The sequence below is a fragment of the Kribbella sindirgiensis genome, from assembly GCF_004331435.1.
Classification (GTDB): domain Bacteria; phylum Actinomycetota; class Actinomycetes; order Propionibacteriales; family Kribbellaceae; genus Kribbella; species Kribbella sindirgiensis.
The window spans coordinates 622,901-677,525 of sequence record NZ_SJKA01000004.1 but is presented as its reverse complement, the minus strand read 5'-3'; the positions used below and the strand labels follow the sequence as shown (position 1 = coordinate 677,525).

Below are 54,625 nucleotides of genomic sequence, written 5' to 3'. Positions count from 1 at the left end.
AAGGAGAAGGGCAAGGAGGCCGGGGTCGGCGCCGGGTTGTTCGGTGGGGCCAGCACGCTCGCGCTGTACGGCGTGGGCGTCCTGATCGCCGCGGCGATCCTCGGGCTCGCGACCGCGTTGCCGGCCTGGTTGTCGGCGCTGATCGTCGCCGCGGTCGTGTTCGCGGTCGCGGCCGTCGCCGCTCTGCTCGGCAAGCGGCACGTCACCCGTGCCACCCCGCCCGTTCCGCAACGTGCCGTCGACGGCGTGCACGAGGACCTGGAAGCCCTCAAGGGACACCAGCCGGAAGGGAAGACCATCGCATGAGCACCACGAAGAACGCCGCGCATCGTGAGCCGATGACCGACAGCGAGACGCTGCGCGAGGACCTCGACCACACCAGGCAGCATCTCGCCGACACCGTGCAGGAACTCACCCGGCGGCTCAATGTGCCGCATCGGATGAAGGAGACGGCGTCGAGTGCGGGCCACCGGATGTCGGACGTCGCCGGCCAGACCGGCGACAAGATGAAGCAGGTACCTGGCGCGATGAAGGAACTGCCCGCGACGGGCAAGCGCCACCCGAAGGCCGCAGCCGCCATCGGCGGAGCCGTCGTACTCGTTGCCGGCGCCATGACCTGGCTGGCCCGTCGGCACAAGTAGGGAGAAATCAGCAGGCGGCGGCGCGTTCCAGGAGGAGTTTGCGTTCGCGTTCGTTGCGGGTCAGGGCGGCGGCCTTCTCGAACTCGGCGCGGGCCTCGTCCAGCCGGCCGAGCTTGAACAGCAGGTCGCCGCGCACGCTCGGCAGCAGGTGGTAGTCCTTCAGCGACGGCTCGTCCGCCAGCAGATCGACCGCTGCCAACCCACGTTCCGGGCCGAACGCCATCGAGATCGCGACGGCCTGGTTCAGCTCGATCACCGGTGACGGGGTGACCTGCGCGAGAACGGCGTACAGGCCGGCGATCCGGGCCCAGTCGGTGTCCTCTGGGTCGGCCGCGCGGGCGTGACAGGCGGCGATCGCGGCCTGCAGGAGGTACGGGCCGGGTGGTTTCTCCAGGGCCCAGGCGCGTTCGATGCCTTCGAGACCGCGGCGGATCAGGAGCCGGTCCCAGCGCCGGCGGTCCTGGTCGAGGAGCAGCACCGGCTCGCCGTCGCTCCCGACGCGTGCGTTCGCGCGGGACGACTGCAGTTCCATCAGCGCCAGCAGGCCGAGTACTTCGGGTTCCGTCGGCATCAGCTCGACGATCAGCCGGCCCAGGCGCATCGCCTCGTTGCACAGCGCCGGCCGCATCCAGTCGTCGCCGGCGGTCGCGGAGTACCCCTCGTTGTAGATCAGGTAGACGACCTCGAGCACCGACGAAGTCCGCTCCAGGAGCTCCGGCCCGGACGGCACCTCGAACTCGACGCCGGCCTTCGCGAGGTTGCGTTTGGCGCGGACGATGCGCTGCGCGATCGTCGCCTCCGGGGCGAGGAACGCGCGGGCGATCTCGTCGGTCTTGAGGCCGCCGAGCAGTTTCAGCGTCAACGTCACGCGCGCGTCCATGGTGAGCACCGGGTGACAGGCCGTGAACACCAGCCGGAGCAGGTCGTCCTCGATGTGGTCCTCGAGGATGGCCTCCACGTCGTCCTCGACGCTGTCGCCGTCGATCTCCAGCTCGTGGCCCATCTCGGCGAGCTTGCGCTGGTACGTGTCCTTGCGCCGGATCAGGTCGATCGCCCGCCGCTTCGCGATCGCCATCAGCCAGGCGCCCGGATTGTTCGGTACGCCGGACTCGGGCCACTGTTCCAGCGCGGCCACCAGCGCGTCCTGCGCGAGCTCCTCCGCGAGCCCGACATCCCGCACGATCCGCGCGACGCCCGCGATGATCCGCGCCGACTCGATCCTCCAGACCGCGTCGACCGCCCCGTGCGCATCCGTAACCGTCACCCGCCGATAGTAGACGCGGACGAGGCGGACATGCAGCACTCACCAAGCGGGGCGAATCCCGCCGCGCCACGCTCAACTGCGGCTCGGAAAGGGCCGCAGGCAGGTTTGGTGAGTGCTGCAGGTCCGCGACCCGCCATCCCGCATCTTTGCTCCAGCGGCTCACCCTCCTGCCTAGCCCGAGCCGCTCGGCCAGGTCGGACAGGATCCGCCACACCTCCCCGCGCGCCCCGGCGGGAACAAGGCGGGCTCGACGACAGTGACGTCCACCTGTAACCGCTGGAGATTCGCGCGGGCGCACGCGATCGCTCGCGGATTGTTGTCGGTAGCAACTATTCGGCGAATGTCTCGCCTGGACAGGATCGCCGTGAGTAGTCCGGTCCCGGTGCCGATGTCGAACGCGGTGTCCGCTCGCGGCAACGGGCAGTCGGCGACGAGGTCGGCGTACTCCGATCTGGTCGGTACGTAGACGCCGCGGAGCCGGAGCTGGTGGTCGATGAGCGGAACCAGCAACGAGTTGCGGCGAGGAGCTGTTTGGCGTTCTGGAAATCGCCCTCCCAGTGGAGGGCCGAGCCGCGTCTGATCAGGCGCAGGGCCCGATCCGCGGAACTGGAGTCGTCGATGGTGGTGACCGGCGAGGTCACCGCACCACTGTAGGGCGCGCCCTAATAGACTCGCTCCGGAAACCCCCCGAAAGATGGCTTGAGGTTTGCTGTGCTCACCATGCAGGACGCGCTGCTCGCGCTCACGAAGTACTGGACCGACCGGGGCTGCATGGTTGTGCAGCCGTTCAACACCGAGGTCGGGGCCGGAACGCTGAACCCCGCGACCATCCTGCGGGTGCTCGGTCCGGAGCCGTGGCGGGTGGCGTACGTCGAGCCGAGCGTGCGGCCGGACGACAGCCGCTACGGCGAGAACCCGAACCGGCTGCAGACGCACACCCAGTTCCAGGTGGTGCTCAAGCCGGACCCGGGCAACCCGCAGGAGCTGTTCCTGGACAGCCTGTCCGCGCTCGGGATCGACATCGACGCGCACGACGTGCGGTTCGTCGAGGACAACTGGGCGAACCCGGCGACCGGGTCCTGGGGTCTTGGCTGGGAGGTCTGGCTGGACGGTCTGGAGATCACCCAGTTCACCTACTTCCAGCAAGCGGGCGGGATGACACTCGACCCGGTGTCGGTGGAGATCACCTACGGCATCGAGCGGATCATGATGGCGCTGCAGGGCGTCTCGCACTTCAAGGACATCGCCTACGCGCCGGGCATTTCGTACGGCGAGGCGTTCGGCCAGGCGGAGTACGAGATGAGCAGGTACTACCTCGACGACGCGGACGTGGAATCACAGAAGCGTTTGTTCGAGGAGTACGCGAACGAGGCCCGCCGGATGATCGACGACCGCCTCCCGGTGCCGGCGCACATCCAGGTGCTGCGGTGCTCGCACACGTTCAATGTCCTCGACGCCCGCGGCGCCGTCAGTACGACGGAACGCGCCAAGGCGTTCGGCCGGATGCGGACCCTGGCCCGCGAGGTCTCGCGGCTGTGGGCCGAGCGCCGCGAGGAGCTGCAGCACCCGCTGGGTCTCGCCGAGCTGCCGCCGGCCGCCGACGAGCCGACCGAGTTCCCGGCGAGCACGGGGACCCGGCAGCTGACCTTCGAGATCGGCACCGAGGAGATGCCGCCGTCCGAGGTCACGAAGACGGCCGCGGCGGTGCAGGCGGCGCTGGAGGAGAAGCTGGCCGCGACCCGGCTCGAGCACGGCGCGATCACGACGTACGCGACGCCGCGTCGCGTGGTGGCTTTTGTCGCCTCGGTCCAGGCCGGTGAGCCGGATGCCGAGCGGGTGGTGCGCGGGCCGAAGAAGGCGGCCGCGTACGACGCCGACGGCAACCTGACCAAGGCCGCCGCCGGTTTCGCCCGCGGCCAGAAGGTGGAGCCGTCCGAGCTGCACGACCTGGACGTCGACGGCGTCGAGTACGTCGCGGTGACCAAGCCGGACCCGGGTCGCGGCGCGGCCGAGGTGCTGAGCGGCGTCCTGAGCGAGATCGTCGCGGGGCTCCGTTCGGACAAGAACATGCGGTGGAACGATGCCAAGCTGTCGTTCACCCGCCCGATCCGCTGGCTGGTCGCGCTGCTCGGCGACGAGATCGTCCCGGTCTCCGTCTCGAGCCTCGCCGCCGGCCGGACGACGCGGGTGCACCGGACCGCGGCGCAGCCGAAGGTCGAGATCGCGTCGGCCGAGGGCTACCTGGACCTGCTCCGGATCCACGGCATCGAGGCCGACCCGGCCCGTCGGCGCGCGACGATCATCGAGGCCGCGGCCGAGCTGTCCGCCACCGTGAACGGCGTGGTGGACGTCGAGGGCGAGTCCGCGCTGGTCGACCAGATCGTCAACCTGATCGAGGAGCCGACCCCGATCCTGGGCGGGTTCGCGGCCGACTACCTGGACCTGCCGAGCGAGATCCTTACGACGGTCATGCGCAAGCACCAGCGCTACCTGCCGGTCCGCGACGGCGACGGCAAGCTGCTGCCGCATTTCGTTGCCGTGGCCAACGGTTCGGTCGACGAGGACCTGGTGCGGGCCGGCAACGAGGGCGTGCTGCGGGCGCGGTACGAGGACGCCGCGTTCTTCTGGCGGGCCGACCTGGAGACGCCGCTCGAGTCGATGAAGAGCGAGCTGGAGAAGCTCGCCTTCGAGGAGAAGCTCGGTTCGATGGCGGACCGGGCCGGCCGGATCGGGCGGATCGCGCTGAAGCTGGGCGCTGTGGTCGATCTCGACGGTGACGACCTGACGACCCTGCAGCGGGCCGCCGAGCTCGCGAAGTTCGACCTGGGTTCGCAGATGGTGGTCGAGCTGACCAGCCTGGCCGGCACGATGGCTCGCGAGTACGCCAAGCGCGCCGGTGAGACCGAGGCCGTCGCCCAGGCCCTGTACGACATGGAACTGCCGCGGTCGGCCGGTGATCCGGTCCCGTCCACCACGCCGGGCGCGCTGCTGGCGCTCGCCGACCGGTTCGATCTGCTGGCCGGGCTGTTCGGGATCGGCGCGAAGCCGACCGGAAGCTCCGACCCGTTCGCGCTGCGCCGGGCCGCTGCCGGTGTCGTCGCGATCCTGCGCGAGCACCCGGAGCTGCGAGCGATCACCCTCGAAACAGGTCTGCAGGCAGCCGCCGCGGAGATCAGTGCCCAGGGCATCGACATTCCCGTGGAGTCGTTGGGTGAGGTAGTCGAGTTCACCGTACGGCGGTACGAGCAGCAGCTGATCGACCGTGGTGACGACCACCTCCAGGTCGCCGCCGTGTTGCCGTTGGCAACTGCTCCGGTGGTGGCGGACGAGACGCTGACCGCCCTGCAGGGCCTGGTCGGCAACAGCGATTTCGCCGACCTGGTTGCGGTTCTGCAGCGTGTTCGCCGGATCGTTCCGGAAGGCACCGAGGCGGAGTACGACGCCGGCAAGCTCACCGAGCCCGCCGAGGTCGTGCTGCACGAGGCGGTGCAGAAGATCGGGCAGGCGCCGACAGGGCTCGGCGACTTCGTCTCCACCGCCTCGGTCCTGATCGAGCCGGTGAACGCGTTCTTCGACGAGATCCTCGTGATGGCGAAGGAGCCCGAGATCCGCGCCGCCCGGTTGGGGCTGCTGGCAACCATCAGCAAGCTCGCGGCGCCGGTGCTGGACTGGCAGGCGCTGGGCACCAGCCTGAGCCCAGCGGAATGAGCGTGCGACCGGCGGACGTTGCCGAGCAGGCGGAGCGACTGGCGCCCCGCCTGCGAGAGCATCTGCGGCCGACGGCGTTCGTGCGGTACGACGCGTTCAGCGAGGAGCTCGGCGTTGAGGTGCTGGTGAAATGTGAGCACCAGCAGCGCACCGGTTCGTTCAAGGCTCGCGGCGCGCTCGCGAAGGTGCTGACGCTCACCGATGCGGAACGTGCCGCGGGCGTGGTCACCGCGTCGACCGGTAACCACGGGCTAGGGGTCGGCAACGCGCTCGCGACCCTCGGAGGCCACGGCATCGTCTACCTGCCCGAGAACGCCGCACCGGGCAAGGTCGCGGCCCTGCGCCGGTTCGGTCTCGAACTACGGGCCGAGGGCAACGACACCGGCGTCCTCGAGATCAAGGCCCGGGCGTACGCCGCGGAGCACGGGCTGACGTACGTCCCGCCGTACAACGACCCGGACATCATCGCCGGGCAGGGGACGGTCGGCGTGGAGATCGTCGAGCAGTTGGCCGGTGCGCCGCTCGACGCGGTCGTGGTGGCGGTCGGTGGCGGCGGGCTGATCAGCGGGGTCGCCGCGGTGCTCAAGAAACACCTGCCCGGGATCCGCGTGTACGGCGCGCAGCCGGCCGTCGACGACGCGATGGCGGCCTCGGTACGGGCCGGTGAGATCGTGCAGGTCGACGCCGGGCAGACGTTGTCGGACGGTACGGCGGGCAGCGTCGAGCCGGGGAGCATCACGTTCGAGCTGTGCCGTGAACTCGTCGACGACTGGGTGCTCGTCGAGGAGGACGCGATCCGGGACGCGCTCCGGACGGTGATCGACACCGAGCACCAGCTGATCGAAGGCTCGGCCGCGCTGGCCTTCGCGGCCGCGCGCGAACGGCGTACCGAACTGGCCGGCAAGCGCGTCGCGGTCGTGTCCTGCGGCGGCAACATGTCGTCGTCCACCCTGGTAGCCGCGCTTGCGTGAGCTCGTCGTGCTCGGGACCGGCAGTCAGGTGCCGTCGCGGGAACGTACGCAGAACGGGTACTTCCTGCGCTGGGACGACGAGGGGTTCCTGTTCGATCCCGGTGAGGGGACGCAACGGCAGATGATCTACGCCGGGCTCGCGGCCCGGGCGATCACGCGGTTGTGCGTCACGCACTTCCACGGCGATCACTGTCTCGGAGTGCCCGGCATCGTGCAGCGGTTGTCGCTGGACGACGTACCGCATCCGGTGCGGGCGCACTATCCGGCGTCGGGGCAGACGTACTTCGCACGACTGCGGTACGCCGCGTCGTTCTTCGAGCGGGCCGAGCTGCTCGAGGAGCCGGTGGAGGAGGACGGGCTGCTGTCCGTCGGGTCGTTCGGCCAGCTGTGGGCGCGCCGCCTGGAGCACCCGATCGAGACGTTCGGGTACCAGTTGATCGAGCCCGACGGACGCCGGATGCTCCCGGACAAGCTTGCGGCGTACGGCGTGACCGGGCCTGACGTCGGCCGGCTGCAACGGGCCGGATCGCTCGACCTTGGCGATCGCCTCGTGCACGTGGACGACGTCAGCGAGCCGAGGCCAGGGCAGCGGTTCGCGTTCATCATGGACACCCGCCTGTGCGAGAACGTGCTGCGCCTCGCCGACGGCGCCGACCTGCTCGTCATCGAGTCGACGTACCTGTCGTCCGAATCCGAACTCGCCCGGCGCTTCGGCCACCTGACCGCGCGCCAGGCGGCGCGGGTCGCGGCCGAATGCGGTGTGCGCAAACTCGTCCTCACCCACTTCTCGCAGCGTTATCTGGAGCCGGAACGCTTCCACGAGGAGGCCGCGGCGGAGTTCTCCGGCGAGATCGTGGTGGCCTCCGATCTCAGCCGGCTCTCAGTTCCGGCTCGCCGCTGACCGAACCGCCAGGCGTAGCGGACGAACAGTACGTGAACGGACCGGCAAACCAGGCCGAACCCGTGCTGGGCAAGGCATTCCCAGGATTAGCATTGCCGGCGAATGTAAATTGCCGATCCTCAGGAGCGACCCGTCGTGCGCACACCCCGTCCAGTGCCGGCGGCTGTCGCAATGGTCGTTCTGAGCGCGGCGGTGGGAGTCACGGTCTGGCGGCCCTGGGAGGATTCCGCCGACGCGACCGGCGACCCGTCCGGGATCACCGTGTCCCGGAGTCAATGCGGACAGGGATGGACCGACGCCAAGACCGGCCGCCAGACGCTCGTCGTCCACAACACCGGCGACGCGGCCGCCGAGGTCGACCTGGTCGAGGTCCGCAGCAAGAAGGTGTACGGCGAGGTTGAGGGCCTGGGCCCGAACGCGAGCGCATCGATGGACGTGCAGCTCGGCGCGGGACAGTACGCGATCCGCTGCCTGATCGAGGACACCGACGCGATCACCGGTCCGACGGTCACAGTCGCGGGTGCTGGGCAGGGCGGTGCTGCCGTCGTACCCGTCACCAAGAACGAGCTGCTGCCGTTGGTGAAGAAGTATCAGGCCGGGGTTGCTCGTGGTGTCGCCGATTTGGCGGTCAAGACGGACAAGCTGCGTGCTGACGTGGATGCCGGCGACCTGGATGCCGCTCGCGCGGACTGGTTGCCTGCGCACCTGGCGTACAACTCGCTGGGCGCAGCGTACGACGCGTTCGGGGACTTCGCCGACATGATCGATGGGCCCGCCAATGGATTCCATGCGCTGGAGAAGGGCCTGTGGCACAAGGGCTCAGGTCTGAAGCCGGTCGCGGATCAGTTGGCGGCCTCGGTCCGCGGCCTGCAGAAAGATCTGCCCAACGAGCAGGTGGATCCGAATGATCTCGGGCTGCGTGCGCACGAGATCATGGAGAACGCCCTGCAGCTCGAGCTGACCGGCGAGAACGACCAAGGCAGCGGTACGGCGCTGAACACCGCGCTGGCGAACCTGAACGGTACGGCGAACGTGCTGGCCATCCTCGACCCGGTCCTCAAGCCGCGCTACCCCGACCTGCCCGAGGTGCTGAAGTGGGAGAGCCGCGTCCGCACGCTGCTCGCCGCGCACCAGAACACCCCAGTCGACCAGCTCGACCCGACCACGCGGGAACAGCTCAACGGCGCCGTCGGCGAGCTACTGGAGAAGCTCGCCCCGATCGCCGCGATCTGCGAAGTCCGGAGGGGTTCATGAGTGACGTCGGCCGCCGCTCCTTTCTTCGCGGCGCCCTCGCGGGAGCCGGTGCAGCCGCAGTTGCTGCGGTCGCGACCGGGCAGGCCGCTGCGGCGACGACGCCGACGGCCGTGCCCTTTCACGGCTTCCACCAGGCCGGGATCACCACCGATCAGCCGAAGCAGGCGATCTTCGCGTCGTTCGACGTGATTGCCGAGGGCAAGAATGAGCTCACCGACCTGTTCAAAACCCTGACCGACCGGGCGCGACTCCTGACCACGGGCGGTGCCCTGCCGCCCCTGGGCATCACAGCCCCGCCGGCCGATTCCGGCGTACTCGGACCGGACATGCCGGGTGACGACCTGACGGTCACCGTCGGCGTCGGGGCGTCGCTGTTCGACGAGCGGTACGGTCTGAAGGGTCGCAGACCGGCGAAGCTGACCGCGATGAAGGAGTTCCCGAACGACAGCCTGGACGCCAGCCTGTGCCACGGGGACCTGAGCCTGCAGTTGTGCGCGTCGGAGACCGACACCGTCCTGCATGCACTCCGGGATCTGGCCCGGCACACCCGTGGCGCGATGCAGTTGCGCTGGCGGGTCGACGGCTTCCAGAGCCAGCCGCGCCCAGCCGGTGCACCGCGCAACCTGATGGGTTTCAAGGACGGCATCGTCAAGCCGGCGCCGGCCGACCACGACAAGCTCGTGTGGGTCGGCAAGGGAAACGGTGAGCCGGCCTGGACCGAGGGCGGCAGCTATCAGGTGCTGCGCCAGATCCGGATGCTGGTCGAGTTCTGGGACCGCGTGTCGGTCGGCGAGCAAGAGAACATGTTCGGCCGGCGCCGGGACACCGGTGCGCCGCTCGACGGCAGCAGCGAGACCGACCTCCCGAACTACCCGGCCGATCCGACCGGCGGGGCGATTCCGCTGACCAGCCATATCCGCAAGGCGAACCCGCGCACCGCGGACACCGCGGCCAGCCAGTTCCTGCGCCGCGGCTACAACTACGACAAGGGCACCGACGCGGTCGGTGACCTGGACATGGGGCTGTTGTTCTGCGCCTACCAGCAGGACATCGCCCGGCAGTTCGAGGCCGTGCAGACCAGGCTGGCCGACGAGCCTCTCGTCGACTACGTCCGGCCGGTCGGCGGCGGCTATTTCTTCGTGCTTCCCGGTGTTCGGGACGGCAACGACCACTTCGCCCGGTCGTTGCTCGGATGAGTTATTCAGGAGGAGAAGGCATGCGCGCAAGACTTCCTGTCGCTGCCACAGCCGTTGCGGCTGCGACGGGCTTGTTGCTGGCCGCCTGTGGCGCCCCCGGCGCTACCCAGCAGGTGACCAACGCCGGTGCGGCGTTCACGGCGGCCGACGCCGCTTCGTACCACCCGGCACGAACGACCACCCCGATCCAGCACCTGGTGGTGATCTTCGGCGAGAACATCTCGTTCGACCACTACTTCGGGACCTACCCGAACGCGACCAACGCGGACGGTACGCCGTTCACAGCTGCCCGGCACACGCCCAAGGTGAACGGTCTGTCGAAGAAGCTGCTGACGGACAACCCGAACGCGTACAACCCGAAGCGGTTGGCGCCGTCGCAGGCGCTGACCTGCGACCAGAACCACGGCTACGGGCCGGAGCAGAAGGCCGTCAACGGCGGCAAGCTGGACAAGTTCGTCGAGAACACCGAGACCGACAAGTGCACCGGGCAGCCGGTGCTGTTCGGCGAGCCGGGTCTGGTGATGGACTACTACGACGGCAATACCGTCACCGGGCTGTGGAACTACGCCCAGCACTACGCGATGAGCGACAACTCGTTCGGCACGGTCTACGGCCCGTCGACCCCGGGCGCGCTGAACCTGGTCTCCGGGCAGACCCACGGCGGCCAGGCCTACGACCCGAAGACGGGGCAGCCCACCACCGACGCGTACGTCGTACAGTCGCCGGACGCGAACGGCATCGGGACGATCACCAACGACCCCGACCCGATCTACGACGACTGCTCGAACAACAACGGCAAGTCCACGAACAACCTGGCCGGGATGCACGGGCAGAACATCGGCGACCTGCTCAACCAGCGCAACGTCACCTGGGGCTGGTTCCAGGGTGGCTTCAAGCCGACCGGCACCGCGAACGGCAAGGCCGTCTGCGGCGCGTCGCACCCGAACGTCGGCGGCATCGCGGCGAACGACTACAGCCCGCACCACGAGCCGTTCCAGTACTACAAGTCGACTGCGAACCCGAAGCACCTGGCTCCGACATCGGTCGCCGCCATCGGTCACACCGATCAGGCGAACCACCAGTACGACACGTCGGACTTCGACGCGGCCTTGGCGGCCAACAACCTGCCGGCGGTCAGCTTCCTGAAGGCCGGTGAGTACCAGGACGGCCACGCCGGGTACTCCGACCCGCTGGACGAGCAGGCGTTCATCGTCAAGGAGCTCAACCAGCTGCAGAAGTCGAAGGAGTGGTCCTCGACCGCGGTCGTGCTGGCGTACGACGACTCCGACGGCTGGTACGACCACGTGAAGCCCCCGACAGTGAACGGGTCCCAGGACGCCGCACTGGACCAGTCGGCGCTGTGCGGTCATACCCCGGTGGCCGGTGGTTACGCCGACCGCTGCGGCTACGGCCCGCGCCTGCCGCTGCTGGTGGTCTCGCCGTACGCGAAGACCAACTACGTCGACCACTCGCTGACCGACCAGACCTCGATCCTGAAGTTCATCGAGGACAACTGGCGGACCGGCCGGATCGGTGACCACTCGTTCGACCAGCGGGCCGGCAGCCTGACCGGCATGTTCGACTTCTGGCGGCCGAGCAAGCAGAAGCTGATCCTGGACCCGAAGACCGGGGCCGTCGTCAGCTAAGGCCCCACGCGCCCTGGTCGGCGAGGAAATCGTCGATCAGGGCATTCACTTCCTTCGGCGACTCCAGCGCCGCCAGATGCGCCGACTGTTCGAGTACGACGAAGCGCGCGCCGGGGATGGAATCCGCCATCTCCTCGGTCTCCGCGACCGGGAAGGTGGCGTCCTCCGCGCCGGCGACCACCAGAACCGGCGTCCGGATCGTGCCGAAGAGCGCCCGCTGGTCAGGCCTTCGCGGTACCACGCTGGCGACGGCGTGCCGCCCCGAACTGATGTCCACCTTGCGCGCAAGTTCGTTGACCGTGGCAACGACCTCGGGCTTCTCGCGTTTCGCCGTCGGGCCGAGGAAGGCGTCGCGGACCGGCCCGGTGAGCGGTCCGCGGATCCCGCCGAGGAGCTGCGCCGCGGCCAGTAGTACGCCGTACTCGAATCGTTGCCGTCGGCCCGCCGGCGACGCGGTGGCGTTCATCAGGACGGCGATGCCGATCCGGTCCGGATGCAGTGCCGCGAAGGTACCGCCGATCATGCCGCCCCAGCTGTTGCCGATCAGGTGCACCCGCTCGACCTGTAGGTCGTCGATGATCGCCAGGATCACCTCGGCGCACTGCTCGAACGTGAACGGCCCGGCCAGCGGACCACTGCCGCCGTGCCCGGGCGGATCGACCAGGACCACCTGGAAACGGTCGGCGAAATGCGCGGCCTGGGCGGACCACAGCGTGCCGTCCATCAACAGGCTCGGCCAGAACAGCATCGCGGGCCCCGATCGGTCGACGCGCCCGTCGACGCGCAACCGGATCCGGCCCAGCACGGTCTCGACGTACCGATCCTGCATGGTTGAACGGTACCTGTCAGGACGCCGTCAGGACGCTGGAATCGCCGCCGCCAGGCGCGTCGTGAGCTCGCGGATGCAATCGACCAGCTCCGGCGGTGACTGCACCTCGAAGGGCAGGCCTAGTACGCCGAGGTAGAGCGCGAGGTGCTCGAGCGAGTCCGCGCCGGTCTCGACCAGCGTGGTCGTCTCGTCGATCGGCGTCACGGCCGCGACGTGCGGGCCGTAGCGGTCGGCCACCTGCTCGGCGGGCGCGTGCACCAGGACGCGGGCCTGATGGCGATAGGCGCCGGAGGCAACTCCGCGCGTCGTCGTGGCCAGGTCGGGCACCTCGCGCGGTGTGAAGCGCGGTCCGGTCGGGATGCGCGGCTCCAGGCGGTCGAGCCGGAACGTCCGCCAATCGTCGCGATCGAGATCCCAGGCGACCAGGTACCAGCGTCGCCCGGTGTGCACCAGACGGTGCGGCTCCGTCGTGCGCGTGGACGCCGTACCGTCGTGGTTGCGGTAGTCGAACCTGAGCCGCAGGTGGTCGCGGCACACCGCGGCGACGGCGAGCAGTACGTCGGGTTGCACGGACGGACCGCCCGCGGGCGTCACGGCGATCTGTTGCAGCAGCTCGATCCGGTAGCGCAGGCGGGACGGCAGGACCTGCTCGAGCTTGGTGAGCGCTCGTACCGACGACTCCTCGGTGCCCGCCACGGTGCCCGTCGCGGCAGCGCGCAACCCGACCGCCACTGCGACCGCCTCTTCGTCGTCGAGCAGCAGCGGGGGGAGTGCGGCGCCGGCGCCGAGGCGGTAGCCGGCGACACCCGGGACGGCGTCGACGGGGTAGCCGAGGTTGCGCAGCTTGTCGACGTCCCGCCGTACCGTCCTCACCCCGACGCCGAGCTCATCGGCCAGGGCGGTGCCGCTCCACTCCTTGGGCTGCTGCAACAGGGAGAGGAGCTTCAGCAGTCGTGCCGAGGTCTCGATCATGTTTCTCAGTTTGCCATCTGGTTAGGACTGAAGGTGTCCTAACCGGTTGGGACAGTAGAGACATGATCAAGCCGTTCAGCATCGACATCCCGCAGAGCACGCTCGACGAACTCGCCGCCAAGCTGGCGAGCACCCGGCTTCCCGCACCGCTTCCCGGTGACGACTGGAACACCGGCGTACCGGTCTCCTGGCTTTCGTCGCTGGTCGAGTACTGGCGTACGTCGTACGACTGGCGCGCCGCCGAGAAGGAGCTGAATTCCTACCCGCAGTTCACCGCCGAGATCGAGGGGCAGCGGATCCACTTCATCCACGTCAGGTCCGCGGAACCGGACGCGCTGCCGCTGATGCTGACGCACGGCTGGCCCGGGTCGATCGTCGAGTTCCTCGACCTGATCGGGCCGCTGACCGACCCGGTCGCTTGCGGCGGGCAGGCCGCGGACGCGTTCCATGTGGTGATCCCGGCGCTGCCCGGGTTCGGGTTCTCCGGGCCTACGGCGGACGACGACTGGACGTTCCCGCGGATCGGGCGGGTGTGGGCGGCGCTGATGAGCGAGCTCGGGTACGAGCGGTACGGCGTACAGGGCGGGGATCTGGGCGGATCGGTGTCACCTGAGGTCGGGCGGGCCGCTCCTTCGCACGTCGTCGGCGTACATACGAACGGTGGGACGAACCTGCCGCCGCTGCAGATGTCCGACGAGGAACTGCGGACGCTGACGCCGCTGGAGCAGGACAAGGTGGCGCGGATCGCTCGGTTCATGCAGGAGGAGTTCGGCTACATCTCGATCCAGTCGACCCGGCCGCAGACGCTGGGCTACGGCCTGGTCGACTCGCCGGTGGCGCAACTGGCCTGGATCATGGACAAGTTCAAGGCCTGGACGTACCCGGCCGAGACCTTGCCGGAGGCAATCATCAGCAAGGACCGGCTGCTCACGAACGTGATGATGTACTGGCTGACCGGGACCGGCGGATCGGCCGCCTACATCGGCTACGCGCAACCGCGCGACTGGACCCCGCGCCCGAACTCCGGCGTCCCGACAGCCGTCCTCGCGATGGCCCACGACGTGGCGATCCGCCGCTACTGCGAAACCTCGAACACCATCACCCGCTGGACCGAGGTGGACCACGGCGGCCACTTCGCCGCCCTCGAAGCGCCGGAACTCCTGGTCAACGACGTACGAGAGTTCTTCCACGACCTCCGCGGATAACTCCCCCCTCCGCCCACCCCGTCGGTGGCATTTGCTGGGTTGACGTCCGAGATGCAGGGTTTACGCCCCGGATCTCGGACGTAGACCCGGATTCTCGGACGCCCACCCACCAGATGCGGGCTGTCGTCGCGTCACGTGAAGTCGGTTGAGGTGGTGAGGTGGGACCACTCGGCGGCTTCTGCGGCGCGGGAGACCGATGCGGTCTCGGCGAGCTTGAGTGCGTCGGTGCCCAGCAGCAGCCGGAGCGGCGGGTTGTCCAGGTCGACGATCTCGAGGATCGCCTGCGCGGCCTTCGCGGGGTCGCCCGGCTGTTTGCCGTCCGTCTCGATCCGGCGCCGGTGCATCTCGCCGACGGTGGACTCGTAGTCCGGGTGCACGTCGGCGAGCTGCATCGACGAGCCGCCCCAGTCGGTCCGGAAACCGCCCGGCTCGACGATCGTCACCTTCACGCCGAACGGCCGCACCTCGTTGTTCAGCACCTCGGAGAACCCTTCGACGGCGAACTTCGCGGTCTGGTACGCGCCCATGCCGGGCGTGCCGCCGACCCGCCCACCGATCGACGAGAACTGCAGGAAGTGCCCGCTGCGCTGCTCGCGAAACACCGGCAGCGCGGCCTTCGTCACGTTGACCACCCCGAACAGGTTGGTCTCCACCTGCGCCCGGAAGTCGTCGTCGGCCATCTCCTCGATCGACGCACTGTTCGCGTACCCGGCGTTGTTCGCCACCACGTCCAGCCCACCGAACTCCCGCACCGCAGTCCGTACGGCTGCGCGCGCGGCGTCAGCGTCCGTGACATCGAGAGCGACCGCCCGGAGCTGATCGCCGTACTTCGTCACCAGGTCGTCGAGCTGCTCGGGTGTGCGAGCCGTGCCGACGACGCGGTCGCCGGCCGCCAGCACCGCCTCGGTCAGCGCGCGACCCAGGCCGCGCGAGCTCCCGGTGACCAGCCAGATCTTGCTCATCATCATTCCTAACTAACCGTTTGGTTGGATCCGCCTCAATCTAACCAACCGGTTGGTTGGAAATCAACTAACCGGTTGGTTGGTAGGCTCGTCGCATGCAGCAACGGAACGCAGACCGGACCCGGGCCCGCATCCTGGAGGCCGCCACCGAGGAGTTCGCGGCGCGCGGGATCGGCGGTGCCCGGGTCAGCCGGATCGCCGAGGTGGCCGAGTGCAACAAGGCGATGCTGTACGCCTACTTCGGGAACAAGGACGAGCTGTTCGACGCGGTGTTCAAGGCGTCGCTCGAGAAGTACCTGGACGAGGTCGGGTTCGACGTCGACGACCTGCCGTCGTACGCGGGCCGGGTGTTCGACTACTTCGAGGAGCATCCGGACCGGCTTCGGCTGTCGGTCTGGTACCGGCTCGAGCGTCCGGACGGTCAGCCGCTGGAGGCGATCGTCGCGGTCAATCAGCGCCGGCTGGAGGAGATTCAGCGGGGGATCCGGCGGCGGGTGGTGTCGCGCCGGTTCACCCCGGTCAGTCTGCTGTCGCTGATTCAGGCGATCGCGACGAGCTGGTCGTCGATGAACCCGGAGTACGGCGCGGAGCTTCCGGACCGGTCGTTGCGGCGGACGGCTGTCGTGACGGCCGTGGAGCGGATTCTCAGCTGATTCATTGGCGGGCCCGATGGAGTTCTCAGTCTGGCGAGCTCTACTCGAAGGCAGAGGGAACTTGCCGAGGAGGGCGACACCAGATGAACGAGAGCGCTGCGCCGGGACCGCAGAACGACGGACAGCAGGGCGCCGGCCCACACCCCGGCGCACAGCACGCCGGCGGGCACCACGGCCAACAGCCGAGCCAGCCGATCCAGCCGATCCAGCCGAGTCAGCAGCCGGGTCCCGTGGCGGGTCGGCCGGGTCAGCCGGGGCAGGCGTATGGGCAGCAGGCGTATCCGCAGTACCAGCAGATGCCGCAGTACGGGCAACCGCAGTATGGGGCGCAATTTGGGGCTCCGTATGCGATTGGGGCTCCGGTGCAGGCGCCGAAGAAGCGGGGGCGGCGGCTGTTGGGTGCCGGTGCGCTCGGGCTGGCCGCGGTGCTGGTCGCCGGTTCGGTTGCTTGGGGCATCGACCAGCGCTCGGGCGCGAACAGTTCGCAGCTCTCGCAGCAAGCTTTCGACCCAGCCGCTGTGGCCGCCAAGGTGTCTCCCGGTCTGGTGGACGTGAACACCGTCCTCGGGTACGAGAACGCACGGGCAGCCGGCACGGGGATCGTGCTCACCTCCGACGGTGAGGTCCTCACCAACCACCACGTGATCGAAGGCGCGACGTCGATCAGCGTGACGAACGTGGGGAACGGGAAGACGTACAGCGCGAGTGTCGTCGGGTACGACGAGGAGCATGACATCGCCGTACTGAAGCTGAAGGACGCGTCCGGGCTGGAGACCGCGAAGACCGGGAACTCCGACCAGGTGAAGCTCGGCGATCAGGTCGTCGGGGTCGGGAACGCCGGCGGTGACGGCGGCGAGCCGAGCTACGCGGCCGGGAAGGTGACCGGGCTGAACCAGTCGATCACCGCGACCGACGAGAACGGGCAGGATCCGGAGAACCTGGAGAACCTGATCCAGACCGACGCGAACATCCAGGCCGGCGACTCCGGCGGCCCGCTGGTGAACGCGAACGGCGAGGTGATCGGCGTCGACGTGGCCGGCAACGGCGGCAACAACGGCGGCCAGGGCCGTCCGGGACAGACCGCGGCGTCCACCGCACAGAGCGCGACCGCGACGCTGGCCGCCTGGGGCAACGGAACCACCACCGGCAACGGCTACGGCGACGGAAACGGAACCGGCACCTTCCCCTTCGGCAACGGCAACGGCTCGGGCGATGGCTCGGGTACGGGCAACGGCTACGGAGACGGTTCAGGCTCGGGCAGCGGCGACGGGTCGGGTACGGGTAACGGGTACGGGGACGGTTCGGGTAACGGGTACGGGGACGGCTCGGGTGGGTCCGGGAACGGGGCCGGGACGACGACCGAGGGGTATGCGATTCCGATCAACCAGGCGCTGGACATCGCTGAGCAGATTCAGGACGGGAAGGCGTCGGACGACGTACACATCGGGGACTCGGCGATGCTCGGGGTCTCGGTCGTGACCAGTGCCGGCACCAGCGGCGCGGTCGTCGGCGACGTGGTCGCGGACGGTCACGCGGACGAGGCCGGGATCGAGGCCGGTGACGTGATCACCTCCTTCGCCGGGCACGCCGTCACCTCGCCCGAAACCCTCTCCGAACTCCTCAACAAGCAGCACCCCGGAGACAAGGTCGAGGTCGGCTGGACCGACCAGTCCGGCCAAACCCACAAAGCAACCATCGAACTCATCACAGGCCCGGTCCGCTGACCCCAGCGCCACCCCCTCGCTGCCGGCGGACCGCCCAGATCGGGCCCGACGCTCCCCCTCCCCCTCGGAGCGCCGGGCCCGATCTCTTGTACCCGCCGAGTCGTGAGAATCGGCGCCGAATCTCAGCCACAATCCACGACTCGCACTCCGGACCGCGAGCCGATCGCCACGACTCGACGGGTCAGGAGGTGGGTCAGGAGATGAAGCCGGTGCGCCAGGTTGGGTGGATGGGGGTCCAGCCGAGTGAGCGGGCGTGGGCGTTGGACGCTCCGCGAGCCCACGGCGTACGCGCGGCGCTCGGGTCGAGCTCGCGTCGACCATCCCGAGCGCGGTGGTCAGCGAGTACGTCGGGGGACACGCCGACCGACTCGGCGAAGGCCGGCGCCCAGGTGGAGGCGGGCGCGGGAGTGTCGTCGACGATGTTGACGGGGCCGGTGGGCCACGCGAGAGCGGCTGCCGCGGCTGTGGCGGCATCGGCGATGTGGAGGAAGCTGGTGATGTCGGGCCCGGTGGGGAGATTGCCGGTGGTGGCGAGATCGGCCATCAGACCGCCCTTGGTGTACCAGGTGTCGGGGCCGTAGAGCATGCCGTAGCGGAGCACGACCCACTCGGGGGCTTCGGCGGTGATCGCCTCCAGGGCGGCGACGGCCTCGACTGTGGCGCGACGGGTGGCGTCTGTCGCATGCAGGTCGAGCGGGGTGGATTCGGCCGCGGGGGTCGCGCCAGGCTCGTAGGCCCACGCGATGCTCTGCGACACAACTCGCCGTACGCCGGCCGCGAGGGCTGCGTCGACCAGGTTGCGCGTGCCTTCGCGGCGGATGCGGCTGTTCGCGGCGAAGTCCCGCGACGCCAGGTCGGTCAGCTGATGCATCACCACATCCGGCCGAGCCTCAGCAACCACCTCCCGCAACCGCCCAACGTCATACACATCCCCAACAACAGCCGTCACCCCACCGCTCACAGTCCCACGCGATTCGCGGGTGAGTGCGGTTACCTGGTGGCCTCCGGCGCGCAGGAGGGGGACGAGGCGGCGGCCGATCGCGCCGGTGGCGCCGGCGATGAAGATCCTCATGGGGTCACCGTAGGCAACTGGTTGCCTGTCGGGCTGGGCCAATTGGTGAGCGGTTTCCGGGTCCACTTCCTCCGGGGGTGAACAAGCGTTTACGATCATCGGGTAAACAACCGTTCACCCCTGTGAGGACTCCGCTTGTCTGCCCGTCCTGCCGTTCGGCCACGTCTGGTTCTGGGAGCGCTGGCGTTCTGCGGCGTGCTGGTCTCGATCAGCCAGACCATCGTCGTACCGCTGCTCCCCGAACTCCCCGAGATCACCCACAGCCCGGCGTCGGACGTCAGCTGGCTGATCACGGTCACGCTGCTCACCGGCGCGGTGTTCACGCCGCTGCTCGGCCGCGCCGGCGACATGTACGGCAAGCGCCGCGTCCTGCTGATCGCCCTGTCGTCGATGGTCATCGGATCCCTGCTCTGCGCGAGCAGCTCGAACCTGTCCGTGCTGATCGTCGGCCGCGCGTTCCAGGGCGCCGCGGTCGCCGTGGTCCCGCTCGGGATCAGCATCCTGCGCGACGAACTGCCGCCGCGCCGGGTGATTCCCTCGATCGCGATCATGAGCTCGACCCTGGGCATCGGCGCCGCGTTCGGCATCCCGGCCGCGACGCTCGTCGTCGAGTACGCGAACTGGCACACGATGTTCTGGATCAACCTCGGGCTCGGCCTGCTCGACATCGTCCTGGTGCTGCTGATCGTGCCGGAGTCCGCGATCCGCACCAGCGGCCGGTTCGACGTCCTGGGGGCGATCGGGCTGAGCGCGTTCCTGGTCTGCCTGCTGCTCGCGGTCTCCAAGAGCAGCGCATGGAGTACGTCGGCGATCGTCGGACTGTCCGCGGTCGCGGTTCTGCTGGTCCCGCTCTGGGGCTGGTACGAGCTGCGGACGCGGAGCCCGCTCGTCGACCTCCGTGTCTCCGCGCGCCCGGCCGTTCTCTTCACGAACCTCGGCGCCTTGCTGATCGGCTTCGCCTTCTACGCCAACTCGCTCTCGACCGCCCAGCTGGTGCAGGAGCCGACGTGGACCGGCTACGGGCTGGGCGAATCCATCGTGGTCAGCGGCCTGTGTCTGCTGCCCGGCGGTGTCGCGATGGTGCTGCTCTCGCCGGTGTCCGCGCGGATCTCGGCGGCCCGCGGCCCGCGGTTCACGCTCGGGATCGCGTCGGTCCTGATGGCCGCCGGGTACGTCGTCCGCGTCTTCACCAGCAGCAATGTCGCCGGGATCGTGATCGGCGCGACGGTGGTGAGTGCCGGAACCGCCGTTGCGTACTCGGCACTTCCGGCGCTGATCATGCATGCTGTGCCGGTGACCGAAACGGCCGCGGCGAACGGCCTCAACACGTTGATGCGCACGATCGGGCAGGCGATCTGCAGCACGATCGTGGCGAGCGTGCTCGCCGGCGTCACGATCTCCTCGGGCGGCCGGGTCGCGCCCGCGCTGTCGGCGTACCTGATCGTGTTCGTGATCGCGGGGATCGCCGCGCTGGTGGCCGCCGGGCTGGTGCTGCTGATTCCGGTACGGCGGCCGGAGCCGGCGTACGAGGTGACGACGACGTGACGGATCCGGGGCGGACGACGATCCTCCGCGCGGCCCGGAAGGCGTTCGCGCGCGAACCGTACAACGCGGTCACGCTGCGCGGGGTCGCCGCGGACGCGGGGGTCAGCGCTGCCCTGATCGTCAAGTACTACGGCAGTAAGGAAGCGCTCTTCGAACGGGTCGCCGACTTCAGTGAGGCTGCTCAGCTACTGCTGCAAGCACCGAACGAACGGCTCGGCGAGCACGCGGTCCGGACGCTGGTCGAGTACCGCCGGGCGAACGATCAGGACCTGCTCGTCCGGGTCGTCTTCGCGGCAGGCAAGGGGGACGAGCGGGCGCAGATCCGGGAGCACTTCCGCGACCAGGTCACCCGCGCGTTCGCCGCCCGGCTGACCGGTCCGGACGCCGGCCTCCGCGCCGCCCTGATCACCGCGCACCTGCTCGGCCTCGGCGCCGCGATCGCGATCGACAAGACCGGCCCGATCGCCGCCGCGGACCTGGACACCGTCGTCGCCCTCTACGCCCCGGCGATCCAGCAACTCATCCACTGAGTGAACACCCGTCCTAGAATGTGGACTCTGCGCTTGGCGCTGAGTGTGACGCCACTAACATGGGGCATCCAGGCCGAGAGGCGCTGCAACGGACCCGGGTCCGCCACGCTCGACCTGGAGCTTTGATGCAAGGGCGCCTCCGGAGAGTTTCTTCTGGAGGGGTTGGCAGATGAGTGAAGCCGCGCTGCGGGAGCTGTTGAATCAGCGGATCGCGATCCTCGACGGCGCCTGGGGCACGATGCTGCAGGGCGCCAAGCTGCAGCCTGCCGACTTCCACGGCGATCGGTTCGGCCAGCAAACCCACAACGGCCGGCACACGCACGACGTGACCGGCGACCCGGACCTGCTGAACCTGACCCGGCCGGACCTGATCCTCGACGTCCACCGGCAGTATCTGGCCGCCGGCGCGGACATCACCACCACGAACACGTTCACCGCGACGAGCATCGGCCAGGCCGACTACGGCCTGCAGGAGTACGTCCGCGAGATGAACGTCGCCGGCGCGCGACTGGCCCGCCAGGCGGCCGACGAGTTCGGCGGCCGGTTCGTCGCCGGTTCGATCGGGCCGCTGAACGTGACGCTGTCGCTGAGCCCGCGCGTCGAGGACCCGTCGTACCGGGCGGTGACCTTCCAGCAGGTGAAGGACGCGTACGCCGAGCAAATCGCGGCGCTGGCCGAGGGCGGCGTGGACCTGCTGCTGATCGAGACGATCTTCGACACCCTGAACGCGAAGGCCGCCGTCGCCGCGGCCCGCGAGGTCGCGCCGGACCTGCCGCTGTGGATCTCGGTGACGATCGTCGACCTGAGCGGCCGCACCCTGAGCGGTCAGACCGTCGAAGCGTTCTGGAGTTCGGTCGAGCACGCCAATCCGCTCGTCGTCGGCGTGAACTGTTCCCTCGGCGCGACCCAGCTGCGCCCACACGTCGCCGACCTGGCCCGGTTCGCCGGTACGTACGTCGCCTCGCATCCGAACGCAGGCCTCCCGAACGCGTTCGGCGGGTACGACGAGACGCCCGAGGAGACGTCGGCGCTGCTGCACGAGTTCGCCGAGTCCGGCCTGGTCAACATCGTCGGCGGATGCTGCGGTACGACGCCCGCGCATATCCAGCAGATCGCCGACACGGTCCGGGACCTCCAGCCGCGTACCGTCGTACCCACCGATCACACCACCCGGTTCTCCGGGCTCGAGCCGTTCAAGATCGGCGCCGACACCGGGTTCGTGATGATCGGTGAGCGGACCAACGTCACCGGGTCGGCGAAGTTCCGCCGGCTGATCGAGGGCGACAACCACCAGGCCGCGGTCGACGTGGCGCTGGAGCAGGTGCGCGGCGGCGCGAACCTGCTGGACGTGAACATGGACGCCGACCTGCTCGACAGCGAGCAGGCGATGACGACGTTCCTGAACCTGATCGCGACCGAGCCCGAGGTGGCCCGGATCCCGATCATGATCGACAGCTCGAAGTGGTCGGTGCTCGAGGCCGGCCTGAAATGCGTGCAGGGCAAGGGCGTCGTCAACTCGATCAGCCTGAAGGAGGGCGAGGAGGAGTTCCTCGACCGCGCCCGCCGGATCATGTCGTACGGCGCCGGCGCCGTCGTGATGGCGTTCGACGAGCAGGGCCAGGCCGACACGGTCGAGCGCAAGGTGGAGATCTGCGGTCGCGCCTACGACCTGCTGACCGGTATCGGTTTCCCGGCCGAGGACATCATCTTCGACCCGAACGTGCTCGCTGTGGCGACCGGCATGTCCGAGCACAACGGCTACGCGAAGAACTTCATCGACGCTTTGCCTTTGATCAAAGACCGCTGTCCGGGCGTCCACATCAGCGGCGGGATCTCGAACCTGTCCTTCTCGTTCCGCGGCAACGACATCGTCCGGGAGGCGATGCACTCCGCGTTCCTGTACCACGCCGGCCAGGTCGGCCTGGACATGGGCATCGTGAACGCCGGTCAGCTCGCGGTCTACGAGGACATCCCGAAGGACCTGCTGGAGCTGGTCGAGGACGTCATCTTCGACCGCCGCGACGACGCCACCGACCGCCTGGTCGCGTTCGCCGAGAACGTGAAGGGCAAGGGCAAGCAGCGCGAGGTCGACCTGACCTGGCGGGAGGGCTCGGTCGAGGAGCGGCTGTCGCACGCGCTCGTGCACGGCATCGTCGACTTCATCGAGGACGACACCGAGGAGGCCCGGCAGAAACTGCCGCGGCCGCTGGAAGTGATCGAAGGCCCGCTGATGGACGGGATGAAGGTCGTCGGCGACCTGTTCGGCGCCGGCAAGATGTTCCTTCCGCAGGTGGTGAAGAGCGCCCGCGTGATGAAGCGCTCAGTGGCGTACCTCGAGCCGTTCATGGAGGCGGAGAAGGAGCAGGCCCGGCGTGAAGGCCGCGCGGAGATGGTCCGCGGGCAGGGCAAGGTCGTGCTCGCGACCGTGAAGGGCGACGTCCACGACATCGGCAAGAACATCGTCGGCGTGGTGCTCGGCTGCAACAACTACGAGGTGATCGACCTCGGCGTGATGGTGCCGGCGGCAAGGATCCTCGACACCGCGGTGGCCGAGGGTGCGGACGCGGTCGGCCTGTCCGGGCTGATCACGCCGTCACTGGACGAGATGGTGTCGGTCGCGGCCGAGATGGAGCGCCGCGGGCTGAAGCTCCCGTTGCTGATCGGCGGCGCGACCACGTCCAAGCAGCACACCGCGGTCCGGATCGCACCGGCGTACGAGAACACCACTGTGCACGTCCTGGACGCATCGCGGGTGGTCGGCGTGGTGTCCGATCTGCTCGACGCCGACCGCGCCGCAGAGCTTGCCAAGAGCAACAGTGTCGAGCAGGAGCGGCTGCGCGAACAGCACGCGAACAAGCAGCGCGCCCCGATGCTGACGCTGGCCGAGGCGCGGGCGAACAAGGAGCCGGTGGAGTACGGCGAGCTGCCGGTGCCGGAGTTCACCGGGCTGCGCTACGTCTCCCCGAGTATCGAGACGCTGCGCGAGATGGTCGACTGGCAGTTCCTCTTCCTGGCTTGGGAACTGAAGGGCAAGTACCCGGCGATCCTGGAGCAGCCGGTTGCGCGGGAGCTGTTCGACGACGCGAACACGTTGCTGGACGAGATCATCGCGAACGGGTCCTTCACCGCCGAGGGCGTGTACGGGTTCTGGCCGGCGCACAGCGAGGGCGACGACATCGTCCTGGACGGGCTGGACCGGTCGTTCCCGATGCTGCGGCAGCAGACCGAGAAGCCGGCCGGGCGCAACAACCGCTGCCTGGCCGACTACATCGCGCCGTCCGGTGACCATCTCGGCGGGTTCGGGGTTGCGATCCACGGCGCGGAGGCGCTGGCGAAGACGTACGAGGAACGTAACGACGACTACCGGGCGATCATGGTGAAGGCGCTGGCCGACCGGCTCGCGGAGGCGTTCGCCGAGTGGATCCACCTGGAGGCGCGGCGGGCGTGGTTCGAGCCCGGCGTCCAGCCGGTGCTGGAGGACCTGCACGCGGAGCGGTTCCGCGGCATCCGGCCCGCTCTCGGGTACCCGGCGAGCCCGGACCACAGCGAGAAGCGGGACCTGTTCGAGCTGCTCGCGGCGGACAAGATCGGCCTCGGGCTGACCGAGTCGTTCGCGATGACGCCGGCCGCGGCGGTGAGCGGTCTGATCTTCGCGCACCCGGCGTCGCGCTACTTCAGTGTCGGCCGCCTCGGTCGCGATCAGATCGAGGACTACGCCGTACGTCGTGGCCTCCCGCTCGCTGAGGTCGAACGCTGGCTCCGGCCGAATCTGGCGTACGACCCGGAGTGACCGGCGCCAGGGCCGGATCGTCCGCCAGCCGCCGGAGCTGGGGGTCGATCCGCTCCGACGCCCTCCGGACGGCAGCGGCCGCGCGCGACGGGTCGCCGGTCGCGACGGCCTCGGAGAAACCCCTGCGGAGGGCGGCCTCGGCCGAGAACCTGTCGGACGGCGACAGTTCGTCGGTGCCCGGCAGCAGCTTGAGGATCTCGCCGAACCGTTCCTCGGGCTTCTCCTTGATCAACGCCTCGGAGAGGGCCGCGTAGTCCTCGGGTCCGATCGGCGCGCCCGGGCCTTGCTGGCGGACGATCTCCGTCATCAGTTCCCGAGCGGCCGCTGCCGCCGCCGGGTTCCGGCCGGCGAAGGCAAAGTCCCGCACCTCGCCGGCGGGGACGAACCTTCCGGACTCGGTCTTCGGCCAGAGTTCGGCCAGTCGTTCCTGGGCCCAGACGTCGGCCAGCCCGGCGTCCAGATCGGCCTCCTGCTCGTAGATCCCGCCGATGTTGTCGAACAGCTCGCTGCTCAGCCCGGCCGACTGGGACATCGTGTGCCCCGTGGCCTCGACCAGCCGCTCCGCATCGCCCCGTTTCGGCGCGCCGGCGGCGTGCCGGCGTACCGTGTCGGCCAGCTCCTCGGGCAGGAACAGTGGACTGTCGTTCGAGCGGAGCGAGTGGACCGCGTCCATCGGCGCTCGATCGTTCGGCCGGACGACGAAGTCGATACCGCGCCAGCGGACGACGCGATTGGTCTTCTCGCTGACGGCTTCTACGATCGACTCTCCCCACGAGAGGCACGGATCGTCGGTCCTGACCAGACCAGTGGCCACGGCGTGTTCTCCTTCGTGAGGGAAGCGAACGGAGCAAGCGTAGGGGCGCCGCGGGTTCATTTACGCTGACGGAATGACTGTGCGACCTGCTGTTGCTGAAGATGCCGATGCGGTGGCCGCGATCTGGTACGCCGGATGGCAGGACGGCCACCTGGGACACGTGCCGGACGAACTGGTCGCGATCCGCACCAAAGAGTCGTTCTGGACCCGCGCCGCGCAGCGGGTCGCGGACACCACGGTGCTCGTCGTCGGCGACGAGATCGCCGGGTTCGTCATGGTGGTGGGCGCCGAGGTCGAGCAGGTGTACGTCGCGCGCGACCACAGGGGATCGGGTGTCGCCGGGACCCTGCTCACCGAAGCTGAGCGGCAGGTGAAGGCCCGAGGCCACCAAGAAGCCTGGCTGGCGGTGGCTACCGGCAACGCGCGTGCCCGGCGGTTCTACGAACGCAGCGGCTGGACCGACGGCGGCCCCTTCGACTATCCGGCGTCGGTCGAACGCGGAACGTTGCCGATCCCGTGCCACCGCTACGTGAAGGCTGTCTGACGCAGGATTCCCCTCAAGTTGCGGCGTGCGGCAGGTGCATCGGCGGCGAATGGAGTTAGCGTGCCTTTCGCAAGCATTCCTGTTCTTGGAGAGGTCACCATGGCATTCCGTTCCTGGCGCCGGCCGTCCCGCCGCATGGTTCTGACCAGCGTCGCCGCGGTAGCGATGACATCGGTCGTCGGCGGGGTCGCGTACTCGGCCGGTGCCGCGACACAGCAGCCGGCGATCCAGACGTCGACACCGCACAGCGAGAAGCAGGTCACCAACATCGACGTACTGCGGCAGCAACTACGCAACTACTACGGCGACCCGCTCGGCACCGGCACCTTCGCGGCGGACAGCAACTACGCGAAGGAAGCGCGGAAGGCCGCCGCCGCGGGGACCCGCTGGATCTCACTGCCGCACCACACGACGAAGACGAAGGCGATCGTGCTGGACGTCGACGACACCTCGCTGGCCACCTGGAACTACGAGATCTTCAGCAACTGGGCGTACAACCCGGCCACGAACGCGGACTACGTGCTGAACCAGAGGTTCCCGGCCGTGCCCGGCATGGTCGACCTGGTGAAGACGGCCGAGCGTGAGGGGTACGCGATCTTCTTCCTGACCGGCCGCGGCGCCGCGCAGGAACAGGCGACGCTGGGCAACCTCACCGCGGACGGCATCGGCGTCGACGCCGGCTACCCGAAGCCGACCGCGCTCAGCAACGGCGAGGACGGCCTGTTCACCAAGCCGGCCGTCGCCGACTACCCGGACTACCTCAAGAAGGCCTGCGCCGGCGACCCGAACGGATCCTGTACGACGATCCACTACAAGTCGGCCACCCGGGCGCACATCGAATCGCTCGGCTACGACATCGTCGCGAACTTCGGCGACCAGTTCTCCGACCTGAAGGGCGGATTCGCCGACCGCACCTTCAAGCTGCCGAACCCTAACTACTACCTGCCGTGATCGCGCGCTGATCGATGGTCGGCCGGATCACCCGTTGATCCGGCCGACCGACGGTCTGATCACCGATTACCGCGTCTACGTGGACCTCGCGCCCGTCTTCACTCCGTGACGCGCGGCAGAGCGCCGTACAGCAAGGTGCGTAGCGCGTCGGTCAGCGCCGGCTCGAACTCCATCCGGAGCGCGCCCAGCGCCGGGTCGGTCTCGTAGGCGGCGAGGATCGCGGGCACCGGGTGCGAGTGGGTCCAGATCGAGCCGGCGAGCAGGCTCGCAGCGGCGATGAACCTGCCTGCGCCCTCTGGCCCGAGCTCCGGCAGTACGCCGACGACTACCGTGATCATTTGTTCGTAGGAGACAGCCGCCGCGCGTTTGAAGGCGAGCGCCGTTTCGGTCGTGATGTTCCGCTCCAGGACCGCTGCCTGCGTGCTGATTAGGTCGCACAGCACCGGCCGCTTCGCCAGCGTGTTGACGATCGTCGCGACGAGCCGGTCGGCACGCTCGTCGGTCGTCTCAGATGAGCTGTCCGGCAAGGCAGTCGCCAGGTCCTGCACCCAGGCCGACAGCTCACTGCTCGACAGCTCGAGCAGGACTGCCTCGCGGGAGTCGAAGTAGTTCAGCACGTTCGATTTCGCGAGGCCGACGCGACGACTCAGCTCGTTCAGGCTGACGTCCGCGACCGGCATCTCGGTCAGCATCGCGGCCGCGGTCGCGAGGATCGCCCGCCGCCGCTCGGCCCGCTGCTCCGGTCTGCGCGCGCGCTGGAAGGTCATACGTCACAGTCTACAGACCGGCGGTCTGTTGTTATCGAACCATCGGTCTGATAACGTCGCGGTCATAACAGACCACCAGTCTTTTACGGAGAGTGGATCATGTACGACGTCCCAGACCAGACCGGCAAGCTCGCCGTCGTCACCGGCGCCAACAGCGGGACCGGCAAGGAGGCCGCCAAGCGGCTCGCGGCCGCGGGCGCGCGGGTCGTGCTGGCGGTCCGGACCCCCGCCAAGGGCGAGGCGGCTCGTGCCGAGATCCTCGCCGCGTACCCAGGAGCCCAGCTCGAGGTACGGCGGATCGACCTCGCCGACCTGGCCTCGGTGCAGGAGTTCGGCGAGCAGTTGACCGCCGACGAGCCGCACCTCGACCTGCTGGTGAACAACGCCGGCGTGATGAACCCGCCCGACCGCATGGTCACCAAGGACGGCTTCGAGCTGCAGTTCGGCTCTAACTACCTCGGCCCGTTCGCGCTCACCGTCCGCTTGCTGCCGCTGCTCCTGGCCGCTCCGGCGCCGCGGGTCGCGACGATGGCCAGCGGTGCGGCGAACTTCGGCCGGATCCACTTCGACGACCTCCAGTGGGAACGGCGCTACCGGTCGGTGGCGGCGTACTCGCAGTCGAAGCTCGCCGACCTGATGCTGAGCAACCAACTCGCCCGGCTGTCGACCGAGCACGGCTGGGGCCTACTCAGTGTCGCGGCGCACCCCGGCTACACGAACACCAACCTTCAGACGACCGGCCCGAGCCTCGGCCGCGACCGGACGCCGCTGGCCACACGCCTGATGCTCCTCGCCCCACTCCCTTCGCAGGGCGTCGAGATCGGCACCGAACCGCTGTTGTTCGCCGCGGCGGACCCCGCAGCTGAGCACGGTAAGTATTACGGCCCGTCCGGACGGTTCGGCCTCGTCGGCCCGACCGCGTTGGCCAAGCAGCCCAAGGCGGCCCTCGATGCCGAGACCAGCGCCCGGCTGTGGACGGTCTCCGAAGGACTGACGGGGGTGGCGCTGCCGTCTATCCTGCGCAAATGAGTGAGTGGTCGAGTGGGGGGATCTACGAGTCGTACGTCGGCCGCTGGAGCCGGCTCGTCGCGCCGGAGTTCGTCGGCTGGCTCCAGCAGCCGGCCGGACTGCGCTGGCTCGACGTTGGCTGCGGCACCGGCGCGTTGACCGGCACCATTCTTCGTACGGCGGATCCGGTGTCCGTGCTCGGTGTCGACCCGTCGGAGGGCTTCGTCGGCTACGCGCGACAGACCGTCGACGATTCGCGGGCGACCTTCGAGGTCCGGTCCGCGGCCGAGCTCCCGGACGGCCCGTACGACGTGGTGGTCGCTGGGCTGGTGCTCAACTTCATCCCCGAACGGGTCGAGGCGCTGCGCCGGATGCGCGAGATCGGTTCGACGGTCGCGGTCTACGTCTGGGACTACGCCGGCGGTATGCAGCTGATGCGGTACTTCTTCGACGCGATGGCCGACGTACGGCCGCAGGACCGGGAGCACGACGAAGGCCGACGGTTCCCGTTCTGTACGCCGGAAGGGTTGGAGGAGCTGTTCCGCGAGGCCGGGTTCGGCGAGGTGCGGACGCGCGAGATCGTCGTACCGACGGAGTTCGCGTCGTTCGATGACTACTGGGAGCCGTTCCTGGGCGGGCAGGGCGTGGCGCCGGCGTACCTGCGCAGCCTGGAGGTCGAGGATCAGGAGGCGTTGCGGGACGCCGTACGGGCGCGGCTGCCGATCGCTGCCGACGGGTCGATCAGTCTGACGGCGCGGGCGTGGGCGGCTGCCGGCTGAGGTAGGTGTCCCGGAGCAGGCCGTACAGCAGGTCGTCGGTCCACTCGCCTTTGAACCAGGAGTTCGCGGGTCGCTCGCCTTCGCGGGTGAAGCCGACGCGTTCGAGCAGCCGGGCCGAGGCGGTGTTGCGGGCATCGCATTCGGCCGAGACCCGGTGCAGTTCGCGGTCGACGAACAAGTGCTGGAGCAGCCCGCGCACGGCCTCGGACGCGTAGCCGTGGCCTTGATACTCCGCCGCGAGGGTGAATCCGAGGTCGGCCTGCATCAGGTTCTGGCTCAGGTTCAGGCCGAGGTCGCCGATCAGTACGCCGTCCAGGTCGACCGCGTACTGGAACCAGCCGGGCGCCTCCGGATCGCCCTGCGCGAACCGCTCGACAGTCTGCTGCGCCTCGGTGAGCGGCAGCGGGGGCTCCCAGGACTGGAAGTGGGCGACCTGCTGATCTGAGCGGTACGCGGCGAACTGCTCGGCGTCCGCGGGCGTGAAGCGGCGCAGGGTCAGGCGGTTGGTGCGGGCGAACATTTGCACATCATGTCAAGACTGCGCGTTCGACTCCGTCGTACCTGTGAGAGGAGAGCGCCGATGAAGTTTCTACTGATCCTGCAGGGTGACGGCGAGGCACGCCTGCGGCGCGACGAGTTCGAACGAGTCGCCCACGACGCCGGCGAACTGGTCGGCGGTGAACTGCTCGCGGACGCCCAACTGTCCATCCGCCTGCCCGACCACGAGCCCACCAAGATCGACGGCTACTACGTGATCGACGTAGAAAACCGCGACCGGGCCATCGAGCTGGCCCGCCTACTCCCAGACGCCCGAGCCACCGACCGCTCAGTCGAAATCCGAGCAGTAATGCACCCATCCGCCACCGACTTCTAACCCCGCACCGGGAACTCGTGCCCTAAGTGACGCCCCAAACCGGTTTGGGGTGTTCTGTCCTCCCGGATCGGGCTGTGTGGCTCCCCGGTTCACGCACAGAGGCTCCCCAAACCAGTTTGGGGAGGCTCTCCCCGTACGCCCCAGGCTGTTGCATCTGGTCGGCGCGGGTACCTACTCCGGACGTTTGTCGTGGACCTACGGCGTGGCGCGTTGGACGACCTTGAACCAGAGGCTGGTGGCCAGTGGGGTTTTGGTGACGCTTATGCGTTCTAGGGGGACGGTTTGGCCATTGGGGTGGGTGAAGAGGCGGGTGCCGGCGCCGAGCATGACTGGGGCGTAGAAGAGGAGGACCTCGTCCAGTTCGCCGGCCTCGATGCACTGTTTGGCGATGTTTGCGCCGATGACGTTCACGTACTTGTCGCCGGCCGCCTCCTTGGCCTGGGTGAGGGCCTTTGCGAAGTCGTCGACGTACGTGACCCCGGTCTCCGGGCGGGACGGTGGGCGGTGCGTCACGACGTACGCCGGTCCGCTCCAGCCGCCGCCGAACGCCTCGCCCTCCCCGGGCTCGCCCTTGTGCGGGTCGTCGCCGTCGTGGGAGCGGCGGCCGATCAGCAGCGACCCGATCCGGGGCAGCAGGTCGTCGACCTCCGGGTTGGGGCCCAGGTACGGGCGCATCCACTGCATGTCGCCGTCCGGGCCGGTGATGAAGCCGTCCACGGACAGCGTCACCGAGTACAGCACCTTCGCCATGGTCGTTCCTCCTCGTGCGGTTGGTGTTGAGACGAGCGAACCCGGGAAAACTCATCGCCGGCCGACCCGGTGCGTCCTGCTGGCGGCCGCCTGGATACGCTTCCGGCAATTCAGCTTTTCGCATGACGGAGCGAGGTGCGGTACGGCGATGCGGGAACACGACGGCACGCACCGGCCGGTGCGTGCCGACGAGCCGGCCGCCATCGACCTCGAACGGGCCTCGCAGGCCCGGGTGTACGACCTGCTGCTCGGCGGCAAGAACAACTTCGAGGTCGACCGGCAATTCGTCCAGGAACTGCTGAAGATCGCACCGGAGATCTCCGAGCTGACCCGGCAGAACCGCCGCTGGATGGCCGACGCGATCGGCCGGATGATCACCGAGGGCGGGATCGACCAGTTCCTCGACCTCGGCGCCGGGCTGCCGACCGTGCCGAACACCCATGAGATCGCCCTCCGCGCCAACCCGGCAGCGAAGGTCGTGTACGTCGACAACGACCTGACGGCGATCTCGCACGGCCAGGCGCTGCTCGCCGACGACCGGCACAGCTTCTTCGCCGACGCGGACCTCAACGACCCGGCCGTCGTTCTCGCGCATCCGTCCGTGACCGAGGCGCTGGACCTGACCCGCCCGGTCGGGATCCTGCTCGGCCTGGTCCTGCACTCGACGCCGGACCCGGTGCCGGTCGTCGCGGACTACCTGGCCGCCGTACCGCCCGGCTCCTACCTGGCGCTCACGCATCCGCTCAACCCGCGCGACGGCGGGCGGCTGTCCGAGTTCTCGACCGCGATCGAGGAGAAGCTGCAGGACGCGTTCCCGCACATGCGGTTCCGCACCCGAGACGAGATCGCAGAGCTTGTCGCGGGGCTCGAGCTGGTCGCGCCCGGGGTCGTCGACCTGACGTCGTGGTGGCCGGAGGACCAGCAGAAACTCAACCTGAGCGGCGCCGGCCAGCTCCTCCTGGTCGCTCTCGGTCGCAAGCCGTAACAAATGGCTGGTGTCCGGCGGCCTGCCGGACCATGATGGGCGCATGTCTGCCCAGGCTGCTGCCGCTTACTGATCGTCACCGCGCCCCGATGACTCCTGGCGCGTCCGATCAAGCCCGTCCCGAGGACGGGCCCCGTAGCGTGCAGTCCTTCAGCCTTGGAGCCGGCCTTTCCATGCCTTCTGTGACTTCTTTCGTCGAGGTCGCGTGTGACGAGTCGGGGTTCTCCGGAACCAACCTGCTCGACCCCGCCTCACCCGTGATCACCCATGCCAGTGTCGATCTCGCCGTACCAGCGGCGGCCGACGTGATCGACGTACTGCGATCCCGCCTGCGCCGCCGGTCGGAGTACAAGTCCAACCAGCTGCTGCGACCCGAGCAGCGGCCCGCGCTCGAGTGGCTGCTCACCACCCTGCGCGGGCATGCGCACGTGCTCAGCATCGACAAGACCGCGTACGTCGCCGCGCGGGTGTTCGAGCTGTTCACCGAGGAGCCGTCGTACGGCGCCGGCACCAGCCTCGGCACGGATCACACGGAGGTCGCCGCGGCGCTGCGGCACCGAACCGGGTTCCTGGCCGCGTTCGTGGACCTGACGAGGACGAAGCGCGTGCGGTTGATGGACCACGCCGCGGTGGACCGGTTCTTCGCGACGATGCCGGCCGACGTACCGGCGTTGCGTGCGGTGACGCGGCCGCGGGTCGAAGAGGTGATGCAGCGGCTGATCGACGAGGACCCGGAGCTCCCGCCGCCGCTGGAGCCGCTGGTGCCGGCGCTCGCCGAGACGGTGCTGTACTGGAGCGCGGGCGGTCGTTCGGTCGCCGTCGTGCACGACGAGCAGAGCGCGTTGACGCCGGGCCGGGTGACGCGCCTCGGCGCGTTCCTCGCCGCGGACGTGGAGCCGGCGCCCCTGCATTCGTTCGTGCAGGTCGACTCCAAACACGATCCGCGGGTGCAGGTCGCCGATTTCCTGGCCGGTATCGCGCGCCGTCGTACGCCGGACTTGGTGGAGCTGCTGGAGCCCTACACCTGTGCGGCGACGAACTCGTCCCAGGTGTGAGTGCCGACGTCGGCGCCGGCCCGGGTGAGGTTGCTGCCCGCGCGGTACACCTTGCCCGCCTTGCCGGGGACGCGGATCGGCAGCAACAGCCGACGCTTGCCCGTGGCGCGTAGGTAGTCGCGAGCCAGCTCCGACAGGCTGTAAACCTTGGGTCCGACCAGGTCGGGGACCAGGCCCTGCGGCTCACCGAGTGCGAGCTCGGCGAGTCGTTCGGCCACGTCCCGGCCGTCGACGGGCTGCATGCGGAGGCCGCCCGGCATCGGCATGACGGGCAGTTTCGCCATCGCGCGCACCGTCTTCCAGGCGAAGTCGTGGAGCTGGGCGACCCGCAGTACCGTCCACGGCACCGACGACCCACGGACGGCCTGCTCGGCGCCGAGCTTGGACTTGAAGTACGTCAGCGGCAGCTGGTCGACCGCGGTCACCGAGATGTGCACCAGATGACCGACCTTCGCCTGTTCGGCCGCCGCGACCAGGTTGCGGGTGCCGATCTCGTCGCCCTTCGGGCCGCCGGCCAGGTGCAGGATCACGTCGACGCCGTCCACGGCCCGGTCCAGGCCGTCGCCGTTCAGGAGGTCGACGGCCAGGTACTCGACGCCGGCGCCGCGATCGCCCGTGTGCCGGCTGAGGACCCGGACCTTGCTGCCGGCCGCCTGGAGCAGCGGGACCACCTGACGGCCGATCGTTCCCGTACCGCCTGTCACCAGGATCGTGCTCATCGAACTTCTCCGTTCTCGTTGTCGTCTCTGCAGCGCTGACGGAGCCCGCTCGCGGCGTGTGACTCGATGTGAGCTGGAATACATCCAGGCAAAATGTCGAGGGCCTGTCGGCGCCTCCGACGTCCGGGGTGCACGGGCGCAGTACGGCGTACCGGCACGACACAGGAGGTTCTCTGATGAAGTACGTGGTCCTGATCCACTCGAACATGCAGCCGTGGGGTCACCCGACGATCGACTTCACCGAGGTCGGCCGCGCGATCCCGGCGGACGAGCGGGCGGCGATGGGCAAGGAGTTCGACGAGCTGCTCGCCGAGCTGTCCGCGTCCGGCGAACTGGTCACCGGCCTGGCGTTGGACGCACCATCAACCGCGCGGACCTACCGCTGGGAGGGCAAGCGCCCGGTCAGCACCGACGGGCCGTACGCCGAGTCCAAGGAGCAGCTCGCCGGGTTCTTCGTGCTGGACTGTGCCACCCGCGACCGCGCCGAGGAGCTCGCCGCCAAGTTCGCCGGGCCCGGTGATGTCATCGAGCTCCGCCCGGAAATGGAGTTCTGAGGGCGATTCCGGACAGTAACGAGCGGGGTGTGACCCAACCGGCGATCCGGAGTGACGTACGCCGTACCGCGGAGGCGGAGGTTCTCCTATTCTTTGGTCCTTACCGAGAGTCAGGAGTGTGCCGTGACCACTGTCTTGCTGATGGGCCCTCCTGGGGCCGGTAAGGGTACGCACGCGGGCCACCTGGCAGCGCATCTCGGTGTGCCCGTGATCTCCACCGGTGACCTGTTCCGCCGCAACATCGCGGACGGTACCGAGCTCGGCAAGACGGCGCAGGGCTACCTGGACGCGGGCGAGTACGTGCCCGACGAGGTCACCAACGCGATGGTCCGCGACCGGCTCGCGGAGGCCGACGCCCGTCCGGGATTCGTCCTGGACGGGTACCCGCGGACCCTCGACCAGGCCGCCGTCCTGGACGAGATCCTCGGCGCGCAAGGCCGTTCGCTGGACGCGGCCCTGGTCCTGCAGGTCGAGGCCGACGCCCTCGTCGACCGGCTGCTCCGGCGGGCCGAGATCGAACACCGCTCGGACGACACCGAGGACGTCATCCGCCGGCGCTTCGAGGTCTACCACGAGCAGACCGCGCCGCTGATCGACTTCTACTCCGGCCGCGGCATCCACCACGAGGCCGACGCCTCCGCCGACATCGACACGGTCCGCGCCCGCGTCTGGCAGGTCGCCGTACAACTCAAACCCGCCGCGTAGTTCACTGCCTACTGCCAGCAAAGCCCAACGGGTTTCCCAGCGGGGATTTCTACGGTCGAGCCTTCGTTACGAGCGAAGGAGATCGCAGTGGAAGACGACGACAAGCCGGTCGGCCGGGTTCTGAGCCGGCGCCGCGCGCTGGCGGTGTTCGGCGCCGCCGGGGTGACATTCACGGCGGTAGGTACGGCGGTGGCGGCCAACGCCGACGCGACGACCGAGACGACGACTACGCCGAGTTGTGTCGCGAAGCCGGAGATGACCGAAGGACCGTACTTCGTGGACGAGGGGCTCAATCGCTCGGACCTGCGGGTGGACACGTCGGACGGTTCGGTGGTGGCCGGTGCGAAATTTCATCTGGTCCTGCATGTCCTGCAGTTGTCCGGGTCCCAGTGCAAGCCCTTGCCTGGGGCAACTGTCGACATCTGGCACTGAGACGCGGCCGGCGTGTACTCCGACATCGCGGCCGAAGGGACGACCGGCAAGAACTACCTGCGCGGGTACCAGGTGTCGAACCGTGGTGGGATCGTCAAGTTCACCACGATCCTGCCGGGCTGGTACCAGGGCCGGACCGTTCACACGCATGTGAAGATCCGCACCACGGGCACGGACGGGAACGCGTACGAGTTCACGTCGCAGCTCTACTTCACCGAGCAGTTCAAGGCCGCCTACCTCGCCCAGGCGCCGTACGCCGCGAAGGGCACCCCGGACACCACCAACGACACAGACATGCACTACGCGGACATCGGCGACCAGATGCTGCTCACCCCGAAGCGCACCCGCGACGGGTACGAGGCGGCGTTCGCGATCGCGCTCGACCTGTCCGACACCGCGGTGGGCGCCGACGACTCGTTCCAGATGCCGGGCGGCCCGGGTGGCACCCCGCCGACGGGCACTCCGCCCACGGCCAGTCCGTCGGCGTGATGCGGACCCCCACCACTCACTAACCTCCATCAACGGCCGATGCACCGCCCGCGTGAGCGTGAACTCACGCGGGCGGTGCCATTTGATGAGTGTCTGACGTCCGCCCCACCACAATCCCGCCCGCCGCGGCCGCCGCCGCGAGTGCGACAACCGCGAACGTCAGGAAGGCGACGACGTAGCCACCGGTCAGGGCGAGGGCGCTGAGTTGGGTGCCCAGCGCGCCGCCGAGGGTACGCAGGATGGTGTTGATACCGGTTGCGGCGCCGGTCTGGTCCGGCGGTACGGCGTCGACCGCGAGGTTGCCGAGTGATGCGAAGGCGAGACCGTAGGCGGCGCCAAGGATCGCGGCGAAAACGTATGTTTGCCAGAGATGCTGGTGCGCCGCCGCGAGAAACGTGAACGCGGCCGCAGCCAGTACCGCACCGGTCTGGAGTGCTCTCCGCGCGGCGAACCGGGAGGCGAGCGGGCCGCCGATCAGCATCAGGGCAGCCATCGGGATCATCGCCGTGCCGGTCGTTGTCGGCGAGGCGCCGAGCCTGGTCTGCATGAACTGGGGAAGCAGAGTCACGGCGGCGAACATCGCGACCGAGACGATGACCGTCGTGAGATTGGTGGTGGCAAGCGCACGCCCGCGGAGCACCGTGAGCAGACCGGGTCCGGTCGTGGGGACGGGCGCGGTGCGGGGGAGAGCGGTTGCTCCGAGCAATGCTGCGACGCCGAGCAATGCCGTGCACCAGAAGAGCGCGGACGTGCCGAGCCAGTCGGTGATCGGGCCGGCCAGGACCATGCCGAGCGCGCCGCCGACGCCGAACATCGAGCTGAGCAACGCGACCAGGTGACGACGCTGTTCGGGGCCGGCGATGGCGCGTGCGAGGCCGAACAGCAGCGGGAACACGCCACCCGCGACGCCTTGCAGGCTGCGTCCCGCGAGCACCCCGGCGTACCAGCTGTTGCTGTTGGCAACCGCTGCCAGGACGGCGCCGACCAGGAAGGCCAGCAGGCAGGCGATCAGGACGGGGCGGTAGCCGATCCGGTCACCGAGCCGGCCGGCGAGCGGTGTCGCGACCGCGGAAACCACCATGAAGCCGGTCAGCAACCAGGTGACCGCGGCGCCGGACACCCGTAACTCGTCCTGGAACACCGGCAACGCCGCCACCACGATCGTCTGCGCGATCGCGACGGCGAGCGCCGCGGTGACGAGCACCGGGGCCACGAGTGGTCGGTACGCGGTCATCGATTGTCCTTTCCGGCGGCGCCAGAGTCCCAGCGTCACCGTGATCAGGCCGGCCAGGATCCACATCCACCGCTCCTTCGCATCAGGGGAACTTAGGTGACCCTAACACTATTAGTGACCAGTGGTCACTAATGAGGCCGAGTTAGGCTGCCGCGCATGGCGAAGGTGGGACGGCCCGCGCGGCTGAACCGGGAGCGGATCGTCGAGGCCGCTCTCGAGACCGGACTGGACACGCTCACCATGCGAGAGCTGGCGACGCGACTCGAGGTCTCACATTCGGCGCTGTACCGCTGGGTCCGCGACCGCGACGAGCTGTTCGACCTGGTCAGCGAGGTGATGGTCGGGCGGATCCTGCCCGAGAAGGAGCCGACGCCGGACAGCTGGCGCGACTGGCTGGCGGAGCTCGCTTGGTCGATGCACGACGAGTTCCTGTCGGTTCCGGGGTACGCGGCGCGGGTGGCAGCCCCGCACCGCCATAACCCGGTGTCGTACGGGCTCCTCAGGGATCGGGCGACGCTCGCGTTCGAACTCGCCGGCGCCGACGGCGAGCTCGCCGTGCAGAGCTGGCACATCTTCTCGATCGGCGTCATCACCTGGCTGGGCGCCCAGCAGGGCGCCCACGACTTCGGGCCGACGCAGCCGCGCTTCGACCTCTACCTGGACACGCTGCTGCGCGGGCTGCCCGCCCGGCTACCGGTCGAGCACCCGTCAGGTCCGCCAGGTCGGCGCGATTGACTTGCGGTAGGAGCGGCCGAACACGCCGGCGATCACGGCGAGGACCGGCTTCGGGATCGTGCCGGTGATCGCGGCGGACTCGGCGGGTGTGGCGCCGTCGAGCGCCCAGGCGAAGAACGCTCCGCCCTGGGCCGGACCGACCTTGGCGAACTCGCGGCCCATCGCCTTCAGCTCCGGCGAGCCCTCGTTCGCCAGGTAGACGGGCTCGATCTCGGCTTCCTCGTGCTCGAGGTGCTCGACGGTGACCCGTCGCAGTTCCTGGATCGCGGTGCGTGCGGCCGCCGCGTCCTCCGCGCTCGCGGTGCGCTGCAACACGCCCATCGCCGTTCGCGACGCGGCCAGTGCGGCCGCCATCGTGTCGTGCTCGGCGTCCAGTTGCGCCAGCAGCTCCTGGCTCACCCCGAGCTTCTGCAGCGCCGGCCACGCGATCTCGTGCTCACCTTCGTGGTGGTGCGTCAGCTGTCCGTCGAAGTTCTGCCAGGCCGCCGCCAGTTGCGCGGCCCGCGCGCGATCCCCGTCCGGGAACCGTTGCAGTGCGTCGAGAAACCGATCCAGATCCCGCCGAACGGCGGCATGGATCGCCTTGTTCATACTCATCTCCGCCATGGCCGGGAGTATGCGTCCGGGAACAACTGTTGACCAGAGCAAGTTGATGGTGAATATGCATGGTGAGTACAAAGTTCCGGGTGGGAAGCTCGTTGTTGCTGATCTCGATGTGGTCGATGAGCATGTCCGGAACGCGCAGATCTCGGGTGACTTCTTTCTCGAACCGGATGATGCGCTGGAGCGGATCAACGGGGCTCTGGCCGGTCTGCAGGTCGACACGTCCGCGGCTCAGGTTGCTGCGCGGGTGCGCGGTGCGCTTGGCGACGGTGTCGAGATGCTCGGGTTCTCGCCCGAGGCGGTGGCTGTCGCCGTACGGCGGGCGGTGACCGGCGCGACCGGTTGGCGTGACCACGAGTGGGAGTTCGTGCACGACGTACCGCGGGAGCCGGCGCTGCAGATGGCGCTCGACGAGGTGCTGACCGAGCAGGTCGGAGCGGGGGAGCGCCCGCCGACGCTGCGGGTCTGGGAGTGGGCGTCCAACGCGGTCATCATCGGCAGCTTCCAGTCGCTGCGGAACGAGGTCGACCTGGACGGCGCGGCCCGTCACGACGTCACCGTCGTACGGCGGATCAGCGGCGGCGGCGCGATGTTCGTCGAGCCGGGCAACACGATCACGTACTCGCTGTACGTCCCGGAATCGCTCGTCTCCGGCCTCTCGTTCACCGAGTCGTACGCGTTCCTCGACGACTGGGTCATTGGCGCGCTCAACGATCTCGGCGTCGCGGCGACGTACCAGCCGATCAACGACATCACCTCACCGGCCGGCAAGATCGCAGGCGCCGCGCAGAAGCGGCCGGCCGGCGGCGCCGTGCTGCATCACGTGACGATGGCCTACGACATGGACGCTTCGAAGATGGTCGAGGTCCTCCGGATCGGCCGGGAGAAGCTGTCCGACAAGGGCACGACGAGTGCGAACAAGCGCGTCGACCCGTTGCGCAGCCAGACCGGGCTCGACCGCGCGGACGTGATCTCGCGGATGGTGGGGACGTTCCGGAACCGGTACGGCCTGTTGGACGGCATGATCTCCGATGACACCGTCGCACTGGCCGAGGAGCGGGTCGCGGCGAAGTTCGGCACCGAGGAGTGGCTTACGCGGGTGCCGTGATCGGTACGGCGTTGCCGCTGACCCGCACGCGGTTGTCGTCCGGACGGAGCTCGACCGTGATGAGGCTGGGCCGTCCGAGGTCGTCGCCCTGATGCAGGGTGATCGTGGGTTGCCCTTCGCCGAGTTCACGCAGGTACGCGCCGAAGGCGGCTGCTGCCGCGCCGGTCGCCGGGTCCTCGACGACGCCGCCGACGGGGAACGGGTCGCGCACGTGGAAGACGGTCGGTGATTCCCGCCAGACGAGTTGGAGCGTGGTGAGGTCGCGCTCGAGCATGTACGCGAGCAGGCGGTCGAAGTCGTAGTCGAGCGCGGCGAGTCGTCGCCGGGTCGCCGTACTCAGGACGAGATGCCGCGCCCCGGCGTACGCGATCCTTGCCGGTAAGGCCGGGTTGAGGTCGGCGGGTGACCAGTTGAGGATGTCGAGTACGTCGGTCAGGTCGCCGGCGTCCTCGACGGATGGCTCGACGCTGGTCAGTGTTGCGCGCAGGGTGTCGTCGACCGTGACCGGGACCCGGCCTGCTCGCGTGTCGAAGACGATCTCTCCCGGGCCGTTCCGCTCCGCCAGCGCGACGGCGGTCGCGACGGTGGCATGACCGCAGAACGGGACCTCGGCCTTGGGCGAGAAGTACCGCACCGGGCGCACGCCGCTCGCGTCCGGCCCGTCGGTGAACGCGGTCTCGGAGTACCCGACCTCGGTTGCGATCGCCTGCATCGCGTCGTCGTCGAGCCCGCCGGCATCGAGCACCACACCGGCCGGATTACCCCCGGCAGGATCGGACGTGAAGGCCGCGTAGCGAAGAACGGTCACCATCTGCTCATCCAATCACCGTGTCCAGTCCAGTTGCGCCTCCGGGATCGCCACCACCGCGCCCGAACTCCTTCGCCTCCCCACGCTCCACCGCGAACTCCACCAACGACCACACGGGCGGCTGGTCGGCCGACGTACCCTCCACTGCCACCCGACTGACCTTCGTCACGGCCAACGGGATCCCGCTCAGCACGGTCCCGACCTTCAAACTCTCGAGAATCAACACACCGTCATACACGGAACGCAACATATGGCCCGCCGCCGACAGTTATTGCTGTGTGGATTGGTCCGCGATCTGCTGCACGTAGTCAACGAGGTACGGGTCTAGCTCTTCGAATGGGTACGCCGTCGTTGAGCCAGCTTGCCCGCAGACCGTGCCGCTCGCCGACCTCCCGTACGACGGCCAGTTCATCAGCGACCTCGCTGAGGTAGCTGAGGATTTCGGTCTTGCCGAGGACAGTGGGGCCCAGCGGGGGATCAGGATGACTCACGCGGCGTCGCGCCAGAGGTCGTGCTCGGCCAGCCAGATGTTACGGGCCGCCAGTTGGGCAGGTGCCTGCGCGCGGGCTCGCTGGACGCGCGCCGGTGTGCCAGGAGCCTCCCAAGGTGTGGGTGACGGGGGCACTGATCTGGTCCATCGAGGTCGCGGGATCCCGGCGTCGTCCGCGAGCTTCTCGGCGATGCCTGCCAGCAGCGCGTCGAAGGCAGCGTCGCCGGTCCGTCGCGGGGGCGACTCGATGGCGGCGGCAGTGAGCTGAGGATGGGCGAGGAGGTTGTCAAGGAATCCTCGCAGCCGGGCCCAGTTGACCTTGCGGACGGCGCTTTCAGGCGAGAACGCCGCAGTGAGACTGTCGATCGACAGCTGATGCGCGAGTGCCGAGCTGTCGATGGTGACCGACAGCTGACGACCTGCGGCCGCGACCAATCGCGAAAGCATCGTGAGTGTCGGGTCGCTCGAGCCTGCCTCGATGCGTGACACCGTCGACGTGGGAACCCCCGCTCTGGCCGCGAGCGCACTGCGCGACAGCCCCGCGTCCTCCCGCGCTCGTCTCACCAGATCGCCTGCGTTCACAGGTTGTAGCATATATGCAACAGTGGAGTGGTGGCAATGGCGTAGCGTCCCGCCCATGGAGATCGGGTACGTGATTTTGTACGTCGGGGATCTGGGGCGGTCGGTGGGGTTCTACCGGGATGTGGTGGGGCTGGCGTACAAGTTCACGGATGCGGGGTATGCGGAGTTCGACGCTGGTGGGGTGCGGTTCGCGTTGTACGAGCGGCGGCGGGCGGAGTGGTTGACCGGGCGGGCGGTGACGCCGGGTGCGGGTGGGGAAGTGGTGGTGATGGTGGCGGACGTGGATGCGTACGCCGAGCGATTGCGGGCGGCCGGCGTACCGGTGCTGAACGGGCCGGCGGACCGTCCGTGGGGACACCGGACGGTCCATGTCGCCGACCCGGACGGGTTCGTCGTCGAGTTCGCGGAGGAGATTCCGCGGGCTCGGGAGCGGCGGTAGGTCGGTTGATCGGTTGGTAGGTCAGCGGTGGTGGTGCCAGTGGCGGCGGGACATGCCGCTGATCAGGACGATCCAGAACATGCCCCAGAGCAGCCAGGGTGCCGTGAGTGCGACTGAGGTGATCACCAGACCGACCATCAGGAACGGCGCGAGCATCATGAACGGCGGTGGCGGGCCGGGGCGGCGACGGAGGTCGGCCCGGCCGGGTACGGCTTGCAGTTCCGTCGAGGTCGGCAGGTCGTCGAACAGCGGCTCGAGATCATCCGCGTACCGCGCCCGCGTCACCACCTCGCTCCGCTCCTCGAACTCGGCCTGCGTCAACCGCCCCGCCACGAAGTGCTCACTCAGCACCGCAACGGCCCGATCCCGCTCAGCATCCCCAATCCGAATCCGCTTCCGAGGCACGTCGCCCCGTACGTCGCCCCGTCCGCTGTCCCGCCCGCTGTCACGTCCGGTATCCCGTCCGTCCCACCGACCGATGTCCCGTCCGGTGTTCTGTGGGGCGTCCCAGGGGTTGTTGTTCCAGGCGGTGGCGCGTAGTTCGCCGCCCCAGCCGCGGCTGTGCCAGTCGCCGCCCCAGTTGCGCTGGTGCCGGCGGCGACGGTCCCGGTCGGCGGAGGTCATGACCGGTCCTGCTGGTCCGTGCCGTCGTCTTCCTCGGCGAGGATGCCGTACAGCTTGCGGCGCAGATCGGCGACCGCGTCCCGCGCCCTCGCCTGCTGCTCCGGTGTACCGCTCGCGAGGATCTGCCACATCGCCGTCGCGACCTGCCCGAACAGCGGCTTGAACCCGTTCTCGTCCTCACTGCCGGCCGGCGCGGACATCGCGGCCCACGGCGCGGACACCTCGTCCTGGTGCTCGGCGACGTACGCACGCCCCTCGTCGGTCAGCCGGAACGTCCGCCGCCCGACCTCCGCGTCTGCTGTCACCAGACCCTCGTCCTCGAGCTGCTGCAGCGTCGGGTAGATCGACCCAGGCGAAGGCTTCCACGCCCCGCCGCTGCGCTCGGCGATCTCCTGGATGATGCCGTACCCGTTCATCGGCTGCTCGGCGAGGACGGCCAGAATCGCCGCCCGGACGTCGCCGCGCCGCGCCTTCGGCCCCCGCCAGCGCGGCGGCGGTCCCCACGGCGGACCGAACATCTGCCCGCCGCCGAACATCGCCCACGGCGGCCCGAAGTGCTGCTGGTGACTGTGTCCCTGGTGCCCGCGGCGACCGCTCATCGCCGCCCGCAACTCGTCCTTGATGTCGTCGAAGGTTGAACAGTGCCGCGCGAACTGCGCCCAAGGCCAGCCCGCGGCGTACGCCGATCCGGTCATCTGGACCACCCGTCCCTCACGAAAGTGTTTGCGATAGCTCGACGATATATCGCGAACCATCGCAACCCAAGGGACTCACGCGTTGAACTTCAGGTCCTTCACGACGGCGGTCAGGACGACGGAGTTGTCCACCACGCTGATCCCGGTGAGCTGGGCGCCGAACGGCAGCTCCGGGAGCGTGATACCGGTGGCAAGCTGGCTGCGGATCGCGCTCTGCACGGGTGACGGGATCGAGTCGGACATCTGCCCGAGCGTCAGCGCGACCCGGCCGTCCGTGACCTGCGGCGTGATCGGTACGTCGATGCTGATGCCGCGCACCGTCGCCTTCACCTGCAGTTGCCCGTCGACGACCGACATCGACAAACCCTCGAGTCCGGTACTGCGCACCGCCAGCCGAGCCAGTTCACGTGGCGACAACTGCAGCCGCAGATCGGTCGCGTCGACGGTCACCGCGCCGGACTGCTGGGTCAGCAGCGATCGCGGCACGTGCACGTTCTGCAGCTCGACCTTCAGATCCTCGCCCGGTACGCCGGAGAACGTTGGCTTCTCCATCGTCAGCGTGACCTTCGAGAAGTCCTCGTTGACGAGCTGCGGCAGGAACCCGAACCCGCCGATCTTCACCGAGGTGCCGGCCGAGCGTACGTCGTACTGCTTGGCCTCCTTCTCGGCCATCGACGCGAGCTGGTTCTCGGCCACGTACGCGGCCGCGCGATCCACGACGATCGCCAGCACCGCCAGCACCAGCAGCGTGACGACGAGGCGACGCAACCACCGGCGCGGTCTCCTGGAACTCATAACTGCCCTTCTCTGGTCGACGCCCACAGCCTAGGACCTCGGTGGTGAGACTCCGCTGGGCGTCGTCCGGTTCGGGTCGTTAGGTCCGGAGTGCCTCGATCGACTCGGACAGTGCGTCGTCGACCGGTGTCGGTTTGATGCCGAAGGCAACAGTCGCGGCGGTCGAGTCGAGGACGAACGGGCGCCGCCACTGGTACTGCGTCTCGACCAGCTCGCGCGCCGTCGGGTTGAAGAGACCGGCCAGCCGCAACGCGATCACCGGCATCGCACCGATCCGCGCGGGCGGTGCGCCGGCCAGCTCGGCCGCGCGTGCGGCGAGTGCCCGCACCGGCACCGGCTCCGCGCTCGGCACGTGCCACGCGCGGCCCCAGGCGGTCTCGTCGTCGGCGACGGCGAGCAACGTGCGCGCGACGTCACCGACGTACGTCCAGCTGTGCGGCGCGTCCAGATCGGCCGGCGCGGACGCCCGCTTGCCGGCGATCACCTTCGGCAGCACCGCCACGCTGAACGACGTGACCGCGCCGGCGCCGAGGTAGTCCGAACCCCGCACCTCCGCGGTCCGGATCCGCCCGGCCCGATGCGCCTCGAGTGCGTCGGTCCACAGCTTCGCCCGCACGTGCCCCTTGATCGAGTTCGGACGGAGTGGGGCCTCCTCGGTCATCGGCCCGGCCACGGCGCCGTACCCGTAGAGATTGCCTGTGGTCACCAGCAAGGCCCCGCTGCTCTCGGCTGCCTTGATCAGCGCGGCGCCCAGCGGCGGCCAGTCCGTCGACCAACGGTGGTACGGCGGGCCTGCGCACGAGTAGATCGTGGTGGCGCCCTCGGCGTACCGCGCAAGTACGTCGGGATTGCTCGCGTCGGCGGCGACTCGCTCGACCCCGTCCGGTCCGCTACCGGAGCGGGTGATGACGCGGACCTGATCGCCCCGCTCGGCGAGCAGGCGCGCCGTGGCCGAACCGACCGGTCCGGCGCCGACGACGATCTGCAGGGACATGGCACTCCTCAGGTGAGAACAGTGTTCTCTCTTCAGTTCACTGTACCGCGACGCGGATGTCAAGAACGGTGTTCTCGCTACGCATCAATGTTCTCGGATGTGCGAGACTGGACGGCATGTCGGCACCGTCGCTCCGCGCCCGCGTGCGCTCGGAGATGAGTCAGGAGATCAAGGCCGTCGCGCGCCGGCACCTCGCCGCGGACGGCGCCAACCTGTCCCTGCGCGCGGTCGCCCGGGACCTCGACATCGTCGCCTCGGCGCTGTACCGGTACTTCCCGAGCCGCGACGCGCTCCTCACCGCGTTGATCATCGACGCGTACGACGACCTCGCCGCGGCCGCGGGCGCCGCCGAGTCCGCCGTACCGCGCGACGACCTCCGCGGGCGCTGGATCGCCGTCTGCCGAGGCGTTCGCGAGTGGGCCCTCGCGCATCCGGCGGAGTACGGACTGATCTACGGCAGCCCGGTTCCGGGGTACGCCGCGCCGCCGGACACCGTCGAGCCGGCGACCAAGGTGATCCTGCTCCTCGCCGCGATCGTCGCCGACGCCGATCCGTCGTTCCCGGCCGTACCCACCGCGGTCCACGAGGATCTGCAGCGGCTGACAGCGGACCGCGACGGCACCATGCCCGAGGAACAGCTCGACCGCGTACTGGTCGCGTGGACCCACTTGTACGGCACGCTGAACTTCGAGGTTTTCGGCCGCCTCACCCTGATGATCGAAGCCCGCTCCGCCTACTTCGACCACCACATGCACCTGATGGCCGACCTGGCCGGCCTGCCCCGCTGAAAGGTCGAGAGATGTTCCTGCTGCAGATGTCGGGTGTTCCCGGTTCCGGGAAGTCCACCGTCGCCGCTCACGTCGTCGCGACGCACGGTGCCGTTGCCGTCGACTACGACGTGATCAAGACCGCCGCTCTCGAGGCGGGCGTCGACCTCGCCACCAGCGGCAAGACGTCGTACGAAGTCATGTACGCCCTGGCCCGCCAGATCCTCGGCCAGGGTCATCCCGTGGTGATGGACAGCCCCTGCTTCTGGCCGCGGATCCGTGACCAGGGTATGGAGATCGCTCGCGCACACGATGCGGCGTACCGCTACATCGAGTGCCAGATCGACGACCTGACCCTCCTCGACGAACGTCTGTCTCAGCGTCCCCGTCTGCGAACACACCGCCGCAGCGTCAACCAGCCACCGGTGGACCTCGGCGACGAACTGGTGGACGGCGAGGCCTTCTTCAGCGGGTGGGCGGATCGTGTCGAGCGTCCCGCGGACGGCTACCTGCAGTTGGACATGCACCGCCCGCTGTCCGACGTACTGTCCGAGGTCGACCTCTATCTGAAGACCTAGTCGGACCGACCTTTCAACCGCCGGCTGACCGCGCGCTCGACTTCGCGGGTGGCCTCGCGCTCGGCGAGCGTCTGCCGCTTGTCCCAGGTCTTCTTGCCCCGCGCCAGGACGATCTCGACCTTCGCGCGACCGTCCTTGAAATAGAGGCTCACCGGGACGATCGTCAGTCCGCCCTCGTTCACCTTGCGCTCGATCTTGTCGATCTGCGCCCGATGTAGCAGCAACTTCCGCTTACGCCGCGAGCCGCCGTTGAACCAGCGAGACTGCGAGTACTGCGGGATGTGCACGCCGTGCAACCAGATCTCCCGCTCCTCGACCATCGCGAACCCACCCACCAGCGAAGCCCGCCCGGCCCGCAGCGCCTTGACCTCAGGCCCCTGCAACACGATCCCGGCCTCCCAGGCCTCACCCAAGTGATAGTCATGCGCAGCCTTCCGGTTCCGCGCGACAACAGGCTCAGCCTCAGGCTTCTTCACACCCCAATTCTGCCCCTGGAGGTACTACTTGCCTTGCTGTGGGTCGGTCTGACGTCCAGCCTGCTTGCCGGCGTGCTTGCCGCCGCTCGAACCTGCGCGGCTCCCGAACGCGGTCTCGCTGAGCGGCCGCGAACCTGACAGGGGCTTCTGGCCGTCGAAGGCGTGCGCGATCGCGCGGTTCGCGTCCAGGACGGGGTTGCGCTGATGGGCCTTGCCACCACTACCGACCTGCGCCGCACCGAACCGGTCGAGTTCCGGGAGGGTCCGGTCGGCCGATCGTCCGAGGCGCATCGCCGTCTGGTGGTAGGCGTTGTTGTCGCCGGCGTGCCGAGGACCGATCGCGATCACGTCGCGGGCATCCTTCCCGCCGGCGTTCCGGCCGGGGATCTCGCGGAACGTCATGCGATGGTTGGGTTTCCCGGTGCCGTCGCCGATCTTCGACACGACGATGTCCCGGCCGTCGCCGAGACCTTTGTGCGCGCCGAGCACATGGTGGCCCTTCGACGCGCCGCTCTCGAGATCCTGCAACTCGCGGAGGACGCCCTTGTAGAGCGTGCGGTTCGCGTTGTTCGCCGGTGACTTGTCTCCTGGGTACTGCTTGGCTTCCGCGGCGGCCGCGTCGCGCATCCGGTTGAGGTCCTGAACGGCGCCTTCGCCGAGCAGGACCTGGTACGGCCGCTCTGGCTGGTTCTCAGCCATCGCCGCTGCCGCGTTCCTGGCGGATCTCTTCGAGCATCTGCTGGGTGAACGGGTCGTCCTTGGCCCACTCGTCCACGCTGAACGGGACGCTGCCCGGTGTCGGCGACGAGTCGTAGGTGCGGACGGTCGGGTCGTCGATCACGCCCGGCGGCGGCTCGTCGTCACCGCGCAGGGTGCGGTACTGCTGGGTCGACATCACCACCAGGACGGGGCCGGTGTCGGAGCCCACGAGGACCGGAGGGCCGAAGGTTCCGCGGCGGATCGCCTCGACCATCTCCGGCAGTTGCCGGCCGAGCACCTCGGGAGCAACCACGGTCCGGTACTTGCCGAGGGTGTCATCCCCGCCGAGATCGTCGTACTGGTCGTAGCTCGCGATGACCGCCTCGGGGACACCGCCGTCGCCGAACGCGAAGGCATGGGTCTCGCCGTGCGTGAATCGCCCGATCACACCGGCGATGTCAGCAGCAACGGCGGCAACGGACGGCAGGTCAGAATCTGGCGACACAGACATGCGTTCCAGCGTACGTCCGCGCTGGGGTCGACGCCTGCTGGAGCGGCACGTAATGTGCGAGGCGGGGCGAGGAGGGGTGAGATGAACCAGGGTTTGATGAACTCGTTGACCGAGGCTGAGCGGCTGCTGGTGGCCGAGAGCGAGCGGGACGTGTTGAAGGGCCTTGACGAGGACGAACTCCTGGAGTTGCACCAGCGGGTTCGCCGGGCGCGCACGAAGTACGTGAAGAACTATCGGCGGGCCGCGGGCGCCGCGGTCGCGTCGGCCGGCGGCAGGGGGATGTCGTACCCGAGGAACCAGCGCGATCGTGACAAGGCCGAGCTGTTCGAGTCGGTGCTGGCGAAGGTGAGCCGTGAGGTCGCGGTCGCCGCGCGGCGTGCGTCGATGGAGTTGCGCGGCGAACGGCTCGACGCGGCGCGGTCGGCCAAGGCCACGGCGCCGGCGACGCGTGCGGCGGATCCCGCCAAGCCCGCGGCGGGTACCAGGGCGCGGGCGAAGAAGACCACCGGCGGGCTGAAGAAGGACGCGTCGACCCAGGCGATGGGGGCTCGCAGGCAGGCCAAGCGCGACTCGCGCTGAGCGTCAGCACACCGGGCGGGGTTCCGGATCACCCGATTCGGGGGATCCCCGTGGGGCGTCCGGTCGGATCTGCTGGCCGTGCAGAAGGTGTCCGGGCCGGCCCGGAGGTGCGGAGATGCGCGACGCGGACAGCGGGACCGCTCGGCCGGTACGCCGGGGACGGGTCGCCCGATCGCTGGTGGTCGGCGTGGCGCTGGTGATCGTGGGGTTCGCGTACGCCGTGCTGCTGCCCGGCGGTGCCGCGGGGGCGGACGGGCCGCAGTCCGACCAGATCGACGAAGGGCGGCGACTGTTCGCGGTCGGTTGCTCGAGCTGCCACGGCCTGCATGCCGAGGGTGGGACCAACGGTGAGGACCGGTTGGCCGGACCTTCGCTGCTCGGTGTCGGCGCAGCCGCGGTCGAGTTCCAGGTCAGCACCGGACGGATGCCGGCCGCCCAGCCCAACGCGCAGATCCCGCGGAAGCCGCCGGTGTACAACGAGCAGGAGACCGCTGCGTTGGCGGCGTACATCGCATCGCTCGCTCCCGGACCCGCGGTGCCGGCCAGCGAGGCGTACGACATCAGCAAGGCCACGCAGGAGGACGTCGTCCGCGGCGGTGAGCTGTTCCGGACGAACTGCACCGCCTGTCACAACTTCGCCGGCCGTGGCGGCGCGCTCCCGAACGGCCGCTACGCGCCGTCGCTGATGGACGTCACGCCGCGGAACATCTACCTGGCGATGCTCACCGGTCCGCAGCAGATGCCGGTGTTCTCCGACCAGGTCCTGCTCCCTGAGGACAAGCGCGCCGTCATCGCGTACATCATGGCGTTGCGGGAGCAGCCCGACCCGGGAGGGTTCGGGCTCGGGCGGCTCGGCCCGGTCTCCGAAGGCCTGTGGGGCTGGCTGGTCGGTATCGGGCTGCTGGTCGTCGTCGCGGTCTGGATCGGGGCCAAGGTGCCCCGCATCCCCGGTGGAAAGAACAGAACAGCCCACAAGTGAAGCGAACGGCCGCAGGAAACCCGGCCGCGTCCGGGCCTGCCACGGTCGGCCCGAACCAGCTAGTCTCGAATGTCGGAGGAGGACGGAGGAACGGGGACAAGGAGCCAGTCAGACACGCCCGCCCAGGGGAGGGGGACGCGCGTGACGAGCCCGAGGCCCGATCGAGCGCGTGAGCAGTTCCGGTACCCGGCCGATGGGACGATCGCACGGCCGCCGCTGACGCTCGTGACGCGTGAGCGCCTGCACTCTGCCCTCGACCTCGGGGTGCACTCGCCGCTGACCATGGTGGTCGCGCCGCCCGGGACTGGCAAGACCGTTCTGCTGTCCGACTGGGTGACACGCAGAAGGCAGTCCGCTCAGCCTGTGGTCTGGTTGCGGGGCCAGGCCCCCGGTGTGCTCGAGGGAGTCCTCGAATGGGTTCGCGAAGGCGACGGGCCGGCCGTCACGGACCCGATCGTTGTCGACGACGCCCACCTGTTGCCGGCGGCAGTCGTCGGCGAGATGTCGCGCGTTCTGCAGGAGACACCGCACGCGGTCCGGTTGCTCCTGGCCACCCGGTACGACCTGTTGTTGCCGGTGTCCGAGCTCGAGGTCAGAGGGATGGCGCTGACCCTGCGTTCGCGCGAGCTGCGGTTCAACGACGCAGAGGCCGCCGCTCTGGTCCGAGCGCATGCCCAGGACGCCAGTCCAGCCGACATCATGCTGGTTCAGGAGAAGGCGGCTGGCTGGGCAGCAGCACTGGTGCTCGCCGCCCGCACACTGCAGGCATCCGGTGACGTCGTGTGGCCCCTGGGCAATCAGGGGGAGGTGCTCGACCTGCTGCTCGGCGAGACGCTGAACACCCTCGACAAACGGGTCCAGGCGATGCTCCTCAGCACCTTCGGCGCAACCACGCTGAGCGGTCGGCTCGCCGAGGTTCTGAGCGGTGACTCCGAGGCGGGTTCGATGCTCGCGGATCTCGCCGGCAGTGGCCTGCTGGTGACGGCGTACGCCGATGACTCGGCGAGCAAACCGTTGTACCGGTACCACCCGCTGCTGGTCGAACTGCTCCGCCGGCGGATCGCGGCCAGCGCCGACGACCGCCAACTGGTCGTCAGCGCACAGCATCGCTCGGCCTTGTACTACGAGAACCGTGGCGACAGCGGGTCCGCACTGCGCAGTGCTGTCGATGCCGACGACGCGGCGCTGGTCGAGCGGATCCTGCTCGGCCACGGCCCGGAGCTGCTCGCTGCGGGCAAGGCCGATCTGGTCGCGGTCGGGTTCGACGCGTTGCCGGCCGGCTACCTGGATGAGCATCCCCATCTGCTCGGCGTCCGAGGGCTGCTCCGTCGAGTGAGCGGCGACGTGTCCGGTGCCGTCCTGGACGCGGCGGCGGCCGATGAACGCGCGGCTGACAGGGCTGCGGCGACACCGGACGACGACGCACTGGAGGCGGACGCCGCACTGCTGCGACTGTGGAGGTCCCGCTACGGATGGCAGGACGTCCAGGAGGCGATCGCAAAGGCGCGGTCACTGCTGACCGGCGGCCACAGCAGCCCTCCCGCAGTACTGGGCCCTGAGCGGCTGGCGTGGTTGCTCATCGAGCTCGCAGCCACCGAGACCTGGGCCGACGACCTGGACGCGGCACTCACCCATCTGGACGAGGCTCTCGTGACCGCACGGATGGCGGGGCACCACCGGCTGATCGCCGGCTGTCTGGCGCATCAGGCCGTCGTGCACTACGCCCGTGGCCAAGTACAGAACGCGGCCCGGTCGGCCCAAGCCTCTTTCGATGTGGGAGGACGGGAGAGCCTTCCAGAGGAGTACTCCGCGCGCGCGAACGTCGTACTGGGCCTCGCGGCGGTGAACGAGCTCGACCTGGACACCGGGTGGAAGTACCACCGGGTGGTGGCGGGGACCGAGGTGGCTGGGTCCGACACCGTTGTCGCTGGTCTTCGCACGATGCTGAGAGCCGTGCTCCTGATCGAACGGGGCCGGCTCGGTGAGGCGTTGACCGAGCTGACCGCAGACCCGACGGCAGCAGGCCCGCTGCCGTCGTTCCTGTCCCGGGACCTGGCACTGGCGCGGGCCTGGCTGGCGGCACTGCTCGGGGACACGTCCACCGTTGGCACACAGGTGACGGTGCTCGAGCGCACCGGTAACTCGACCGAAGCCGGGTTGGTTCGGGCGATGACGTCAATGATCAGCGAGGACGCCGAGACTGCGCTGAAACAGCTCGACGCGGGGCTCGACCAGCCCGGTCTCTATCCGCCGCTGGCCTCAGCCGCCGCGTCCTTCCGGACGGTGCTGCTCAGCCGGACCGGCGACGAGACGGCTGCGGAAGCCGCGTTGCTGGACACGTTGAACCGCGTGACCCCGCAGCACATGCTGCATGCGCTCGCGTCGGTTGCGGACGATCCGGTGTTGCTGGATCTGTTGCGCCGGAACGCTACGGGACCGAACCCACATCCGTACGCCGCAGCGGCGTTGGAGAAGCTGTCCGGACACCGGGCCGGGTGGAGTAAGGCCGGGGGGATGTCGCCGTTGGTACGCGTTCGGCCGGGGGCGCAGGCTCCGCCGCCGCGCCGGCTGGATGCTCTGGTGAACGGTGTCCATGTGCGGCTGACGGCGCGGGAAGCTGAGGTGCTTGACGAGCTTGCGTTGGGTAGTTCGTACAGCGAGATCGCTCAGGCGTTGTTCATCACCGAGAACACTGTGAAGACGCATTTGATCTCGCTGTATCGCAAGCTGGGTGTGGACAAGCGGTCTGCGGCTCTGCGGGCTGCCAGGTCTACTGGACTGTTGTAGGGGCATGGGGATGCTCGGACGACTCGCGGGCAAGGTCACCGGTCGCGTGGTCGAGACCGTTCAGCCGGACGTCGTCCTGTCGCACGTTGACCTGGACGCCCAACTCGCCCGAATAGACATCAACCGCCTACTCGACCGCATAGACATAGAACGCCTCCTGGACCGAGTAGACGTAGACCGCCTCCTCGACCGAGTCGACGTCGAGCGGCTCCTCGAGCGGGTTGATGTCGAGCGGCTGGTTGAGCGGGTTGATGTTGAGGGGTTGGTTCGGCGGGCCGGTGTGGCTGGGGTGGTGGTTGAGAGTCAGGCGCGGTTGGCTGGGTCGGTTCTCGATCTGGTTCGCAGGCAGCTTGCCGGGTTGGATGCGCTGCTCGACCGCGGCGTCAGGCGCCTGCTCCGGCGAGACGTCCCGATCCCGACCGGCAACGGCCGCCTGACCATCACAGGTCACCACGCAGGCGCCGTGAGCAGAGCAGCAGCGACCGCCCTCGACCTCCTGATCATCACGACCTCCTTCACCATCGCCCTGGCAGGCGTGAACCTGCTGACCAACGCCTTCTGGGGACTATCAGTACGACGCCCACTGCCCGCGACCGCAGGCGTGGCGGCACTAGCCGTCTGCTACGCGCTCGGATTCCTCGCCATCGCCGCACGCACACCGGGCCAAGGAATCGTCGGGCTCCGCATCGTGCGTTCCGACGGCGGCACGATCCACCCCGGGCAGGCTCTGCGGTGGGTGCTCGCGTTCCCGCTCAGCGTCGTACCGCTGGGCCTGGGCTTCCTGCCGATCGTGTTCCAGCGCGAGCACCGCGCCCTGCACGACTTGCTCGCCGGTACGGCGGTCGTCCATGACTGGGGTGATCGGCCCGCGGAACTCCCGGGCCCGCTGTCCGCCTTTCTCGCCCGGCAGGCCGAATCACCCTAATCGGAGGAGGACGCCGCCAGGTGCTGTTGGTGGGATGAGGCGTCCCGCGCGGCAACAATGACGCGCCCTGCCCCGAGGAGTTCGCGATGACCCATCTGGTGGTGCTCGGTCTGGACAGCCGCGATGACGCCGAGCGCGTCATTCAGCTGACCGAGGATCTGGCGAAGCAGCAACTCCTCCAGCGCGAGGATGCGGCGTACGCGTACAAGGACGCCAAGGGCAAGGTTCGTATTCAGCAGACCGTCAACCTGGCCGGCGCGGGCGCCGCGAGCGGTGCGCTGTGGGGGACCTTGATCGGACTGATCTTCCTGAGCCCGATCGCCGGCTTCGCGGTGGGAGCGGCCTCCGGCGCGATCGCCGGCAAGCTCACCGACATCGGCATCAACGACGACCTGATCAAGCAGGTCGGCCAGGAACTGCAGGAAGGCCACGCGGCCGTGTTCCTGCTCGCCCGCTCGGCGACGGTCGACCGGGTGGTCGACGCGCTCAAACCGTTCAGCCCGACGATCATCCAGACCAATCTGACGAAGGAGCGCGAGGACGAGCTCGTCCAGGCTCTCCAGAGCTGATCCCGCTCCGGCGCAGGAGGTTTTCGTGAACACGGTCCTTCGAGACTTCGATCCGGTGCCTTCGACCCGGTACCGGATCCGGGTCGGTGTCGCCTCGTTGAAGCAGGCAGCGGACGTGGCGGATGCCCTCGCCGTACCGGTCGCTGCCGGCACCGAGCCCCCGGAGGAGCTGGGCGTCGACCTGGCCGGGCTGGGGTCCGCCGGTTTCACCGGACAGCGTGGCCAGACCTTGGTCCAGCCGCGCTCGGACGGCCCGGTGCGGGTCGCGGTCGGTATCGGCGGCCGCGACGAGATCGACACCACGCTCGTCCGCGATCTGGCCGCGGAGTTCGCGCGCGCCGTCCCGTGGCTCAAGAACC

At 69.0% G+C, this 54,625-nt stretch carries 60 protein-coding genes and 1 riboswitch (2 of these 61 cut by a window edge); of the genes, 36 read left to right on the top strand and 24 right to left on the bottom strand.

The window, feature by feature from the left end:
- Positions 1-306 carry the 3' portion of a phage holin family protein gene (locus E0H50_RS15030; protein ID WP_202868143.1) on the top strand. Its footprint begins 135 nt before the window's first position, so only the last 306 of its 441 coding nucleotides appear in the window; its start codon lies beyond the left edge, outside the window; the stop codon is at positions 304-306.
- On the top strand, positions 303-641 hold the full coding sequence (locus E0H50_RS15025) for a DUF3618 domain-containing protein (protein WP_131288481.1): 339 nt from the start codon (positions 303-305) through the stop codon (positions 639-641). The genes E0H50_RS15030 and E0H50_RS15025 overlap by 4 nt, the downstream gene beginning before the upstream one ends.
- 7 nt (positions 642-648) lie before the next feature.
- Here E0H50_RS15025 and E0H50_RS15020 read toward each other — a convergent pair whose 3' ends face one another.
- Together E0H50_RS15020 and E0H50_RS44505 are read right to left on the bottom strand one after the other, a co-directional pair.
- Positions 649-1,905: an RNA polymerase sigma factor gene (locus tag E0H50_RS15020; RefSeq protein ID WP_131288480.1), complete on the bottom strand. Its 1,257-nt coding sequence runs from the start codon at positions 1,903-1,905 to the stop codon at positions 649-651.
- A 171-nt stretch (positions 1,906-2,076) separates the two neighbouring features.
- The gene (locus E0H50_RS44505) at positions 2,077-2,262 is read right to left on the bottom strand and encodes a class I SAM-dependent methyltransferase (RefSeq protein WP_420323246.1); all 186 of its coding nucleotides are present in this window, start codon (positions 2,260-2,262) and stop codon (positions 2,077-2,079) included.
- Between the two features lie 363 nt (positions 2,263-2,625).
- Between E0H50_RS44505 and E0H50_RS15010 the strand changes: the two genes are divergently transcribed.
- The 6 genes from E0H50_RS15010 (at position 2,626) to E0H50_RS14985 (ending at position 11,581) form a co-directional block, all read left to right on the top strand.
- Positions 2,626-5,613, top strand: coding sequence for a glycine--tRNA ligase (locus tag E0H50_RS15010; protein ID WP_165547143.1), 2,988 nt, complete (start codon positions 2,626-2,628; stop codon positions 5,611-5,613).
- A complete protein-coding gene (locus E0H50_RS15005) occupies positions 5,610-6,584 on the top strand; it encodes a pyridoxal-phosphate dependent enzyme (protein WP_131288476.1) in 975 nt (324 codons plus the stop codon). Before E0H50_RS15010 ends, E0H50_RS15005 begins: the two co-directional genes overlap by 4 nt.
- Positions 6,577-7,485 carry a ribonuclease Z gene (locus tag E0H50_RS15000; RefSeq protein WP_131288474.1) on the top strand — a complete coding sequence of 303 codons (909 nt, stop codon included), beginning with the start codon at positions 6,577-6,579 and terminating at the stop codon, positions 7,483-7,485. The genes E0H50_RS15005 and E0H50_RS15000 overlap by 8 nt, the downstream gene beginning before the upstream one ends.
- Before the next feature lie 171 nt (positions 7,486-7,656).
- Complete coding sequence (locus E0H50_RS14995) at positions 7,657-8,739, top strand: EfeM/EfeO family lipoprotein (RefSeq protein ID WP_131288472.1); 1,083 nt, start codon at positions 7,657-7,659, stop codon at positions 8,737-8,739.
- Positions 8,736-9,935 (top strand): iron uptake transporter deferrochelatase/peroxidase subunit, encoded by a 1,200-nt coding sequence (efeB, locus tag E0H50_RS14990; protein ID WP_131288470.1) that lies wholly within the window; start codon positions 8,736-8,738, stop codon positions 9,933-9,935. The genes E0H50_RS14995 and efeB overlap by 4 nt, the downstream gene beginning before the upstream one ends.
- Positions 9,936-9,955: 20 nt before the next feature.
- Entirely contained in the window at positions 9,956-11,581 is a 1,626-nt protein-coding gene (locus tag E0H50_RS14985; RefSeq protein WP_131288468.1) for a phospholipase C, read from the top strand.
- Here E0H50_RS14985 and E0H50_RS14980 read toward each other — a convergent pair.
- Together E0H50_RS14980 and E0H50_RS14975 are read right to left on the bottom strand one after the other, a co-directional pair.
- Positions 11,574-12,410 (bottom strand): alpha/beta fold hydrolase, encoded by an 837-nt coding sequence (locus E0H50_RS14980; protein WP_131288466.1) that lies wholly within the window; start codon positions 12,408-12,410, stop codon positions 11,574-11,576. The genes E0H50_RS14985 and E0H50_RS14980 overlap by 8 nt on opposite strands.
- 27 nt (positions 12,411-12,437) lie before the next feature.
- The gene (locus tag E0H50_RS14975; RefSeq protein WP_131288464.1) at positions 12,438-13,382 is read right to left on the bottom strand and encodes a helix-turn-helix transcriptional regulator; all 945 of its coding nucleotides are present in this window, start codon (positions 13,380-13,382) and stop codon (positions 12,438-12,440) included.
- Between the two features lie 62 nt (positions 13,383-13,444).
- Between E0H50_RS14975 and E0H50_RS14970 the strand changes: the two genes are divergently transcribed.
- On the top strand, positions 13,445-14,587 hold the full coding sequence (locus tag E0H50_RS14970; RefSeq protein WP_131288462.1) for an epoxide hydrolase family protein: 1,143 nt from the start codon (positions 13,445-13,447) through the stop codon (positions 14,585-14,587).
- A gap of 131 nt (positions 14,588-14,718) precedes the next feature.
- Here the strand turns inward: E0H50_RS14970 and E0H50_RS14965 are convergent, their stop codons facing one another.
- Positions 14,719-15,549, bottom strand: a complete 831-nt coding sequence (locus E0H50_RS14965) for an oxidoreductase (RefSeq protein WP_131288460.1) — start codon at positions 15,547-15,549, stop codon at positions 14,719-14,721.
- A gap of 95 nt (positions 15,550-15,644) precedes the next feature.
- Between E0H50_RS14965 and E0H50_RS14960 the strand changes: the two genes are divergently transcribed.
- Complete coding sequence (locus E0H50_RS14960; protein WP_131288458.1) at positions 15,645-16,202, top strand: TetR/AcrR family transcriptional regulator; 558 nt, start codon at positions 15,645-15,647, stop codon at positions 16,200-16,202.
- Between the two features lie 83 nt (positions 16,203-16,285).
- Positions 16,286-17,926 carry a S1C family serine protease gene (locus tag E0H50_RS14955; protein WP_202868141.1) on the top strand — a complete coding sequence of 547 codons (1,641 nt, stop codon included), beginning with the start codon at positions 16,286-16,288 and terminating at the stop codon, positions 17,924-17,926.
- A 193-nt stretch (positions 17,927-18,119) separates the two neighbouring features.
- Here the strand turns inward: E0H50_RS14955 and E0H50_RS14950 are convergent, their stop codons facing one another.
- A complete protein-coding gene (locus E0H50_RS14950) occupies positions 18,120-18,998 on the bottom strand; it encodes an NAD-dependent epimerase/dehydratase family protein (RefSeq protein WP_131288456.1) in 879 nt (292 codons plus the stop codon).
- Positions 18,999-19,133: 135 nt separating this feature from the next.
- On the opposite strand from E0H50_RS14950, the gene E0H50_RS42955 reads away from it, so the two are divergent.
- From E0H50_RS42955 to metH, 3 genes are all read left to right on the top strand, one after another.
- Positions 19,134-20,543, top strand: a complete 1,410-nt coding sequence (locus E0H50_RS42955; protein WP_165547142.1) for an MFS transporter — start codon at positions 19,134-19,136, stop codon at positions 20,541-20,543.
- Entirely contained in the window at positions 20,540-21,073 is a 534-nt protein-coding gene (locus E0H50_RS42950) for a TetR/AcrR family transcriptional regulator (RefSeq protein ID WP_165547141.1), read from the top strand. The genes E0H50_RS42955 and E0H50_RS42950 overlap by 4 nt, the downstream gene beginning before the upstream one ends.
- 69 nt (positions 21,074-21,142) lie before the next feature.
- A riboswitch (S-adenosyl-L-homocysteine riboswitch) is annotated at positions 21,143-21,219 on the top strand.
- Positions 21,220-21,242: 23 nt separating this feature from the next.
- A complete protein-coding gene (gene metH, locus E0H50_RS14940; protein ID WP_131288454.1) occupies positions 21,243-24,863 on the top strand; it encodes a methionine synthase in 3,621 nt (1,206 codons plus the stop codon).
- Here the strand turns inward: metH and E0H50_RS14935 are convergent.
- The gene (locus E0H50_RS14935) at positions 24,748-25,677 is read right to left on the bottom strand and encodes a hypothetical protein (protein WP_131288452.1); all 930 of its coding nucleotides are present in this window, start codon (positions 25,675-25,677) and stop codon (positions 24,748-24,750) included. The two genes, metH and E0H50_RS14935, sit on opposite strands and share 116 nt — an antisense overlap.
- Positions 25,678-25,750: 73 nt before the next feature.
- Here E0H50_RS14935 and E0H50_RS14930 point away from each other — a divergent pair, with 73 nt between their 5' ends.
- Both E0H50_RS14930 and E0H50_RS14925 read left to right on the top strand, forming a co-directional pair.
- Positions 25,751-26,221, top strand: a complete 471-nt coding sequence (locus E0H50_RS14930) for a GNAT family N-acetyltransferase (RefSeq protein ID WP_131288450.1) — start codon at positions 25,751-25,753, stop codon at positions 26,219-26,221.
- A gap of 99 nt (positions 26,222-26,320) precedes the next feature.
- Complete coding sequence (locus E0H50_RS14925; protein WP_131288448.1) at positions 26,321-27,172, top strand: HAD family acid phosphatase; 852 nt, start codon at positions 26,321-26,323, stop codon at positions 27,170-27,172.
- A gap of 98 nt (positions 27,173-27,270) precedes the next feature.
- Here E0H50_RS14925 and E0H50_RS14920 read toward each other — a convergent pair whose 3' ends face one another.
- A complete protein-coding gene (locus E0H50_RS14920; RefSeq protein ID WP_131288446.1) occupies positions 27,271-27,939 on the bottom strand; it encodes a TetR/AcrR family transcriptional regulator in 669 nt (222 codons plus the stop codon).
- Between the two features lie 99 nt (positions 27,940-28,038).
- Here E0H50_RS14920 and E0H50_RS14915 point away from each other — a divergent pair, with 99 nt between their 5' ends.
- Positions 28,039-28,968, top strand: coding sequence for an SDR family oxidoreductase (locus E0H50_RS14915; RefSeq protein WP_131288444.1), 930 nt, complete (start codon positions 28,039-28,041; stop codon positions 28,966-28,968).
- Entirely contained in the window at positions 28,965-29,726 is a 762-nt protein-coding gene (locus E0H50_RS14910) for a class I SAM-dependent methyltransferase (RefSeq protein ID WP_131288442.1), read from the top strand. Before E0H50_RS14915 ends, E0H50_RS14910 begins: the two co-directional genes overlap by 4 nt.
- On the opposite strand, the gene E0H50_RS14905 is transcribed toward E0H50_RS14910, so the two are convergent.
- Complete coding sequence (locus E0H50_RS14905) at positions 29,689-30,246, bottom strand: GNAT family N-acetyltransferase (RefSeq protein ID WP_131288440.1); 558 nt, start codon at positions 30,244-30,246, stop codon at positions 29,689-29,691. The genes E0H50_RS14910 and E0H50_RS14905 overlap by 38 nt on opposite strands.
- Before the next feature lie 60 nt (positions 30,247-30,306).
- Between E0H50_RS14905 and E0H50_RS14900 the strand changes: the two genes are divergently transcribed.
- Positions 30,307-30,600, top strand: a complete 294-nt coding sequence (locus E0H50_RS14900) for a YciI family protein (protein ID WP_131288438.1) — start codon at positions 30,307-30,309, stop codon at positions 30,598-30,600.
- A gap of 195 nt (positions 30,601-30,795) precedes the next feature.
- Here E0H50_RS14900 and E0H50_RS14895 read toward each other — a convergent pair whose 3' ends face one another.
- Entirely contained in the window at positions 30,796-31,350 is a 555-nt protein-coding gene (locus tag E0H50_RS14895) for a dihydrofolate reductase family protein (protein ID WP_131288436.1), read from the bottom strand.
- A gap of 148 nt (positions 31,351-31,498) precedes the next feature.
- Here E0H50_RS14895 and E0H50_RS14890 point away from each other — a divergent pair, with 148 nt between their 5' ends.
- Together E0H50_RS14890 and E0H50_RS14885 are read left to right on the top strand one after the other, a co-directional pair.
- Positions 31,499-32,335: an SAM-dependent methyltransferase gene (locus tag E0H50_RS14890; RefSeq protein WP_131288434.1), complete on the top strand. Its 837-nt coding sequence runs from the start codon at positions 31,499-31,501 to the stop codon at positions 32,333-32,335.
- A 182-nt stretch (positions 32,336-32,517) separates the two neighbouring features.
- The gene (locus E0H50_RS14885; RefSeq protein WP_131288432.1) at positions 32,518-33,390 is read left to right on the top strand and encodes a DUF3800 domain-containing protein; all 873 of its coding nucleotides are present in this window, start codon (positions 32,518-32,520) and stop codon (positions 33,388-33,390) included.
- On the opposite strand, the gene E0H50_RS14880 is transcribed toward E0H50_RS14885, so the two are convergent.
- Positions 33,354-34,109 (bottom strand): SDR family oxidoreductase, encoded by a 756-nt coding sequence (locus E0H50_RS14880; protein ID WP_131288430.1) that lies wholly within the window; start codon positions 34,107-34,109, stop codon positions 33,354-33,356. The genes E0H50_RS14885 and E0H50_RS14880 overlap by 37 nt on opposite strands.
- Before the next feature lie 176 nt (positions 34,110-34,285).
- On the opposite strand from E0H50_RS14880, the gene E0H50_RS14875 reads away from it, so the two are divergent.
- From E0H50_RS14875 to E0H50_RS43420, 4 genes are all read left to right on the top strand, one after another.
- On the top strand, positions 34,286-34,663 hold the full coding sequence (locus E0H50_RS14875; RefSeq protein ID WP_131288428.1) for a YciI family protein: 378 nt from the start codon (positions 34,286-34,288) through the stop codon (positions 34,661-34,663).
- A 123-nt stretch (positions 34,664-34,786) separates the two neighbouring features.
- On the top strand, positions 34,787-35,368 hold the full coding sequence (locus E0H50_RS14870; protein ID WP_272948498.1) for an adenylate kinase: 582 nt from the start codon (positions 34,787-34,789) through the stop codon (positions 35,366-35,368).
- 87 nt (positions 35,369-35,455) lie between these two features.
- Positions 35,456-35,800, top strand: coding sequence for a peptidase associated/transthyretin-like domain-containing protein (locus E0H50_RS43425; RefSeq protein ID WP_202868140.1), 345 nt, complete (start codon positions 35,456-35,458; stop codon positions 35,798-35,800).
- A 12-nt stretch (positions 35,801-35,812) separates the two neighbouring features.
- Entirely contained in the window at positions 35,813-36,289 is a 477-nt protein-coding gene (locus E0H50_RS43420) for a peptidase associated/transthyretin-like domain-containing protein (RefSeq protein WP_202868139.1), read from the top strand.
- 64 nt (positions 36,290-36,353) lie between these two features.
- Here E0H50_RS43420 and E0H50_RS14860 read toward each other — a convergent pair whose 3' ends face one another.
- A complete protein-coding gene (locus E0H50_RS14860) occupies positions 36,354-37,589 on the bottom strand; it encodes an MFS transporter (RefSeq protein ID WP_131288426.1) in 1,236 nt (411 codons plus the stop codon).
- Between the two features lie 90 nt (positions 37,590-37,679).
- On the opposite strand from E0H50_RS14860, the gene E0H50_RS14855 reads away from it, so the two are divergent.
- Positions 37,680-38,258: a TetR/AcrR family transcriptional regulator gene (locus E0H50_RS14855; RefSeq protein ID WP_131288425.1), complete on the top strand. Its 579-nt coding sequence runs from the start codon at positions 37,680-37,682 to the stop codon at positions 38,256-38,258.
- Here E0H50_RS14855 and E0H50_RS14850 read toward each other — a convergent pair.
- Positions 38,232-38,864, bottom strand: coding sequence for a hemerythrin domain-containing protein (locus E0H50_RS14850; protein WP_131288423.1), 633 nt, complete (start codon positions 38,862-38,864; stop codon positions 38,232-38,234). The genes E0H50_RS14855 and E0H50_RS14850 overlap by 27 nt on opposite strands.
- Before the next feature lie 46 nt (positions 38,865-38,910).
- Here E0H50_RS14850 and E0H50_RS14845 point away from each other — a divergent pair, with 46 nt between their 5' ends.
- Positions 38,911-39,969: a lipoate-protein ligase LplAB gene (locus tag E0H50_RS14845; protein ID WP_337590375.1), complete on the top strand. Its 1,059-nt coding sequence runs from the start codon at positions 38,911-38,913 to the stop codon at positions 39,967-39,969.
- Here E0H50_RS14845 and E0H50_RS14840 read toward each other — a convergent pair.
- The 3 genes from E0H50_RS14840 to E0H50_RS14830 all read right to left on the bottom strand — a co-directional run bounded on the left by E0H50_RS14840 (position 39,953) and on the right by E0H50_RS14830 (position 41,849).
- Entirely contained in the window at positions 39,953-40,780 is an 828-nt protein-coding gene (locus tag E0H50_RS14840) for a PhzF family phenazine biosynthesis protein (RefSeq protein ID WP_131288421.1), read from the bottom strand. The genes E0H50_RS14845 and E0H50_RS14840 overlap by 17 nt on opposite strands.
- A gap of 4 nt (positions 40,781-40,784) precedes the next feature.
- Positions 40,785-41,015 (bottom strand): hypothetical protein, encoded by a 231-nt coding sequence (locus tag E0H50_RS14835; protein WP_131288419.1) that lies wholly within the window; start codon positions 41,013-41,015, stop codon positions 40,785-40,787.
- A 249-nt stretch (positions 41,016-41,264) separates the two neighbouring features.
- Positions 41,265-41,849 carry a helix-turn-helix domain-containing protein gene (locus E0H50_RS14830; protein WP_165547140.1) on the bottom strand — a complete coding sequence of 195 codons (585 nt, stop codon included), beginning with the start codon at positions 41,847-41,849 and terminating at the stop codon, positions 41,265-41,267.
- A 55-nt stretch (positions 41,850-41,904) separates the two neighbouring features.
- Here E0H50_RS14830 and E0H50_RS14825 point away from each other — a divergent pair, with 55 nt between their 5' ends.
- A complete protein-coding gene (locus tag E0H50_RS14825) occupies positions 41,905-42,288 on the top strand; it encodes a VOC family protein (protein ID WP_202868138.1) in 384 nt (127 codons plus the stop codon).
- Positions 42,289-42,309: 21 nt separating this feature from the next.
- Here E0H50_RS14825 and E0H50_RS14820 read toward each other — a convergent pair whose 3' ends face one another.
- The 4 genes from E0H50_RS14820 to E0H50_RS14805 all read right to left on the bottom strand — a co-directional run bounded on the left by E0H50_RS14820 (position 42,310) and on the right by E0H50_RS14805 (position 45,396).
- Positions 42,310-42,912 (bottom strand): DUF1707 SHOCT-like domain-containing protein, encoded by a 603-nt coding sequence (locus E0H50_RS14820; RefSeq protein ID WP_131288413.1) that lies wholly within the window; start codon positions 42,910-42,912, stop codon positions 42,310-42,312.
- Entirely contained in the window at positions 42,909-43,607 is a 699-nt protein-coding gene (locus E0H50_RS14815) for a PadR family transcriptional regulator (protein ID WP_131288410.1), read from the bottom strand. Before E0H50_RS14815 ends, E0H50_RS14820 begins: the two co-directional genes overlap by 4 nt.
- 75 nt (positions 43,608-43,682) lie before the next feature.
- Complete coding sequence (locus E0H50_RS14810) at positions 43,683-44,402, bottom strand: LmeA family phospholipid-binding protein (protein WP_131288407.1); 720 nt, start codon at positions 44,400-44,402, stop codon at positions 43,683-43,685.
- A gap of 79 nt (positions 44,403-44,481) precedes the next feature.
- Positions 44,482-45,396, bottom strand: a complete 915-nt coding sequence (locus E0H50_RS14805) for an NAD-dependent epimerase/dehydratase family protein (protein ID WP_131288405.1) — start codon at positions 45,394-45,396, stop codon at positions 44,482-44,484.
- Positions 45,397-45,512: 116 nt separating this feature from the next.
- Here E0H50_RS14805 and E0H50_RS14800 point away from each other — a divergent pair, with 116 nt between their 5' ends.
- Entirely contained in the window at positions 45,513-46,184 is a 672-nt protein-coding gene (locus tag E0H50_RS14800) for a TetR/AcrR family transcriptional regulator (protein ID WP_131288402.1), read from the top strand.
- An 11-nt stretch (positions 46,185-46,195) separates the two neighbouring features.
- A complete protein-coding gene (locus tag E0H50_RS14795; protein ID WP_131288399.1) occupies positions 46,196-46,741 on the top strand; it encodes a P-loop nucleotide/nucleoside kinase family protein in 546 nt (181 codons plus the stop codon).
- Here the strand turns inward: E0H50_RS14795 and smpB are convergent.
- From smpB to E0H50_RS14780, 3 genes are read right to left on the bottom strand one after another with little or no spacing between them, the layout of a single operon-like run.
- Positions 46,738-47,217 (bottom strand): SsrA-binding protein SmpB, encoded by a 480-nt coding sequence (gene smpB, locus E0H50_RS14790; protein ID WP_131288396.1) that lies wholly within the window; start codon positions 47,215-47,217, stop codon positions 46,738-46,740. The genes E0H50_RS14795 and smpB overlap by 4 nt on opposite strands.
- A gap of 24 nt (positions 47,218-47,241) precedes the next feature.
- Positions 47,242-47,916 (bottom strand): hypothetical protein, encoded by a 675-nt coding sequence (locus E0H50_RS14785; RefSeq protein WP_131288393.1) that lies wholly within the window; start codon positions 47,914-47,916, stop codon positions 47,242-47,244.
- Positions 47,909-48,427 carry a hypothetical protein gene (locus E0H50_RS14780; protein ID WP_131288390.1) on the bottom strand — a complete coding sequence of 173 codons (519 nt, stop codon included), beginning with the start codon at positions 48,425-48,427 and terminating at the stop codon, positions 47,909-47,911. The genes E0H50_RS14785 and E0H50_RS14780 overlap by 8 nt, the downstream gene beginning before the upstream one ends.
- Before the next feature lie 81 nt (positions 48,428-48,508).
- Between E0H50_RS14780 and E0H50_RS14775 the strand changes: the two genes are divergently transcribed.
- The 3 genes from E0H50_RS14775 (at position 48,509) to E0H50_RS14765 (ending at position 52,772) form a co-directional block, all read left to right on the top strand.
- Positions 48,509-49,006, top strand: coding sequence for a hypothetical protein (locus E0H50_RS14775; protein ID WP_131288387.1), 498 nt, complete (start codon positions 48,509-48,511; stop codon positions 49,004-49,006).
- Positions 49,007-49,121: 115 nt separating this feature from the next.
- Positions 49,122-49,985 carry a cytochrome bc1 complex diheme cytochrome c subunit gene (gene qcrC, locus E0H50_RS14770; RefSeq protein ID WP_131288384.1) on the top strand — a complete coding sequence of 288 codons (864 nt, stop codon included), beginning with the start codon at positions 49,122-49,124 and terminating at the stop codon, positions 49,983-49,985.
- A 141-nt stretch (positions 49,986-50,126) separates the two neighbouring features.
- Positions 50,127-52,772 (top strand): LuxR C-terminal-related transcriptional regulator, encoded by a 2,646-nt coding sequence (locus E0H50_RS14765; RefSeq protein ID WP_165547139.1) that lies wholly within the window; start codon positions 50,127-50,129, stop codon positions 52,770-52,772.
- A gap of 127 nt (positions 52,773-52,899) precedes the next feature.
- On the opposite strand, the gene E0H50_RS42945 is transcribed toward E0H50_RS14765, so the two are convergent.
- The gene (locus E0H50_RS42945) at positions 52,900-53,226 is read right to left on the bottom strand and encodes a hypothetical protein (RefSeq protein WP_165547138.1); all 327 of its coding nucleotides are present in this window, start codon (positions 53,224-53,226) and stop codon (positions 52,900-52,902) included.
- Positions 53,227-53,235: 9 nt separating this feature from the next.
- Here E0H50_RS42945 and E0H50_RS42940 point away from each other — a divergent pair, with 9 nt between their 5' ends.
- From E0H50_RS42940 to E0H50_RS14750, 3 genes are all read left to right on the top strand, one after another.
- Positions 53,236-53,697, top strand: a complete 462-nt coding sequence (locus E0H50_RS42940; RefSeq protein WP_165547137.1) for an RDD family protein — start codon at positions 53,236-53,238, stop codon at positions 53,695-53,697.
- A gap of 86 nt (positions 53,698-53,783) precedes the next feature.
- Entirely contained in the window at positions 53,784-54,266 is a 483-nt protein-coding gene (locus E0H50_RS14755; protein WP_131288376.1) for a DUF1269 domain-containing protein, read from the top strand.
- Between the two features lie 25 nt (positions 54,267-54,291).
- Positions 54,292-54,625, top strand: partial view of a leucyl aminopeptidase family protein gene (locus E0H50_RS14750; RefSeq protein ID WP_202868137.1) — the 5' end (the start) only. Its footprint extends 1,175 nt past the window's final position; the window shows 334 of its 1,509 coding nt (coding positions 1-334); it begins with the start codon at positions 54,292-54,294; its stop codon lies off the right edge, out of view.

Coding starts and splice junctions, on each gene's coding strand:
- E0H50_RS14900 (WP_131288438.1), top strand. CDS start 30,307: ATGAAGTTTCTACTGATCCTGCAGGGTGACGGCGAGGCACGCCTGCGG.
- E0H50_RS14915 (WP_131288444.1), top strand. CDS start 28,039: ATGTACGACGTCCCAGACCAGACCGGCAAGCTCGCCGTCGTCACCGGC.
- E0H50_RS14970 (WP_131288462.1), top strand. CDS start 13,445: ATGATCAAGCCGTTCAGCATCGACATCCCGCAGAGCACGCTCGACGAA.
- E0H50_RS14875 (WP_131288428.1), top strand. CDS start 34,286: ATGAAGTACGTGGTCCTGATCCACTCGAACATGCAGCCGTGGGGTCAC.
- E0H50_RS14840 (WP_131288421.1), bottom strand. CDS start 40,780: ATGGTGACCGTTCTTCGCTACGCGGCCTTCACGTCCGATCCTGCCGGG.
- E0H50_RS14905 (WP_131288440.1), bottom strand. CDS start 30,246: ATGTTCGCCCGCACCAACCGCCTGACCCTGCGCCGCTTCACGCCCGCG.
- E0H50_RS14950 (WP_131288456.1), bottom strand. CDS start 18,998: ATGAGGATCTTCATCGCCGGCGCCACCGGCGCGATCGGCCGCCGCCTC.
- E0H50_RS14820 (WP_131288413.1), bottom strand. CDS start 42,912: ATGACCTCCGCCGACCGGGACCGTCGCCGCCGGCACCAGCGCAACTGG.
- E0H50_RS14800 (WP_131288402.1), top strand. CDS start 45,513: ATGTCGGCACCGTCGCTCCGCGCCCGCGTGCGCTCGGAGATGAGTCAG.
- E0H50_RS14895 (WP_131288436.1), bottom strand. CDS start 31,350: ATGGCGAAGGTGCTGTACTCGGTGACGCTGTCCGTGGACGGCTTCATC.
- E0H50_RS15025 (WP_131288481.1), top strand. CDS start 303: ATGAGCACCACGAAGAACGCCGCGCATCGTGAGCCGATGACCGACAGC.
- E0H50_RS14995 (WP_131288472.1), top strand. CDS start 7,657: ATGGTCGTTCTGAGCGCGGCGGTGGGAGTCACGGTCTGGCGGCCCTGG.
- metH (WP_131288454.1), top strand. CDS start 21,243: ATGAGTGAAGCCGCGCTGCGGGAGCTGTTGAATCAGCGGATCGCGATC.
- E0H50_RS15010 (WP_165547143.1), top strand. CDS start 2,626: ATGCAGGACGCGCTGCTCGCGCTCACGAAGTACTGGACCGACCGGGGC.
- E0H50_RS14920 (WP_131288446.1), bottom strand. CDS start 27,939: ATGACCTTCCAGCGCGCGCGCAGACCGGAGCAGCGGGCCGAGCGGCGG.
- E0H50_RS14845 (WP_337590375.1), top strand. CDS start 38,911: ATGGTGAATATGCATGGTGAGTACAAAGTTCCGGGTGGGAAGCTCGTT.
- E0H50_RS14850 (WP_131288423.1), bottom strand. CDS start 38,864: ATGGCGGAGATGAGTATGAACAAGGCGATCCATGCCGCCGTTCGGCGG.
- E0H50_RS14795 (WP_131288399.1), top strand. CDS start 46,196: ATGTTCCTGCTGCAGATGTCGGGTGTTCCCGGTTCCGGGAAGTCCACC.
- efeB (WP_131288470.1), top strand. CDS start 8,736: ATGAGTGACGTCGGCCGCCGCTCCTTTCTTCGCGGCGCCCTCGCGGGA.
- E0H50_RS14810 (WP_131288407.1), bottom strand. CDS start 44,402: ATGAGTTCCAGGAGACCGCGCCGGTGGTTGCGTCGCCTCGTCGTCACG.
- E0H50_RS14785 (WP_131288393.1), bottom strand. CDS start 47,916: ATGGCTGAGAACCAGCCAGAGCGGCCGTACCAGGTCCTGCTCGGCGAA.
- E0H50_RS14755 (WP_131288376.1), top strand. CDS start 53,784: ATGACCCATCTGGTGGTGCTCGGTCTGGACAGCCGCGATGACGCCGAG.
- E0H50_RS14880 (WP_131288430.1), bottom strand. CDS start 34,109: ATGAGCACGATCCTGGTGACAGGCGGTACGGGAACGATCGGCCGTCAG.
- E0H50_RS14825 (WP_202868138.1), top strand. CDS start 41,905: ATGGAGATCGGGTACGTGATTTTGTACGTCGGGGATCTGGGGCGGTCG.
- E0H50_RS14805 (WP_131288405.1), bottom strand. CDS start 45,396: ATGTCCCTGCAGATCGTCGTCGGCGCCGGACCGGTCGGTTCGGCCACG.
- E0H50_RS14815 (WP_131288410.1), bottom strand. CDS start 43,607: ATGACCGGATCGGCGTACGCCGCGGGCTGGCCTTGGGCGCAGTTCGCG.
- qcrC (WP_131288384.1), top strand. CDS start 49,122: ATGCGCGACGCGGACAGCGGGACCGCTCGGCCGGTACGCCGGGGACGG.
- E0H50_RS14925 (WP_131288448.1), top strand. CDS start 26,321: ATGGCATTCCGTTCCTGGCGCCGGCCGTCCCGCCGCATGGTTCTGACC.
- E0H50_RS14930 (WP_131288450.1), top strand. CDS start 25,751: ATGACTGTGCGACCTGCTGTTGCTGAAGATGCCGATGCGGTGGCCGCG.
- E0H50_RS14860 (WP_131288426.1), bottom strand. CDS start 37,589: ATGTGGATCCTGGCCGGCCTGATCACGGTGACGCTGGGACTCTGGCGC.
- E0H50_RS14965 (WP_131288460.1), bottom strand. CDS start 15,549: ATGAGCAAGATCTGGCTGGTCACCGGGAGCTCGCGCGGCCTGGGTCGC.
- E0H50_RS14980 (WP_131288466.1), bottom strand. CDS start 12,410: ATGCAGGATCGGTACGTCGAGACCGTGCTGGGCCGGATCCGGTTGCGC.
- E0H50_RS14775 (WP_131288387.1), top strand. CDS start 48,509: ATGAACCAGGGTTTGATGAACTCGTTGACCGAGGCTGAGCGGCTGCTG.
- E0H50_RS14910 (WP_131288442.1), top strand. CDS start 28,965: ATGAGTGAGTGGTCGAGTGGGGGGATCTACGAGTCGTACGTCGGCCGC.
- E0H50_RS15005 (WP_131288476.1), top strand. CDS start 5,610: ATGAGCGTGCGACCGGCGGACGTTGCCGAGCAGGCGGAGCGACTGGCG.
- E0H50_RS14960 (WP_131288458.1), top strand. CDS start 15,645: ATGCAGCAACGGAACGCAGACCGGACCCGGGCCCGCATCCTGGAGGCC.
- E0H50_RS14985 (WP_131288468.1), top strand. CDS start 9,956: ATGCGCGCAAGACTTCCTGTCGCTGCCACAGCCGTTGCGGCTGCGACG.
- E0H50_RS14955 (WP_202868141.1), top strand. CDS start 16,286: ATGAACGAGAGCGCTGCGCCGGGACCGCAGAACGACGGACAGCAGGGC.
- E0H50_RS14890 (WP_131288434.1), top strand. CDS start 31,499: ATGCGGGAACACGACGGCACGCACCGGCCGGTGCGTGCCGACGAGCCG.
- E0H50_RS14780 (WP_131288390.1), bottom strand. CDS start 48,427: ATGTCTGTGTCGCCAGATTCTGACCTGCCGTCCGTTGCCGCCGTTGCT.
- E0H50_RS14975 (WP_131288464.1), bottom strand. CDS start 13,382: ATGATCGAGACCTCGGCACGACTGCTGAAGCTCCTCTCCCTGTTGCAG.
- E0H50_RS14855 (WP_131288425.1), top strand. CDS start 37,680: ATGGCGAAGGTGGGACGGCCCGCGCGGCTGAACCGGGAGCGGATCGTC.